Origin of the sequence: Streptomyces sp. NPDC048521 (assembly GCF_043199855.1) — a bacterium.
GTDB lineage: Bacteria > Actinomycetota > Actinomycetes > Streptomycetales > Streptomycetaceae > Streptomyces.
The window spans coordinates 156,737-212,061 of sequence record NZ_JBICWR010000001.1 but is presented as its reverse complement, the minus strand read 5'-3'; the positions used below and the strand labels follow the sequence as shown (position 1 = coordinate 212,061).

General features: G+C 72.1%; 52 protein-coding genes (1 of these 52 cut by a window edge). 20 read left to right on the top strand and 32 right to left on the bottom strand.

Going from position 1 to position 55,325, the window contains the following annotated elements; translation table 11 throughout:
• From ACGFRF_RS00985 to ACGFRF_RS00965, 5 genes are all read right to left on the bottom strand, one after another.
• Positions 1–582, bottom strand: partial view of an ATP-binding protein gene (locus tag ACGFRF_RS00985; RefSeq protein WP_393735866.1) — the 5' portion only. Its footprint begins 2,388 nt before the window's first position; only the first 582 of its 2,970 coding nucleotides appear in the window; the start codon lies at positions 580–582; its stop codon lies off the left edge, out of view.
• A 73-nt stretch (positions 583–655) separates the two neighbouring features.
• Positions 656–1,003: a UBP-type zinc finger domain-containing protein gene (locus tag ACGFRF_RS00980; protein WP_393735864.1), complete on the bottom strand. Its 348-nt coding sequence runs from the start codon at positions 1,001–1,003 to the stop codon at positions 656–658.
• Positions 1,000–2,460 carry an ATP-binding protein gene (locus ACGFRF_RS00975; RefSeq protein WP_393735862.1) on the bottom strand — a complete coding sequence of 487 codons (1,461 nt, stop codon included), beginning with the start codon at positions 2,458–2,460 and terminating at the stop codon, positions 1,000–1,002. Before ACGFRF_RS00975 ends, ACGFRF_RS00980 begins: the two co-directional genes overlap by 4 nt.
• Complete coding sequence (locus ACGFRF_RS00970) at positions 2,457–4,133, bottom strand: FAD-dependent oxidoreductase (RefSeq protein WP_393735860.1); 1,677 nt, start codon at positions 4,131–4,133, stop codon at positions 2,457–2,459. Before ACGFRF_RS00970 ends, ACGFRF_RS00975 begins: the two co-directional genes overlap by 4 nt.
• A gap of 149 nt (positions 4,134–4,282) precedes the next feature.
• Positions 4,283–4,636, bottom strand: a complete 354-nt coding sequence (locus ACGFRF_RS00965) for a VOC family protein (RefSeq protein ID WP_393735858.1) — start codon at positions 4,634–4,636, stop codon at positions 4,283–4,285.
• 168 nt (positions 4,637–4,804) lie between these two features.
• Here ACGFRF_RS00965 and ACGFRF_RS00960 point away from each other — a divergent pair, with 168 nt between their 5' ends.
• Entirely contained in the window at positions 4,805–5,671 is an 867-nt protein-coding gene (locus tag ACGFRF_RS00960; RefSeq protein WP_393735856.1) for a universal stress protein, read from the top strand.
• Positions 5,672–5,850: 179 nt separating this feature from the next.
• Here ACGFRF_RS00960 and ACGFRF_RS00955 read toward each other — a convergent pair whose 3' ends face one another.
• The 3 genes from ACGFRF_RS00955 to ACGFRF_RS00945 form a co-directional block, all read right to left on the bottom strand.
• The gene (locus ACGFRF_RS00955; protein WP_393735854.1) at positions 5,851–7,089 is read right to left on the bottom strand and encodes a DUF4032 domain-containing protein; all 1,239 of its coding nucleotides are present in this window, start codon (positions 7,087–7,089) and stop codon (positions 5,851–5,853) included.
• Positions 7,090–7,120: 31 nt separating this feature from the next.
• Positions 7,121–7,867: an MBL fold metallo-hydrolase gene (locus tag ACGFRF_RS00950; RefSeq protein ID WP_393735852.1), complete on the bottom strand. Its 747-nt coding sequence runs from the start codon at positions 7,865–7,867 to the stop codon at positions 7,121–7,123.
• Positions 7,868–7,947: 80 nt separating this feature from the next.
• Positions 7,948–8,577, bottom strand: coding sequence for an alpha-ketoglutarate-dependent dioxygenase AlkB (locus ACGFRF_RS00945; RefSeq protein WP_393735850.1), 630 nt, complete (start codon positions 8,575–8,577; stop codon positions 7,948–7,950).
• 126 nt (positions 8,578–8,703) lie between these two features.
• Here ACGFRF_RS00945 and ACGFRF_RS00940 point away from each other — a divergent pair, with 126 nt between their 5' ends.
• Both ACGFRF_RS00940 and ACGFRF_RS00935 read left to right on the top strand, forming a co-directional pair.
• Entirely contained in the window at positions 8,704–9,324 is a 621-nt protein-coding gene (locus tag ACGFRF_RS00940; protein WP_393735848.1) for a TetR/AcrR family transcriptional regulator, read from the top strand.
• A 49-nt stretch (positions 9,325–9,373) separates the two neighbouring features.
• Positions 9,374–11,047: an FAD-binding dehydrogenase gene (locus tag ACGFRF_RS00935; RefSeq protein ID WP_393737082.1), complete on the top strand. Its 1,674-nt coding sequence runs from the start codon at positions 9,374–9,376 to the stop codon at positions 11,045–11,047.
• 132 nt (positions 11,048–11,179) lie between these two features.
• Here ACGFRF_RS00935 and ACGFRF_RS00930 read toward each other — a convergent pair whose 3' ends face one another.
• Positions 11,180–11,530, bottom strand: a complete 351-nt coding sequence (locus ACGFRF_RS00930) for a DUF488 domain-containing protein (RefSeq protein ID WP_393735846.1) — start codon at positions 11,528–11,530, stop codon at positions 11,180–11,182.
• Between the two features lie 167 nt (positions 11,531–11,697).
• Between ACGFRF_RS00930 and ACGFRF_RS00925 the strand changes: the two genes are divergently transcribed.
• The 5 genes from ACGFRF_RS00925 (at position 11,698) to ACGFRF_RS00905 (ending at position 16,988) form a co-directional block, all read left to right on the top strand.
• Positions 11,698–13,125, top strand: coding sequence for a M1 family metallopeptidase (locus ACGFRF_RS00925; protein ID WP_393735844.1), 1,428 nt, complete (start codon positions 11,698–11,700; stop codon positions 13,123–13,125).
• A 41-nt stretch (positions 13,126–13,166) separates the two neighbouring features.
• Positions 13,167–13,907 (top strand): L,D-transpeptidase family protein, encoded by a 741-nt coding sequence (locus tag ACGFRF_RS00920; RefSeq protein ID WP_393735842.1) that lies wholly within the window; start codon positions 13,167–13,169, stop codon positions 13,905–13,907.
• Between the two features lie 20 nt (positions 13,908–13,927).
• Entirely contained in the window at positions 13,928–14,632 is a 705-nt protein-coding gene (locus ACGFRF_RS00915) for a response regulator (protein ID WP_393735840.1), read from the top strand.
• Positions 14,629–16,458: a sensor histidine kinase gene (locus ACGFRF_RS00910; protein WP_393735838.1), complete on the top strand. Its 1,830-nt coding sequence runs from the start codon at positions 14,629–14,631 to the stop codon at positions 16,456–16,458. The genes ACGFRF_RS00915 and ACGFRF_RS00910 overlap by 4 nt, the downstream gene beginning before the upstream one ends.
• Before the next feature lie 80 nt (positions 16,459–16,538).
• The gene (locus ACGFRF_RS00905; protein ID WP_393735836.1) at positions 16,539–16,988 is read left to right on the top strand and encodes a DUF6098 family protein; all 450 of its coding nucleotides are present in this window, start codon (positions 16,539–16,541) and stop codon (positions 16,986–16,988) included.
• A 19-nt stretch (positions 16,989–17,007) separates the two neighbouring features.
• On the opposite strand, the gene ACGFRF_RS00900 is transcribed toward ACGFRF_RS00905, so the two are convergent.
• Together ACGFRF_RS00900 and ACGFRF_RS00895 are read right to left on the bottom strand one after the other, a co-directional pair.
• Positions 17,008–17,259 carry a WhiB family transcriptional regulator gene (locus ACGFRF_RS00900; protein ID WP_393735834.1) on the bottom strand — a complete coding sequence of 84 codons (252 nt, stop codon included), beginning with the start codon at positions 17,257–17,259 and terminating at the stop codon, positions 17,008–17,010.
• 590 nt (positions 17,260–17,849) lie between these two features.
• Positions 17,850–18,737 carry a LysR family transcriptional regulator ArgP gene (locus ACGFRF_RS00895; protein WP_393735832.1) on the bottom strand — a complete coding sequence of 296 codons (888 nt, stop codon included), beginning with the start codon at positions 18,735–18,737 and terminating at the stop codon, positions 17,850–17,852.
• A 66-nt stretch (positions 18,738–18,803) separates the two neighbouring features.
• On the opposite strand from ACGFRF_RS00895, the gene ACGFRF_RS00890 reads away from it, so the two are divergent.
• Both ACGFRF_RS00890 and ACGFRF_RS00885 read left to right on the top strand, forming a co-directional pair.
• Complete coding sequence (locus ACGFRF_RS00890) at positions 18,804–19,418, top strand: LysE/ArgO family amino acid transporter (protein ID WP_393735830.1); 615 nt, start codon at positions 18,804–18,806, stop codon at positions 19,416–19,418.
• 117 nt (positions 19,419–19,535) lie between these two features.
• Positions 19,536–20,837, top strand: a complete 1,302-nt coding sequence (locus ACGFRF_RS00885) for an MFS transporter (protein WP_393735828.1) — start codon at positions 19,536–19,538, stop codon at positions 20,835–20,837.
• Between the two features lie 4 nt (positions 20,838–20,841).
• Here ACGFRF_RS00885 and ACGFRF_RS00880 read toward each other — a convergent pair whose 3' ends face one another.
• A complete protein-coding gene (locus ACGFRF_RS00880; RefSeq protein ID WP_393735826.1) occupies positions 20,842–21,300 on the bottom strand; it encodes a cyclic nucleotide-binding domain-containing protein in 459 nt (152 codons plus the stop codon).
• Positions 21,301–21,568: 268 nt separating this feature from the next.
• Complete coding sequence (locus tag ACGFRF_RS00875) at positions 21,569–21,811, bottom strand: hypothetical protein (protein ID WP_393735824.1); 243 nt, start codon at positions 21,809–21,811, stop codon at positions 21,569–21,571.
• Between the two features lie 125 nt (positions 21,812–21,936).
• Between ACGFRF_RS00875 and ACGFRF_RS00870 the strand changes: the two genes are divergently transcribed.
• Both ACGFRF_RS00870 and ACGFRF_RS00865 read left to right on the top strand, forming a co-directional pair.
• A complete protein-coding gene (locus tag ACGFRF_RS00870; protein ID WP_393735822.1) occupies positions 21,937–22,371 on the top strand; it encodes an ATP-binding protein in 435 nt (144 codons plus the stop codon).
• 232 nt (positions 22,372–22,603) lie between these two features.
• Positions 22,604–23,458, top strand: a complete 855-nt coding sequence (locus tag ACGFRF_RS00865) for an RNA polymerase sigma factor SigF (RefSeq protein ID WP_393735820.1) — start codon at positions 22,604–22,606, stop codon at positions 23,456–23,458.
• A gap of 18 nt (positions 23,459–23,476) precedes the next feature.
• Here ACGFRF_RS00865 and ACGFRF_RS00860 read toward each other — a convergent pair whose 3' ends face one another.
• From ACGFRF_RS00860 to ACGFRF_RS00840, 5 genes are all read right to left on the bottom strand, one after another.
• Entirely contained in the window at positions 23,477–25,699 is a 2,223-nt protein-coding gene (locus tag ACGFRF_RS00860) for an FUSC family protein (RefSeq protein ID WP_393735818.1), read from the bottom strand.
• A gap of 96 nt (positions 25,700–25,795) precedes the next feature.
• Entirely contained in the window at positions 25,796–26,005 is a 210-nt protein-coding gene (locus tag ACGFRF_RS00855) for a DUF4287 domain-containing protein (RefSeq protein WP_393735816.1), read from the bottom strand.
• A 96-nt stretch (positions 26,006–26,101) separates the two neighbouring features.
• A complete protein-coding gene (locus ACGFRF_RS00850; protein ID WP_393735814.1) occupies positions 26,102–27,478 on the bottom strand; it encodes an NAD(P)/FAD-dependent oxidoreductase in 1,377 nt (458 codons plus the stop codon).
• 220 nt (positions 27,479–27,698) lie between these two features.
• A complete protein-coding gene (locus ACGFRF_RS00845) occupies positions 27,699–28,133 on the bottom strand; it encodes an ATP-binding protein (protein WP_393735812.1) in 435 nt (144 codons plus the stop codon).
• 149 nt (positions 28,134–28,282) lie between these two features.
• Entirely contained in the window at positions 28,283–30,178 is a 1,896-nt protein-coding gene (locus ACGFRF_RS00840) for an AMP-dependent synthetase/ligase (RefSeq protein WP_393735810.1), read from the bottom strand.
• Between the two features lie 151 nt (positions 30,179–30,329).
• On the opposite strand from ACGFRF_RS00840, the gene ACGFRF_RS00835 reads away from it, so the two are divergent.
• Positions 30,330–30,563 carry a DUF6480 family protein gene (locus tag ACGFRF_RS00835; protein WP_393735808.1) on the top strand — a complete coding sequence of 78 codons (234 nt, stop codon included), beginning with the start codon at positions 30,330–30,332 and terminating at the stop codon, positions 30,561–30,563.
• A gap of 9 nt (positions 30,564–30,572) precedes the next feature.
• Here ACGFRF_RS00835 and ACGFRF_RS00830 read toward each other — a convergent pair whose 3' ends face one another.
• The 6 genes from ACGFRF_RS00830 to ACGFRF_RS00805 form a co-directional block, all read right to left on the bottom strand.
• A complete protein-coding gene (locus tag ACGFRF_RS00830) occupies positions 30,573–31,661 on the bottom strand; it encodes a glutamate--cysteine ligase (RefSeq protein WP_393735807.1) in 1,089 nt (362 codons plus the stop codon).
• Between the two features lie 95 nt (positions 31,662–31,756).
• Positions 31,757–33,997 carry a 1,4-alpha-glucan branching enzyme gene (gene glgB, locus ACGFRF_RS00825; RefSeq protein ID WP_393735805.1) on the bottom strand — a complete coding sequence of 747 codons (2,241 nt, stop codon included), beginning with the start codon at positions 33,995–33,997 and terminating at the stop codon, positions 31,757–31,759.
• 4 nt (positions 33,998–34,001) lie between these two features.
• Complete coding sequence (locus ACGFRF_RS00820) at positions 34,002–35,366, bottom strand: maltokinase (RefSeq protein ID WP_393735803.1); 1,365 nt, start codon at positions 35,364–35,366, stop codon at positions 34,002–34,004.
• 31 nt (positions 35,367–35,397) lie between these two features.
• Complete coding sequence (gene treS / locus ACGFRF_RS00815) at positions 35,398–37,116, bottom strand: maltose alpha-D-glucosyltransferase (RefSeq protein ID WP_393735801.1); 1,719 nt, start codon at positions 37,114–37,116, stop codon at positions 35,398–35,400.
• On the bottom strand, positions 37,113–39,104 hold the full coding sequence (locus ACGFRF_RS00810) for an alpha-1,4-glucan--maltose-1-phosphate maltosyltransferase (RefSeq protein ID WP_393735799.1): 1,992 nt from the start codon (positions 39,102–39,104) through the stop codon (positions 37,113–37,115). The genes treS and ACGFRF_RS00810 overlap by 4 nt, the downstream gene beginning before the upstream one ends.
• A gap of 106 nt (positions 39,105–39,210) precedes the next feature.
• Positions 39,211–39,510 carry a DUF5133 domain-containing protein gene (locus ACGFRF_RS00805; protein WP_393735797.1) on the bottom strand — a complete coding sequence of 100 codons (300 nt, stop codon included), beginning with the start codon at positions 39,508–39,510 and terminating at the stop codon, positions 39,211–39,213.
• 303 nt (positions 39,511–39,813) lie between these two features.
• Here ACGFRF_RS00805 and ACGFRF_RS00800 point away from each other — a divergent pair, with 303 nt between their 5' ends.
• Together ACGFRF_RS00800 and glgX are read left to right on the top strand one after the other, a co-directional pair.
• The gene (locus ACGFRF_RS00800; RefSeq protein WP_393735795.1) at positions 39,814–40,326 is read left to right on the top strand and encodes a pep a2; all 513 of its coding nucleotides are present in this window, start codon (positions 39,814–39,816) and stop codon (positions 40,324–40,326) included.
• Entirely contained in the window at positions 40,323–42,467 is a 2,145-nt protein-coding gene (gene glgX / locus ACGFRF_RS00795) for a glycogen debranching protein GlgX (RefSeq protein WP_393735793.1), read from the top strand. The genes ACGFRF_RS00800 and glgX overlap by 4 nt, the downstream gene beginning before the upstream one ends.
• 116 nt (positions 42,468–42,583) lie before the next feature.
• On the opposite strand, the gene ACGFRF_RS00790 is transcribed toward glgX, so the two are convergent.
• Positions 42,584–43,405 (bottom strand): VOC family protein, encoded by an 822-nt coding sequence (locus ACGFRF_RS00790; protein ID WP_393735791.1) that lies wholly within the window; start codon positions 43,403–43,405, stop codon positions 42,584–42,586.
• Between the two features lie 129 nt (positions 43,406–43,534).
• Here ACGFRF_RS00790 and ACGFRF_RS00785 point away from each other — a divergent pair, with 129 nt between their 5' ends.
• Positions 43,535–43,849 carry an ANTAR domain-containing protein gene (locus ACGFRF_RS00785; RefSeq protein WP_393735789.1) on the top strand — a complete coding sequence of 105 codons (315 nt, stop codon included), beginning with the start codon at positions 43,535–43,537 and terminating at the stop codon, positions 43,847–43,849.
• A 135-nt stretch (positions 43,850–43,984) separates the two neighbouring features.
• On the opposite strand, the gene ACGFRF_RS00780 is transcribed toward ACGFRF_RS00785, so the two are convergent.
• Positions 43,985–44,776 carry an RNA polymerase sigma factor SigF gene (locus ACGFRF_RS00780; protein WP_393735787.1) on the bottom strand — a complete coding sequence of 264 codons (792 nt, stop codon included), beginning with the start codon at positions 44,774–44,776 and terminating at the stop codon, positions 43,985–43,987.
• A gap of 436 nt (positions 44,777–45,212) precedes the next feature.
• On the opposite strand from ACGFRF_RS00780, the gene ACGFRF_RS00775 reads away from it, so the two are divergent.
• Entirely contained in the window at positions 45,213–45,737 is a 525-nt protein-coding gene (locus tag ACGFRF_RS00775; RefSeq protein WP_393735785.1) for a hypothetical protein, read from the top strand.
• A gap of 43 nt (positions 45,738–45,780) precedes the next feature.
• On the opposite strand, the gene hemC is transcribed toward ACGFRF_RS00775, so the two are convergent.
• The 4 genes from hemC to ACGFRF_RS00755 all read right to left on the bottom strand — a co-directional run bounded on the left by hemC (position 45,781) and on the right by ACGFRF_RS00755 (position 50,682).
• Entirely contained in the window at positions 45,781–46,716 is a 936-nt protein-coding gene (gene hemC / locus ACGFRF_RS00770) for a hydroxymethylbilane synthase (protein ID WP_393735783.1), read from the bottom strand.
• 118 nt (positions 46,717–46,834) lie between these two features.
• On the bottom strand, positions 46,835–47,563 hold the full coding sequence (locus tag ACGFRF_RS00765) for an NPP1 family protein (protein ID WP_393737081.1): 729 nt from the start codon (positions 47,561–47,563) through the stop codon (positions 46,835–46,837).
• A gap of 463 nt (positions 47,564–48,026) precedes the next feature.
• Positions 48,027–49,004, bottom strand: a complete 978-nt coding sequence (locus ACGFRF_RS00760) for an ATP-dependent DNA ligase (protein ID WP_393737080.1) — start codon at positions 49,002–49,004, stop codon at positions 48,027–48,029.
• Between the two features lie 205 nt (positions 49,005–49,209).
• A complete protein-coding gene (locus tag ACGFRF_RS00755) occupies positions 49,210–50,682 on the bottom strand; it encodes an MFS transporter (RefSeq protein WP_393735781.1) in 1,473 nt (490 codons plus the stop codon).
• A gap of 244 nt (positions 50,683–50,926) precedes the next feature.
• On the opposite strand from ACGFRF_RS00755, the gene ACGFRF_RS00750 reads away from it, so the two are divergent.
• Both ACGFRF_RS00750 and ACGFRF_RS00745 read left to right on the top strand, forming a co-directional pair.
• Positions 50,927–51,577 carry a TetR/AcrR family transcriptional regulator gene (locus ACGFRF_RS00750; protein ID WP_393735779.1) on the top strand — a complete coding sequence of 217 codons (651 nt, stop codon included), beginning with the start codon at positions 50,927–50,929 and terminating at the stop codon, positions 51,575–51,577.
• Positions 51,578–51,628: 51 nt separating this feature from the next.
• Positions 51,629–52,072: a VOC family protein gene (locus tag ACGFRF_RS00745; RefSeq protein ID WP_393735777.1), complete on the top strand. Its 444-nt coding sequence runs from the start codon at positions 51,629–51,631 to the stop codon at positions 52,070–52,072.
• 52 nt (positions 52,073–52,124) lie between these two features.
• Here the strand turns inward: ACGFRF_RS00745 and glpK are convergent, their stop codons facing one another.
• Both glpK and ACGFRF_RS00735 read right to left on the bottom strand, forming a co-directional pair.
• Positions 52,125–53,639, bottom strand: a complete 1,515-nt coding sequence (gene glpK, locus ACGFRF_RS00740; RefSeq protein ID WP_393735775.1) for a glycerol kinase GlpK — start codon at positions 53,637–53,639, stop codon at positions 52,125–52,127.
• Positions 53,640–53,683: 44 nt separating this feature from the next.
• On the bottom strand, positions 53,684–54,451 hold the full coding sequence (locus ACGFRF_RS00735; RefSeq protein ID WP_393735773.1) for an IclR family transcriptional regulator: 768 nt from the start codon (positions 54,449–54,451) through the stop codon (positions 53,684–53,686).
• 185 nt (positions 54,452–54,636) lie between these two features.
• Here ACGFRF_RS00735 and ACGFRF_RS00730 point away from each other — a divergent pair, with 185 nt between their 5' ends.
• Positions 54,637–55,065, top strand: coding sequence for an ATP-binding protein (locus tag ACGFRF_RS00730; RefSeq protein WP_393735771.1), 429 nt, complete (start codon positions 54,637–54,639; stop codon positions 55,063–55,065).
• Positions 55,066–55,325: the final 260 nt, after the last annotated feature.

Here is a 55,325-nt window from a genome sequence, read left to right as displayed (position 1 = left end):
GCGGTGCAGATCGTCGGCGCGGTAGGAGGCGAGCACGGCGAGCCTCCGGTCCGGGGCGCCGCCGCCCGGCCGGTGCAGCACGCCCCGGCTCAGCAGGAACCGCAGCAGGTCCCGCGAGGACTGGTCGGCCCAGTGCAGGTCCTCCAGCACGAGCACCAGCGGTGCCACGGCGGCCAGGTCGGCCAGCAGCCCGGCGACGTCCTCGAAGAGCCTGAGCCGGCCGTCGGGGTCCCGGGCCGCCTCCGGGCCCGCGCCGAGCAGCCGGTCCACCGCCGGATGTCTGCCCAGCACGGCCGTGAACCGCTCGTCGGCGGCGAGCACACCGAGGATCTCGGTGAACGGCAGATACGGCAGCCCGACGTCCCCGAGGTCCACGCAGTGGCCGGTGACCACCGTCGCCCCGGTGCGCGCCCCGCGCCCCGCGACCTCGTCCAGCAGGCGCGTCTTGCCGACCCCCGCGTCCCCGGCGATCAGCACCGCCCGCGCCTCGCCGGCCCGGGCACGCTCCAGCAGGCCCGTCAGCCGGGCCAGTTCCTCGTCCCGGCCGATCAGCGGCGGTGTGGTGAAGGCGATCTGCGACACGCCCCCATCCTGACACGCGCCACCGACAACCGGCCCTTGACCTGCGATTCGTCAGGGACGGACAGCCGGCGCATCAGCGCAGCGTCCGCGCCCAGTCCGCCGGCACCCGCCCCGCCGGGCCCGGTGTCGGCTGGTCCGCGGGATGGCTGGCCGGGGGAGCGAGTTCGGGCCCGGAGTCGTACAACTCGTCGGTGGCGAAGTTCCAGAACCAGCCCTCGCCCGGCTCGTAGCTCTGGATGACCGCGTGCCCCGTCGCCCGGTAGTGGGCGGTGGCGTGCCGGGAGGGTGAGTCGTCGCAGCAGCCGATGTGCCCGCACTGCGCGCAGCGGCGCAGATGGAACCACCAGCCGCCGGCGTCCTCGCACTCCACGCAGCCGGTGCCGCTCGGCGGGACGCTCGGGTCGATTCCGTCGACGCTCATACGGGTTCCTCCGCTTCCTCGGGGGGTGTCTGTGCGGTCAGGGGGAGCAGCACCTGGAAACGGGTGTCGCCGGGCACCGACTCCACCCGCAGGGTGCCGTGATGCTTGTTGACGACGATCCGCCAGGAGATGTCCAGGCCGAGGCCCGTGCCCTCGCCGACCGGTTTCGTGGTGAAGAACGGGTCGAAGATCCGGCCCTTGATCTCGGGTGCGACGCCCGGCCCGGTGTCCCGGAACTCCACCAGCACCTGCTCGTGGTCGAGCGCGGTCCGCACCGTCAACGTGCCCTCGCCGCCGGCGCTGTGCATGGCGGAGACCGCGTTGTCGATGAGGTTCGTCCACACCTGGTTCAGCTCCGCCGGATAGGCGGGCACCGGCGGGATCGTGCGGTCGTACTCCTTGACGACCTTGATGCCGGGGCCCCTCTTGCCGGACAGCATCAGCAGGGTGCTGTCGAGGAGTTCGTGCACGTCCACCACCCGGAACGGCGCCCGGTCCAGCTGCGAGTACTGCTTGGCCGCGTCGACGAGGTGCGAGATGCGGGTGGTGGAGTCCTCGATCTCGTTCATCAACAGCTCGGTCTCGACGGTGTAGTTGAGCCAGCCGATCGCTCCGGGCAGGATCTCCTCGTCCACGGCCGCGGCGACCTGCTCCAGCCAGTCGACGTCGAGTCCGGCCTGCACGAAGGTGGGGGACAGCTGCCAGCCGTGCTCGATGCCGTGGTCCTCAAGCCAGTCGGCGAGCATGTCCTCCCGGTCGGACGCCTCCAGCGGGCTGAGCACCGGAGCCTTCGCGACCCGCTCGGCGGTGCGCTCCTGGACCTCGATCAGGTTCGCCAACGCGTCGCGGGAGAACGGCCCCTCGGCGATCATGGCGAGCTTGTGCCGCATCTTCGCGACGCGTTCCCGCAAGGTCGCGGTGGCCCGGACCGCTGCCGCCGCAGGGTTGTTCAGCTCGTGGGTGAGCCCGGCCGACAGCGAGCCGAGGGCGAGCAGCCGTTCCCGCTGCCCGATCGCCGCCTGGGTGTTCTTCGAACCGAAGAACAGGCCCTCCAGCAGATGCACGGCCATCGGGAACCACTCCCGCATGGCGTCCGCGAAGAGGTCCGCGGGCAGCACGAAGAAGCGGGTCGGCTCGGTGACCCGCATCGAGTTGTTGTACACCTGCCGCACCCGGTCTCCGAGGTACGCCTGCATCGCGCCCCCGTACACCCCGGGCTGCGAGGTCCGGCTGACCTCCACGTCGTCACCGCCGACCCGGCGGGACAGCACGACTGTGCCCTCGATCATCACGAAGAAGCAGGTGGCGGGGTCGCCCTCGGTGTACACCGGTCCGGGCTCGAACAACTCCACCCGCCCCTGGCTGCACAGCCGCCCCAACTGCTCGGGGCTCAGCTTCTCGAACAGGAACAGCGAGCTGATCTCCCGTGGGTTGCACGGCATGAGCTGCCCGCTCATGACTGCTCCAGATACCGGTGGACGAGCATCACGGCCATGGCTCCCTCTCCGACGGCGGACGCGACGCGCTTGGCGGACTCGGCGCGCGCGTCGCCCGCCACGAACACGCCGGGAATGCTGGTCTCCAGGTGGTAGGGCGGCCGGTCCAGCTCCCAGCCGGCCGGCGGCCGCCCGTCGGCGGTCAGATCGGGCCCGGCCAGGATGAACCCGCGCCCGTCGCGCAGCACCGTGTCGCCCAGCCAGTCCGTCAGCGGGGCGGCACCGATGAACACGAACATCCACTGGGCGTCGACCTTCTCGGTCTCCCCGGTCACCGTGTGACGCAGCGTCAGCTGCTCCAGGTGATCCGAGCCGTGCGCCGCGTCCACGATCGTGTGGGAGCGCACGGAGATGTTCGGCGCCTCGTTGATCTGCTGGATCAGGTAGTAGGACATCGACGCCGACAGGTCCGGGCCGCGCACCAGCAGCGTCACCGACTTCGCGCCCCGCGACAGGTACATCGCGGCCTGGCCCGCCGAGTTGGCGCCGCCGACGATGTAGATGTCCTGCCCCTGGCAGGCGCTCGCCTCCGTCAGTGCCGAGCCGTAGAACACCCCGCACCCGGTGAGACCGGTGCAGCCCGCCGCGTCCAGCTGCCGGTACTGCACCCCGGTCGCCAGGATCACGCTGTGCGCGGCGATCGACGAACCGTCGGCGAACCGAACGACGCGCGCGCCGCCGTTCACCTCCAGTCCCGACACCTCGCGCGCGGTGAGGATCTCGGCGCCGAACTTGGCGGCCTGCCGGCGCGCCCGGTCGGTGAGCTGGGCACCGGAGACGCCGTCGGGGAAGCCGAGGTAGTTCTCGATCCGCGAGCTCTGCCCTGCCTGGCCGCCGGTCGCCGACCGCTCCACCAGCACGGTCCGCAGGCCCTCGGAGGCCCCGTACACGGCGGCCCCGAGCCCGGCCGGCCCGCCGCCGATGACGACGAGGTCGTAGAAGTCGGCCGTCGGTGTCGTCGCCAGGCCCACCCGCGCAGCCAGCTCCGGCGCCTCGGGTTCGACCAGGACCGTGCCGTCCGGGGTGATCACCAACGGCAGCCGCTGCCCGTCCTGCCCGGCGGCCGACAGCAGCCGCTGGCCCTCCGGCTCCTCCACCGAGTACCAGCGGTAGGGCACCTGGTTGCGGGCCAGGAACTCGCGCACGTTCGAGGAGCGCGCCGACCAGCGGTGCCCGACGACCTTGGTGCTGGGCACGGGCTTGTAGGCACTGGTGCGCCAGGCCTCCAGGAGGTCGTCCAGCACCGGATAGAGCTTCTCCTCCGGCGGGTCCCAGGGCTTGAGCAGATAGTGGTCCAGATCGACCACGTTGATCGCGTCGATCGCCGCGTTGGTGTCCGCGTACGCGGTCAGCAGCACCCGCCGCGCCCCCGGATACACGTCCAGGGCCTGCTCCAGGAACTCGATGCCGTTCATCTGCGGCATGCGGTAGTCGGCCAGGATCACCGCCACCAGGTCGCCGCGCAGCTTCAGCTCGCGCAGCGCCTCCAACGCGGACTCGCCGGACTCCGCGCGCACGATCCGGTACGACTCGCCGTAGCGCCGTCTGAGATCGCGGGCGACGGCACGGGAGACCCCCGGGTCGTCGTCCACGGTCAGGATGACGGTCCGCGCTGCATCGGCGGTCTGTGCCATACGTCTCCCACCCCGGGCGTCGGATCACACGGGTCGGCGTCGCGGGGACCACCGCACCGTTCGTAGGCCATCGTATGTTCGATCGCCGGGGTTCGCCCTGGCATAAGCCCACAGGCCGTGATCAGGCGTGCCGCACACAGGGCCCGCGGTCACCCCGAGCGCTCCCCGAGCACGCAGAACTCGTTGCCCTCCGGGTCCACGAGCAGCACCCAGGGCTGCTCGCCCTGCCAGATGTCCGCGTGCCGGGCGCCGAGCGCCGGCAGCCGGGCCACCTCCGCCGCCTGGTCCTGCGGACGGAAGTCGAGATGCAGCCGGTTCTTGACCGTCTTCGGCTCGGGCACGTGCCCGAAGAGCAGCCCGGGCAGGCGGTCCGGCGCGGTCCGGATCTCGTACTCGTCGTCCGCCTCGTCGACGCAGACCCGGCCGAGCGCCTCGGCCCACCACCGGCCGAGCGCCACCGGATCGGCAGCGTCCACGATCACCTGCTCCCACTCGAGCGCCATGCCGGCAGGGTGGTCGGCCGCGGCCGCGCCGTCCGTCCGGCGTCCGCGCCTCCTGCCCCCGGGAATCGGGCGAGGGCTCGAGGACGAGATCATCCTGAGTGTGCCCGCCCGTGACCGATAGTGGGCACCAGCACCGCGAGAACGCGGCGACGACGAGGAGGCCCACGCATGACACGCCCGATCACGGCAGGGGTGGACGGTACGGACGAGAGCCTGGCCGCGCTGGACTGGGCGGCCCGGGAGGCCGTACGCCGGGGGCTGCCGCTGCGCGTGGTGCACGCGTGGCGCTACGCCGAGGCGCTCGCCACGGCCGACCGGGACACCCAGCGCGGTTGGGTGTCGGAGGGTGTGGCGCAGGCCGTGCGCACCGTCTCCGAGCGGCATCCGGAGCTGGCGGTGAGCGTCGACGTCGTCGAGAGCGGGGCCGCGCACGCGCTGGCCGGTGCGGCGGCGCAGGCCGAGCTGCTGGTGCTGGGTTCCCGCGGGCACGGCCCGGTCGTCGGGTTCCTGCTGGGCTCGGTCGGCCAGCAGGTGATCGCGGAGGCCACCCGGCCCGTGGTGCTGGTGCGGGCCGGCGACCAGCCGACGGCGGAGGCCGCCGGCCGGGACGTCGTGGTCGGCCAGCACGGTGGTCCCGAGGACAGCGCGGCGGCGCTGCGGTTCGCGTTCGAGACGGCGGCGGCCCGCGGCGCGGCCGTTCGCGCGGTACGGGCCTGGACCCTGCCGCCCGTCTTCGCCTACAGCCCTGGCTCGCTCAAGCTCCTGGACGACGCGGGCGGTCTGGAGCCGTACGAGAAGCAGGCGCTGGCCGAGGCGCTCCAGCCGTGGCGGGAGCGCTTCCCGGAGGTGCCCGTGGCGGAGCACATCGAGATGGGCAGCGCGGGCCAGGTGCTGCTGTCGGTGGCCGGCCGCGCCCAGTTGATGGTCGTCGGCCGCCGGGCGCACCGTACGGCCGTCGGCGCCCGGATCGGCTCGGTCGCGCACGGGGTCCTGCACCACGCGGACTGCCCGGTGGCGGTGGTCCCGCACGAGTGACCCGCAGGGCCTGTCCGGCAATTCCCGTCTGCCGCGCGACGCCCCGCACGCACGTGTGCCGCACGGTCCCCAGACCCGAGTACGTTCCCGTACGAGGGCCTGGGGCCGGCACGGCGAGAGCACGCACCTGACGCCGCGCGGCCGCCCTCCGGGCAACGACGCGAATGGGCAGACAGGCCCTAGTCCTCGGGGGTCGTCGGCTCCAGCGTGGCACGGGCCTTCGGCAGCACGTTCTCGATGTAGTCCTCGACGGCGGTGTCGAGCCCTATGTCGTGCTGGGCGCGCTCGGACAGGTACCAGCGGTGTTCGAGCAGCTCGTGGTAGATCTCGGCGGGGTCCATCGAGCCGCGCATCTCGAGCGGGACCGCGCGGACGGTGGGCCGGAACACGTCCCGCACCCAGCGGTGGGCCAGCACCTCGGGGCGGGCGGCGAGGGGGTCGCCCGGGGCGTAGTCGTCCTGGGTGGCCATCCAGCTCTCCAGGTCGTTCAGCAGCCGCCGCGCCTGGTTCTCCTCGGTGTCCAGGCCGGTCAGCCGCAGCAGCTGCCGCTGGTGGTGGCCGGCGTCGACGACCTTCGGCACGAAGGTGACCGTGTCGCCGTTGGAGGAGTGCTCGATCTGCATCTCGGCCACGTCGAAGCCCATGTCGTTCAGACGGCGGATCCGGCGCTCGATGTAGTGGTACTTGCCCGCCGGGTACACCGAGGTGCGGGTCAGCTCCTGCCACAGGCCGGTGTAGCGGGTGCAGATCTCGTGGCCGAACTCGACCGGGTCGACGGACGGGTGCAGCGCGCCCGACGCCTCCAGGTCCAGCAGCTCGCCGCTGATGTTCACGCGGGCCAGATCGAGGTCGTACTCCCGCTGTCCGGGACTCAGCCGGGGATGCAGGTCGCCGGTCTCGGCGTCGACCAGGTAGGCGGCGTAGGCGCCGGCGTCCCGCCGGAAGAGGGTGTTGGACAGCGAGCAGTCGCCCCAGGCGAACCCGGCCAGGTGCAGCCTGACCAGCAGCACGGCGAGCGCGTCCATCAGCCGGTGCATGGTCTCCGGGCGCATGGTCGTCTCGAACATCGACCGGTACGGCATCGAGCCGCGCAGGTGCCGGGTGATCAGCACCGGCTCCAGCGGGGCGCCCGAACCGTCGGTGCGACCGGTGACCACGGCGAGGGGGTCGACGGCGGGGATGCCGAGCCGGTCCAGGTCGCGCAGCAGCTCGTACTCGCGCAGCGCGGGCCGTTCGGCCAGCTCCTTGACGGCTATCACCTCGTCGCCGGCGTGCGCGTAGCGGACCACGTGCCGGGAGATGCCGCGGGGGAGCGGCACGAGGTACTCCTCGGGCCACTCCTCCAGGGGCACCTCCCAGGGCAGGGCGAGCAGGAGCGCGGGATGCTCCGGGTTCGTGGCGTTGATCTGCAGGGCCATGGCAGGAACCTTAAGTCCCCGCGGGTGTGTGTCAGGAGGCCCGTTCCCGGGCCAGTTCGGCGGCCGCGCGCACCGGCCCCCGGTGGACCGGCCCGTGTCCGGGGAGCAGGGTGTCGCCGTCGAGGGCGCCGATCAGCTCCAGGGAGGCCAGGGCCCGGGCGCGCTCGTGGTGGAAGAAGTCGAGCAGCAGTTGCGGGCCCTTGATCCGTGCGGTCGGGTGCCCGCTGACCAGGGCGTCACCGGAGATCACGATCCCCGACCCGGGCAGGTGGAAGACGCAGTGGCCGTCCGTGTGACCGGGAGTGTGCACGGGGACCGGCCGGCCCGGCAGGTCGAGCGGGCCCTCGCCCGGGAACGGCTCGGGTGCGGTCACCGGATGGTTCTCGGTGCCGCCCACCCGGATCACGTGCACCGCCCAGGGCAGCACCCCCGGCCGCCAGGCGTTGCGCACCACATCGGCGATGGTGGCCTGCTGGAGGAACTCCCGGCGGGCATGCGGTACCTCGGCCGGGTGCAGATGGACGGGGGTGCCGTACGTGGTGCGCAGGTACTCGGCGGAGCCCAGGTGGTCGTTGTGCGCGTGCGTGATCAGCACGGCGGCGACCGCCTCGGGCGAACTGCCCACCGCCGCGAGGGACTCCAGCAGCCCCTGCCGGTCCCCGGGGTATCCGGTGTCCACCAGCGTGACGGCGTCACCGTCCTTGAGGATGACCCAGTTGGTGTGGTGGCCGTGCACCAGATAGGTGCCCTCGGCGACTTGGTGTACGTCCGCGGTCATGATCTCCCCGGGCCCCTCGTCGGCTGATCGTCGGAAGACAGCCAACCAGATGCCGCGGTCCCTCGTGCAGGAGGGACGCGTCAGTGCACCCCGTGCGGGCGGAACTGGATGCTGACGCGGGGGCCCGTGGCACGGGTGGTCTTGGGGACGCAGTGTTCCCAGGTGCGCTGGCAGGAGCCGCCCATCACGATGAGGTCGCCGTGGCCGAGCGGTCGCCGGACCGTCGTGCCGCCCCCGCCGGCCGGGCGCAGCAGCAGGTCGCGGGGTGCGCCGACGGAGAGGATCGCGACCATGGTGTCCTCGCGTGCGCCGCGCCCGATCCGGTCCCCGTGCCAGGCCACGCTGTCCCGGCCGTCGCGGTAGAAGCACAGCCCGGCGGTGGTGAACGGCTCGCCCAGCTCCTCGGCGTAGTGCCGGGACAGAGCCGTCCGGGCTTCGTCCAGCACCGGGTCGGGCAGGGGGTCCTGCGCCTGGTAGAAGGCGAGCAGGCGGGGTACGGCCACCACGTTGTCGTACATCTTCCGGCGCTCCGCCCGCCACGGGACCTCCGCGGCGAGCTTCTCGAACAGCGCGTCGGCGCCGCTCAGCCAGCCCGGCAGGACGTCGATCCAGGCGCCGGAGCCCAGCTCGGTCCGGCGCAGCGCGTCCAGGGGGCCGAGCCGCAGCTCGTCGGTCTGGTCGAACAGGGAGCCCTGGAGGTGCGTGGCCATGAGCCCAGCCTACTCCCTTTAATCGAAAATGCGTTCCCATGGCGGGGCGAGGTCGAGTCCATTCCTCCTCTTTCGATACACCGGTGTATCGGATACATTCGCGTATCGAACGGGAGGTCGGTGCCGATGGACGAGACACCCAGGCGCGTCACCCGGCGCCGGGTCCGCACCCGGGCCAGGCTGCTCGACGCCGCCTTCGAGGTGTTCGCGGCCAAGGGCTTCGGGCGGGTCTCCATCGAGGAGGTCTGCGAGGCCGCCGGCTACAGCCGGGGCGCCTTCTACTCGAACTTCGCCACCCTGGACGAGCTGTTCTTCGCGCTCTACCAGGAACGCGCCGATCTCATCGCCTCCCAGGTGGCCGACGCCCTCGCCCAGGACGGGCCCCGCCTCGACGTGCCGGCCTCGGTGGACCGGGTCACCGAGGTGCTGCTGCTCGACGTGGACTGGCTGCTGGTGAAGACCGACTTCCTGGTGCACGCGGCCCGTGACCCGGCCGTCGCCCGGGCCCTCCTCGACCACCGTGGCCGCCTCCGCGAGGCCATCGCCGACCGGCTCCTCCGGGCCCGGGGCCACACCGAACTGCCCGCCGTGCTCGGTGACGTCGACGGCGCCGCCCACGCCGTGGTCGCCGCGTACGACGGGGTCACCACCCAGCTGCTGCTGGACAAGGACGTCGAGGCCGCCCGGGCCTGGCTCAAGCAGCTGCTCACCGCGCTGCTCGCGGACGGCAGCCGGACCCACGTATGAGCACCGGCACAGCTCAGCCATGACCACCGTCAGGAAGGACACAGTCGCCATGGACGCGGACGTCATCGTCGTCGGAGCGGGCCTCGCCGGCCTGGTGGCGGCGCACGAAGTCACCAGCCGGGGCCGCCGGGTGGCCCTGGTCGACCAGGAGAACGCCGCCAATCTCGGCGGCCAGGCGTACTGGTCCTTCGGCGGGCTGTTCCTCGTCGACTCCCCGGAGCAGCGCCGCCTCGGCATCAAGGACTCCTTGGCCCTCGCGTGGAACGACTGGCGTGGCAGCGCCCAGTTCGACCGGCAAGCGGACGAGGACGCCTGGGCGGTGCGCTGGGCCCGGGCCTACGTCGAGTTCGCGGCCGGCGAGAAGCGGTCCTGGCTCCAGGGGCACGGCATCGAGCTGCTGCCGACCGTCGGCTGGGCCGAGCGCGGTGACCTGCGGGCGGACGGGCACGGCAACTCCGTACCCCGCTTCCACATCGCCTGGGGCACCGGCAACGGAGTCGTCGAACCCTTCGTCCGGTACGCCCGGCAGGCCGCCCGGGACGGACTGCTGACCTTCCACCACCGCCACCGGGTGGACGAGCTGGTCGTCGAGGACGGCACGGCACGCGGGGTGCGCGGCACCGTCCTCGCCCCGGACGACTCCCCGCGCGGCGTCGCCTCCAGCCGCGACCGCGTCGGCGACTTCGAACTCACCGCCCAGGCCGTGATCGTCACGACCGGCGGCATCGGCGCCGACCACGACATCGTCCGCCGCTACTGGCCCGAGCGGCTCGGCACGCCCCCCGCCCAGATGGTCACCGGCGTCCCCGCCTACGTCGACGGCCGGATGCTCGACATCAGTGCCGAGGCCGGCGTACGGCTGGTCAACCGCGACCGCATGTGGCACTACACCGAGGGCCTGCAGAACTGGAACCCCATCTGGCCCGGCCACGGCATCCGCGTCGTGCCCGGCCCGTCCTCCGTCTGGCTCGACGCGCTCGGCCGCCGCCTGCCCGACCCCTGCCTGCCCGGCTACGACACCCTGAACACGCTTACGTACCTGCGCACCACCGAGGACATCGCCGGGTACGACCACTCCTGGTTCATCCTCACCCGAAAGATCATCGAGAAGGAGTTCGCGCTCTCCGGCTCCGAGCAGAATCCCGACATCACCGCCAAGGACCGCAAGGCCGTGCTGCGCGACCGGCTGTTCGTCAAGGGCGCCCCCGCACCGGTGCGGGCCTTCCTCGACAAGGGCGCGGACTTCGTCACCGCGAACACCCTGGAGCAACTGGTCCGCAAGATGAACGGCCTGACCGGCACCCCGCTGCTCGACGCGGCCGAGGTGCGCCGCCAGATCGAGGCCCGCGACCTGCAGATCACCAACCCCTACAGCAAGGACTCCCAGATCCAGGGCATCCGCAACGCCCGCCGCTACATCGGCGACCGCCTCGCCCGGGTGGCCACTCCGCACCGCCTCCTGGACCCGGCGGCAGGCCCGCTGATCGGCGTGCGGCTGCACGTGCTGACCCGCAAGATGCTCGGCGGCATCCAGACCGACCTCGACTCCCGCGCCCTCGGCACGGACGGCGCGCCGATCGACGGGCTGTACGCGGCCGGCGAGGTGGCCGGCTTCGGCGGGGGCGGGGTCCACGGCTACAACGCCCTGGAGGGCACCTTCCTCGGCGGCTGCCTGTTCTCCGGACGAGCCGCCGGCCGGCACGTGGCCCGCCAGGTGGGCTGACCTCGGGCCCGTGAACGGTGTGCGCCTGGCGGGCTGGCCTCGGGCGCTCCTGAGCGGTGCGCGACAGGCGGGCCGAGCCCAGGCCCGTGAGCGGCGTGCGACAGGCGGGCCGAGCCGGCCGTCCGGCAGAACTCAGCCTTTCAGCAGCTCGGCAAGCACCTGAGCGTGGCTCTCGTCCGGCGCCTTGGACGCCGTCAGCAGCGTCACGCGGCCCTTGCGGGCCGACTTCCTGAGGCCGTCGAGTAGTTCGGCGGCCTCAGGAGCGTCGAGTTCGGCCTCGTAGCGGCGGCGGAACTCCTCGTAGGAGCCCTCGCCGCCGTGATACCACGTGCGCAGCTCGGTCGACGGCGTGAGGTCCTTGGGCCACTCGTCCACGTGCGCCGCGTCCTTGGCGAGGCCGCGCGGCCACAGCCGGTCCACCAGGACGCGCAGGCCGTCGTCGGGCTCAGGCGGTTCGTAGATCCGGCGCACGCGCACGCTCACGGTCGGGCCCCTCTCGGGTCGCGGACGGTCCTGCGAGCCTACTGCGACCTGCCCGGCCCACCGGGCGGCGACGCGGCGTGACTTGACCTGAACAAGGGTGAGTCCAGGCCCTCGCCGCCCCTAGTCTGTCGGCCAGTCGATCACCAGCCAGCCCCTCAGGAGCGCCTGTGACGCCACCCCGCAGACAGCCCGCGCGACGCCGTACCGCCGTCCTCGGCCGCGAGGCGGTGCTCGCCACCGTGCCCGTCGCCGTGGCGGCACTCCTCGCCGCCGCGGGACCCGCGGCCGCGGGTACCACCGGCGCGTCCGGCGCCGGCGACCCCTACTTCCCGCTCAGCGGCAACGGCGGCTATCACGTCGGCCACTACGACCTGACCCTCCGTTACGACACCGCCGCGCGCCACCTCGACGGGAAGGCCGTCCTCACCGCCCGCGCCACCCAGCGGCTCACCCGTTTCGACCTCGACCTCACGGGCCTGAAGGTCACCTCGGTCACCGTCGACCGCACCACCGCGGCCTTCCGGCGCGCCGGCCAGGAACTCGTCGTCACCCCGCGCCACGCCCTGCGCGCAGGGCAGCAGTTCCGCGTCACCGTCGCCTACCACGGCACCCCGAAGCCGGTCACCGACCCCGACGGCTCGGCGGACGGCTGGATCCCCACCGACGACGGCGCGTTCGTCGCGGGCGAGCCGCAGGGCGCGATGACCTGGTTCCCGGCGAACAGCCACCCCCAGGACAAGTCGTCGTACGACTTCACCCTCACCGTGCCGAAGGGGTGCACCGCCGTCGCCAACGGCGTGCTGCTCGGACAGCACACCGCGCACGGGCGCACCACCTACCGCTGGCGCGAGACCCAGCCCATGGCCGCCTATCTGGCCACCGCCACCATCGGCACGTTCGACGTGGAGCGGTACACCACCCGCGACGGCATCCAGGTCTACAACGCCGTCGACCCGCGGGAGGCGCGGGCGGCCGCACCGGTGCTGAAGAAGCTGCCCTCCGTCCTCGCCTGGGAGAGCAGGCTGTTCGGGCCGTACCCGTTCCGGGCAGCCGGCTCGATCGTCGACCACGCCCCGAACGTCGGCTACGCCCTGGAGACCCAGACCCGGCCGGTCTACGACTCCGCGCCGGACCTGAGCACCCTCGTGCACGAGAACGCCCACCAGTGGTTCGGTGACTCCGTCTCGCTCACCGCCTGGAAGGACATCTGGCTCAACGAGGGCTTCGCCACCTATGCCGAGTGGCTCTACGCCGAGCAGCACGGCGGCGACCGTGCCCAGAAGACCTTCGACGCGCTCTACGCCCGCCCCGCGAGCGACGCGTTGTGGGCCTACCCGCCCGGCGACCCGGGCAGCGGCGGGAAGATCTTCGGCACGCCCGTCTACGCGCGCGGCGCCATGACCCTGCACGAGCTGCGCAAGGCCGTCGGCGACGAGGACTTCTTCCGGATCCTGCGCGCCTGGGCGGACGGGCACCGCGGCGGGCACGGGACGACGGCACAGTTCGTGCGGCTGGCCGAGCAGACGTCGGGGAAGCGGCTGGGCGGCCTGTTCAGCACCTGGCTGTACACGAAGGGCAAGCCGAACCGCGCCTGAACCCTGACCGGTTCCAAACAACTGTCGGCCAAGGTCGACCCATGATCCAACGCAGAACCGCGGTCGCGCTCCTCGCCTCCCCGCTGCTGCTCACCGGCTGCGGCGGCGGAGCCGAGGCGACCGAGCGACAGACACCGGCCCGCCGCCCGGAGCCCGCCGCCACTCCCACCCCCGAGATCCAGGCGGAGCAGGCGCCGCAGGGCATACCCGGCCTGGGCCCGAAGCGGTCGGCGGCGATACCGGACCGCTGCGAGCAGGCCGTCGTCGTCACCGGGCGGGGAAGGAACTCCCCGCTCTGCACGGTCGTCCTGCACGAGCGCACCGCCACCGGCTGGCAGCCGGGCCCCGCCTGGCCCGCCCACAACGCGCTGCACGGCTGGAGCGCCCACCACATGTCCGGTGACTTGCGCTCCCCGGTCGGCGTGTACACCCTCTCCGACGCCGGAGGGCTGCTCCCGGACCCCGGCAGCAAGCTCCCGTACCGCCGCTCCGGCGGCTTCCACTCGCCCGGCACCGGCTTCGCGGGCGAACCGCTCGAGGGGGCCTTCGACTACGTCGTCGCCATCGACTACAACCGCAAGCCCGGCACCTCGCCCCTCGACTGGACCCGGCCGCTCGGCCTGAGCCGGGGCGGCGGAATCTGGCTGCACGTCGACCACGGCGGACCCACGCACGGCTGCGTCAGCGTCGCCAAAGCCCATATGAAGGACCTCCTGCGCACCCTCGATCCGGACCGGCACCCGGTCGTCGTCATGGGGTACGCCGACTGGCTCGCCGGCTGACCGGCCTAGGATCCGACCTCGTGTGCGCACATGTACTGGTCGCCGAGGACGACGAGAAGCAGGCCGAACTGATCCGCCGCTCCCTGCTGGCCGAGGGACACACCGCCACGGTGGTGCACGACGGCGCGGCCGCGCTCGACGTGGCCCGCCGGCTGCGGCCCGACCTCGTCGTCCTCGACCTGATGCTCCCGGTCGTTGACGGCTTCGGGGTGTGCCGGGTGCTGCGCCGCGGCGATGACCCGGACATCCCCGTGGTGATGCTCACCGCACGCTCCGCCGAGGACGACGTGCTGCTCGGCCTCGAACTGGGCGCCGACGACTACATGACCAAGCCCTACAGCCCGCGCGAGCTGATGGCCCGTATCCGCACGGTCCTCAGGCGCAGCGGACGGGGTGTCGGCGCCCGGGACGACGACCCCGTCGTGACGGCCGCCGGGATCAGCGTCGATCCGGTACGGCACGAGGTGCGCCGCGACGGCGTGCCGGTGGAGTGCACACCGGCCGAGTTCCAGATCCTGCTGGCCATGGCCGGGGAGCCGGACCGGGTGTTCACCCGGCGGCAGCTGCTGCAGTGCACCCGCGGCTTCGACCGGGCCTCCACCGAGCGGGCCGTCGACGTGCACATCATGAACCTGCGCCGCAAGATCGAGACCGACCCGCGCCGTCCGGTACGGCTGCTGACCGTGTTCGGCGTCGGCTACAAGCTGAGCGGCGCGCGGCCGTGAAGCGCCGGATACCGCTGCGCAAACGGCTCCTCGTCCGTCTGCTGTCCGTCTCCGCGCTGATCGCCGTCTGCTCGGTGGCGGCCACCGCCTGGCTCGCGGTGACCACCACCACCAGCGCGCTGAAGGAGGAGCAGGGCCAGGACCTGGCCGCCGACAACAGCATCCTCGCCCAGCTCAGCGGGTACGCCGCCACCCATCCCGACTGGGCGGGCGTCCAGCGGACCGTCCGTGACCTGGCCGCCCGGACCGGGCGGCGCATCGCGCTCACCACCGTCGACCGAGGCCCGATCGCCGACTCCGCGCCGCGCGGCACCCCGCTGCCGCCCCGGCCGGCCGCCTCCGTCGACCCGCTGCGCACCGACACCTACACCGAGAGCGGGGCGCAGCTCAGCGGTATCGACCCCCGGGCGGTGGGCCCGTACCGGGTCACGGCCCAGGAGCGCGTCAAGCTGGACGCGCTGGCCGCCAAGCGCAAGCAGTGCTACGAGCGGTTCGGCATCGAGACCACGGTCGTCCGCATCCCGAGCGGACGCCCCGTGCTCAGCGGGCCGGAGGGCGCGGACACCTCCTACGCCGCGGAACAGTGTGCGGACGGGCAGCTGAACACCCCCACTCCGACGGAGCAGAAGGCCCTGGACGACCTTTCCCAGATGACCCGCCCCTGCCTGGAGCACGCGGGCGTGGACCTCGGCAGACCGATGTTCCTCACCATCGACCCCACCGGGAAGGATCCCTTCGGTGGCGGCTACCTGGTCGCGAAGTACGCCAAGCTGGGCAAGGACGCGACCGCGCGGACGGCCCGGTGTGTCCTCGGCGCCCGCCGCACCCAGCTCGAGCCGTACGTCGCCCCTGCGGCCGAGCTGTTCCTCGGCATCGGCGACCAGAACCCCTCCCGCTTCAACATGTCCCCGGCCAACAAGGCCAAGGTGGTCGGCACGGCCGGTCTGGTCCTCGCCGTCACCGTCGCCGTGACCGCCGTCGTCGCCATCCGGCTGGTCCGGCCGCTGCGCGCGCTGACCGAGGCCGCCGGGGCCCCGCCCGAACTGCACGTCCGGGTGCCGGTCACCACCCGGGACGAGACCGGCATCCTCGCGGAGGCCTTCAACGACCTGACCGAGCGCCGCGAGCGCCTGGAGGCCCAGCGCAAGGCGATGGTCAGCGACATCGCGCACGAGCTGCGCAGCCCGCTGACCAACATCCGCGGCTGGCTGGAGGTCGTACGGGACGGCGTCGTCGACCCCGACCCGGCGCTGCTGGACTCCCTGCACGAGGAGGCGCTCGTCCTCCAGCGCATCATCGACGACCTGCAGGATCTCGCGGCCGTGGACGCCGGCACGCTGCGCCTGCACCGCGAGCCGCTGCGGGCCGGCGACCTGCTCGAGCAGGTCGCCGCGGCCCATCGCGTCGCCGCCGACGCCGCCGGGGTCGCCCTCGGCATCACGGCCGACCCCGCCGCCTGGCTGGACGCGGATCCGGTGCGGATGCGGCAGGTCCTCGGGAACCTGGTCTCCAACGCGCTGCGGCACACCCCTGCCGAGGGCACCGTCACGCTCGCGGCCCGCCGTGACCGTGACGACGTGGTGCTCACCGTCACCGACACCGGTTCCGGTATCGCGCCCGAGGACCTGCCCCACGTGTTCGACCGGTTCTGGCGCGCGGAGAAGTCCCGCAGCCGCCGCACCGGCGGCAGCGGCCTCGGCCTGCCGATCGTGCGCCACCTGGTCGCGGCCCACGGCGGTACGGCCGAGGCCGCGAGCGAGCCCGGCGAGGGCGCGGTCTTCACCCTGCGGCTGCCGGCCGGTCGGCAACCGCGCGAGGAGCCCTGAGACCGTCGGCCACCTGGTCCGATTCCCGGCGCGCGCCGGGGGTACTCCGGTCGCGCAACATCGTCGAGGGAGGTCATGCCATGAGCACAGCGGAGGACCTGCCGGTCGTGTCCACGCTCGCCGAGATGGCCCGTCTGGTGGAACGGCACCAGGGCCTGTACGTGCGCTGGTCCAAGGGACCGGGCACCGACCTCGACCGCGTGTCCAGCATCGACGAACTCACCGGCGTGCCCATGCCGGGCCTGTCGGCCAACCCGCTCGACGTCGAGGACTGGTGGGAGGACCGGTCCCGTGAGCTGTGGGTGGCGCGCCGTCTGTACGACTACGCGCATCTGCCGCACGACAAGGGCCCCGGCGTGCGCCCCTGGGTCCTCACGGGCCGGGAGACGGGCCGGGGCCCCGACAACGAGCCGCTGGTGGCCGACGTCGAGCCGTTGTGCTGGATCGCCGACGGCGTGATCGACGCGGCGAGGACGGAGGTGGCCCGGCAGGAGCGGGAGTGGGGGACCCTGCGGCGCGGTGGCCGCTGAGCCCCCTTCCGCCGCCGGGTCAGCCGGAACGCGGCCGGGAGCGCGCGCGGCGCCGCAGCGCGCGGCGTTCCAGCTCGGTCGTCCCGCCCCAGATGCCGATGCTCTGGCCGGTGTCCAGCGCCCAGTCGAGGCACTGCTCCCGGACGGGGCAGTGCCCGCACACCGCCTTCGCCTGCTGGGCCTGTACCTGAGCGGGTCCTGTGGTGCCGATGGGGAAGAACAGATCGGGGTCCTCGTGACGGCACGCGGCATGGTCGCGCCAGTTGTCCATCGAAGTCTCCTGGAGTGGGATCGAAGTCGTCCGTGTCCTGTCGAATGCGTGCTCCGGGTTCGGGTGACCGGTCAGGACGGTGTGAAACGACACGATCCGCACGGGATCGGACGACGGCCCCGATCCGGACCTCGTGCCATGGGCGGCTACGCGGGGAGCCCTACACGGTCAACGGGCCGCGAAACGGGACGCGATGGCTCCAAGAGGGCGGCCGCCCGTGCCGACCGGGCACCGGACACGGGGAGTTGGGGGCACGCCGAACAGATCGTGCGCCGACCGCCCCGCCACCGCGGCACCACGGCATCGCCCCGACGCTCCCAAGGAGCCCGTGTGGAGGGTCCGCTGCGTTGTGCGGGGCCTGATGTCCCGTGTGGAGGGTCCGCTGTGTTGTGCGGGGGCCTGATGTCCGGTGTGGAGGGTCCGCTGTGTCGTGCGGGGCCTGAAGTCCTGTGTGGAGGAGCCGATGTGGCGTGCGGGCGGCCCGATTCCCTGTGTTGAGGGTTCGCTGTGCCGTGCGGGCGGCCCGATTCCCTGTGTTGTGGGTTCGCTGTGCCGTGCGCAGGGTCCGCTGTGCCGTGCGGGGGCCGATGTCAGCGCCGCAGTGCCTGTGTCGCTGTCGCCGTCACCGCGTCGGCCAGTGCCGCGAGGGCGGGGGAGTCGAGCTTCCACTGCTGCCAGTACAGCGTGACGTCCGCCCACTTCCCGGGGGCGAGCAGGGTCAGCCGTCCCTCGTCGAGCAGCGGGCGGGCCTGGGCCTCCGGGACCATGCCCCAGCCGAGCCCCGCGGCGACCGCGTCCACGAAACCCTCCGAGGTGGGCACGTAGTGCCGCAGCGGGCCGGCGGACCCGTGGCCCAGCCGGCGGGCGAAGCCGTCCTGGAAGTCGTCCTTGCGGTCGAAGACGACGACCGGGGCCCGGGGGAGCGCCTCCGTCAGGGTCTGCCCGTCCAGGTGGGTCCGGGTGAACTCCGGTGCGGCGACGGGCAGATAGCGCATCCGGCCGAGCGGCCGGACCGTGCAGCCGGGCACCGGGTCGGCCGAGGAGGTCACCGCCGCCATCACGAGCCCCTTGCGCAGCAGGGCCGCCGTGTGGTCCTCGTCCTCCCGGTGCAGCTCGAAGCAGAGCCCCGCCACCCGGGTCAGGGCCGGCAGGAACCAGGTCGCCAGCGAGTCGGCGTTCACCGCCACCGACACCCGCGTCGGCTCCCCGGCGCCGCTCAGCCCCAGCTCGCCCCACGCGTCCCGCTCCAGCCGGGCGAGCTGCCGGGCGAACCGCACCAGCACCGCGCCGGACTCCGTGGGCCGCACCGGTTTGGTGCGCTGCAACAGCACCCGGCCGGTGCGCTGCTCGAGGGCCTTGACCCGCTGGCTGACCGCCGACGGCGTCACATGCAGGGCCGCGGCCGCCGCGTCGAAGGTGCCCTCGTCGACCACGGCGAGCAGCGTCCGCACCTGCTCCAGGGGTAGCTCGGTCATCACGAGTGCTAAGGGTACGTAAAAATCTTTAGCTGTACTTGGGTCACGTCACTGCTTAGCGTCGACCGCATGAGCCACGCCCTGACCGCCGCGGTCGCCGGATTCGGCACCGGCCTCTCCCTGATCGTCGCCATCGGAGCCCAGAACGCCTTCGTCCTGCGGCAGGGGGTGCGCCGGGACGCCGTCCTCGCCGTGGTCGGCATCTGCGCCCTGTCCGACGCGCTGCTCATCGCGCTCGGCGTGGGCGGGGTCGGGGCGGTCGTGGTGGCCTGGCCGGGCGCGCTCAGGGCGGTCGGGATCGTCGGCGGTGCCTTCCTCCTCTGCTACGGCGCCCTCGCCGCCCGCCGTGTCCTGAAGCCGGGCACCGGGCTGCGCGCGGAGGGGGAGGCCTCCGGTTCGCGCAGGCGGGCGGTGCTCACCTGCCTGGCGATGACCTGGCTCAACCCGCACGTCTACCTGGACACCGTGTTCCTGCTCGGTTCCCTCGCCGCCGACCGGGGCCCGCTGCGCTGGACCTTCGGGCTCGGCGCCGCGCTCGCCAGCCTGTGCTGGTTCGCCGCGCTCGGCTTCGGCGCCCGGCTGCTCGGCCGGTTCCTGGCCCGGCCCGGCGCCTGGCGGGTCCTGGACGGTCTGGTCGCCCTGACCATGCTGGTGCTGGGCGCCACGCTCGTCGCCGGATCCTGAGACAACCGGCATCCTGAGACCACCGGCATCCTGTGACAACCCGCTCGGTTCAGACAGGGATCGCTGGGACAGTTAGGCTCGCGAAGAGAAAAGATGTAACGAGCAACCAGGACATCCGTGGACACGAGCGAGAGCAGCAGCACCCAGACCGACACCGACGCGCCGGCGGCCGAGGCCCCGCCCCGGCGCGGCTGGCGCCGCTGGGCGATGGACACCCGGCCCCTGCGCATCCCCGCCTACCGGCGCCTGTGGTCGTCGACGATCGTCACCGCCGTCGGCAGCCAGCTCACCGCCGTCGCCGTGCCCAAGCAGATCTACGACATCACGCACTCGTCGGCCTGGGTCGGCTACGCGAGCCTCGCCGGACTCGTGCCCATGGTGGCGTTCGCGCTGTGGGGCGGGGCGGTCGCCGACACCGTGGACCGCCGCAAGCTGCTGCTGATCACCAACAGCGGTATCGCGGTGACCTCGCTGCTGTTCTGGGCGCAGGCGGTCACCGGCCTCGACTCGGTCGTCGCCCTGATGGTGCTGCTCGCCGTCCAGCAGGCGTTCTTCGGCCTCAACTCCCCGGCGCGCAACGCCTCCATCGCCCGCCTGGTCCCGGCCGGGCAACTGGCCGCCGCCAACGCGCTCGGCTCCACGGTGACGCAGACAGGTCTGGTGGCGGGCCCGCTCCTCGCCGGGGCGCTCATCCCCGTCATCGGACTGCCCGAGCTGTACCTCATCGACGCCCTGGCGCTGTGCGCGACCGTGTGGGCCGTCTTCCGGCTGCCCGCGCTGCCGCCGCTCGGCGGCGCCGCGGCCCGCCGGGCCGGGATACGCGAGATCGCAGCCGGCTTCCGCTACATATCCCGGCACAAGGTGCTGCTGCTGTCCTTCCTCGCCGACATCGTCGCCATGGTGCTCGGCATGCCCCGCGCCCTGTTCCCGCAGCTCGCCGCCCAGACGTACGGCTCCTACGGCGAAGGCCTCGCGCTCGGTGTGCTGTTCGCCGGCATCCCGGTCGGCGCGGTGCTCGGCGGCCTGTTCTCCGGCGTGTTCTCGCGGGCCCGCCGGCACGGGTGGATGGTCATCGGGGCCGTCGTCGGCTGGGGCGTGGCCATCGCCGGGTTCGGGCTGAGCGGCAACCTCTGGATCGCGACGGCCTTCCTCGCCGCGGCCGGTGTCGCGGACATGGTCTCGATGGTGTTCCGGGGGGCGATCCTGCTGTCGGCCGCGACCGACGAGATGCGCGGCCGGATGCAGGGCGTGTTTACGGTCGTCGTCGCGGGCGGCCCGCGCCTGGCCGACGTGCTGCACGGCACCGTCGGCTCGGCCTTGGGCGCGCGGGCCGCCGTGGCAGGCGGCGGCGCCCTGGTCGTCGTGGTGATGCTGACCCTGGCCTGCGCGGTCCCGGCGCTGCGCCGCTACCGGATCTGACTCCTCACAGCGGGCCGCTGCGCCGCCGGATCGAGTACTGCTCCATCAGCTTGCCGCGGGTCGCCTCCAGACGGCTGGCCAGGATCTCGGCCACCGTCCGGACCAGGGAGAGTCCGAGCAGAGGGTCCTCCACGCACAACGCGAGCACCGAGGGCCCGTCGAACTCGTAGGCCCGTACATTGCTGAAGGCCACCGCGCCGAAGTCCCATTCGTACGGCGGGAAGAGCCAGGACCAGCCGAGCAGGTCGCCCGCGCCGAGCGTGGCCACGGTCACCCGCTGCCGAGAGGTGACCTGCTGGTCCAGGTGGACCGCGCCCGAGCGGATCACCCAGAACCGGTCGGCCGTGCCGCCCGCCTCGAAGATGTGGGTGTCCTCCGGGAAGGACACCTCCTTGGCCAGCTCCATCAGGCGCTCGCGCTGCGCCTGGGGCAGGGCGGTGAGCAGTTTGATCGCTTTGGTCATGGCGCGGGACTCCTCGCCGACGGCGGTCCGGGTGCTGTGCTTAAGCCCATTTCAGCCGCTGTGGCCGCCCCGAGCACCTCGAGGAGCATGGCGTTCCGCGTCACGGCCGCCTCCGGGGCAGCAAAAAGCCCTGGCTGGACGGGGGAGACCAGCCAGGGCCGTACGCGGTGACGCGAGGAGGGAGGAAGGACGGTTCCGGTCCGCTCCGGCATCACGTATGGGTGAACGATAAACCATCTCTGGTGCTTGTGTGGAATCGGAAGCGGGCTCAGGTGACCTGTTTCACTCCTTCCGTCACCGTCGGCGGCCTGCCCGGGCTCACGATCTCGTCCAGCACGCGCAGCACCGCCTCGTACGCCCGCGCCCGGTCCGCCGCCTCCCGCGCGCCATCCGGATCCGTCGCCGTCAGGCTCTGTGCGCGCTCCCGCCAGGCCCGCTCCTCCTCGGCCGCGCGCTCCCTGCCCCGCTGGATCCGCCGCAACAACTCATCCGCGTCCACGACATCGGTCATGCCGGGCGGGTACCCGGCCCGTCCACGGTGATGACACCGGCACCGAGGGTGTTTGACGACGCGGCAAGGGGTCAGTCGAAAGGGGAGAGACCCAGTCAATCCGGGCACCGCACAGGGAGGAAGGGATGCTCGACAAGCACCGGACCAGCTCCTCCGCGCCCCTGCGGGAACCATGCCGCCGACTGCCGTGCCGGCCGGCCGACGCCCGCAGAGCGGTCCAGCGGGTGGTGGCCGAGGGGTGCCGGGCTCGTCACCTCCCGTGCGCGCCCGAGGCCATGGAGGACGCCCTGCTGGTCACCTCGGAACTCGCCACCAACGCCATCCTGCACGGTGGCGGGATCACCGGCTTCGACGTCGACGTGGACTCCTGCGGCGTCCGGGTGTCGGTGAGCGACGGCAGCGACGACCTGCCGGTGGCCATCGCACCCGTCGACGAGCGCGGTCGGTCCCGGCCGGGCGGTCGCGGCTGGCCCATCGTCTGCAGGCTGGCGCGGGACATCAGGGTGGCGGAGCTGCCCTGCGGCGGCAAGCGCATCACGGCCGTCGTACCGCTGAGCTGAAGCGGTTTCCGAAGTTCCGCTCGCCTGCGTTTGCCCTCGGGGCCGAGGGGCAGACGGAATCTCGTGCTTCGGACCGGAGGCGCGCGCCCAGCGGGAGAGTACCGCTGCCATGGCCCCCTACCGGCGGGCCGGGGCGGTGCACCCGCGGCTAACCCTGACACCACCGTTCGGGCCAGTACCCGGAACCCGTGTTCCGGCCGTGCCCTGAAACCACGTTCAGGAGCGATTCCGCATGCTGACCGACATGTCGACAAGCCGTTCCGGCACGCCCACCACTGCCGCTGCCGCGGCGCCCGCCCGGCGCAGCCATGACGACGCCCCCGACACCGCGGAGCTGTTCGCCCGGCTCGCGGAACTGGAGGACGGTCCCGAGCGGGACGCCGTACGCGACGAACTCGTCACCGCCTGGCTGCCCATGGCCCACCGGATCGCCGGCCGCTTCCGCGACCGCGGCGAGTCCGTCGAGGACCTGCGCCAGGTGGCCGCGCTCGGGCTGGTGAAGGCGATCGACCGGTTCGACCCGTCGCGCGGGGCCTTCGAGAGCTACGCCGTGCCGACCATCACCGGCGAGGTCAAGCGCCACTTCCGTGACCGCATGTGGGCCCTGCGGGTGCCGCGGCGGGTGCAGGAGCTGCGCAACCGGGTCCGGGTGGCCCGCCGGGAACTCACCCAGAACCCCGGCAGCCCCGAACCCACCGTCGCCGACATCGCCGCGCACACCGGGCTCAGCGAGGAGGAGGTGTCCGCGGGCATGGAGGCGCTCGAGAGCTTCAGCACCCTGTCGCTGGACGCCGAACTCTCCGCCGGCGGTGAGGACGGCTACAGCCTCGCCGACACCCTCGGCGCGTCGGACGCCTCGTACGACGTCGTCGTCGACCGCGAGGCCGCCAAGGAAGGGCTGCGCCGCCTGCCCGAGCGCGAGCGGGCGATCCTCTACATGCGCTTCTTCGAGGACATGACCCAGAGCCGGATCGCGGACCGGCTCGGCATCTCCCAGATGCACGTCTCCCGGCTGATCAGCCGCAGCTGCGCCCGGGTCCGCGACGAGGCGCTGGGCGGGCGGCGGGGCGGCACCGGCTCCGAATGAGGCTCAGGGCCCCGAGCGTCACTTCTTCGGCTGCGCCGTATCGCTGGGGACACCCAGCGGCCGGGCCAGACCGGAGACCGCTTCGTCCAGGCGCTGCAGATGGCGCAGCACTCGGTCGGTCACGCGCCCGTAGCGCGGGGTGCGCAGGGTTCCCGGCTCCAGCATCGAGGCGATGCTGGGGCCGGTCTCCATCCCGGCCGGGGACCGCGGATCGGTGACGTGCGCGGCGATCGCCTCGATGTTGTGCACGATCCGGCCGCACGCCCCGCGCAGCCTGGGGTCCGCCGCGATCGCCGGGTGCGTCGGCAGCAGTTCGGCCGTCGCCGCGAGCGACCGCGCGTGGTACGCACAGGTCTCCAGGAGCGCCACCACGTACCGGGCGGTGTCCCGGCGGGAGCGCAGCGGCGTGATCGGATGGGTCAGCGGCTGGGTGGCCCCGCGCAGGTCGGCCAGCGCCTGGTCCAGGTCGCGCGCCTGCTCCACCAGGTCCGCCCCGGCCCCGCCGCTCAGCTGGTCGACGGCGGCCCGGGTGACGGCGGCGAGCCGGTCCAGGACCTGCACCAGGAGCTCGTTGGTACGGCGGTCGGTGTGGATCGGCAGCACCAGCGCCGCCGCGATCACCCCGCAGGCCGCGCCCAGCGCCGTCTCCTCCACCCGAAGCACCAGCACCGCCGTGCTGTAGGTGTTCAGCAGCGTGTACAGCAGTCCGAGCGCGGCCGTGACGAAGAACGACATCAGCGTGTACGACAGCGGCGCCGTGTAGAACATGGCGAAGACGAACACCAGCACCAGCCCGAACGCCGTCCAGGTGTCGTGCCCGACCAGGCCCGCGAGTCCGATGCCGGCCACCACACCGAGCATCGTGCCGACCAGCCGCCGGTAGCCCTTCACCAGGATCTCGCCGGTGGAAGCGGTGTTGATGAACACGATCCAGCAGGTCAGCACCGCCCAGTACCAGCGCTGGCTGGACAGCAGCTCACCACCGGCGATCGCCAGGGACGAGCCGACGGCCACCTGGACGGCCGCCCGGGTGGTGGGCCGCTTCAGGCCGGCCGACTCCGCCTCCTCGGGCCCGCTCTCCTCGCTGACCTCGATCGCGGCGTCCTCCGCGTCCAGCTCCTCGCGCGAGCGGGCGGTCGCCGGGCTGTCGTCCGACTCGTCCTGCGGCCCCTCGAGGGCGAGCCGCAGCCCCAGCGCGGCCCGGGCACTCTCGCCGAGGCCGCGGAAGACGTCCTGCACCGCCGGGGAGGCCGCGGGCAGGTTCTCCTCCTCGCGGTAGCCGAGCAGCCGGTTGCGGACGTGCGCGAGCGCGGTCCCGGAGGCCTCGCCGACCGGCCGCAGCACCAGCAGCCGCAGCGCCTGCAGGTCCCGGCGCAGCGCGTCCCTCGCCGCGTCCCGCACCGGTGACTCGCCCCCCGAGGGCAGCGGGGCGCCCGGCAGATGCAGGGTGAGGGTGTCGGTCCGCTCGGCGCTGCGCGCGGTGAGGAGCAGCAGACCGAGCCGTTCCGCGGCGATCTCGGCGTTCGCGATCCGGCGCTGCAGCAGCCGGGCCACCGAGGCGTCCGAGGTGCCGTCCTCCAGCCGGCCCTGGATCATCAGCGCCGTCTCGTGCAGCCGCGCGGTGCCGGTGCGCAGGTCCGCCAGGACCTTGTCCACCTCGTCGGGCCCGGCGTCCAGCAGTCGGCCCTGGGTGTCGATCAGCTGGGCGAGCCGGGCGCGGAAGGCGCGCCGCAGCCGGTCCAGGGTGCCCGCCGGGGTCTGCGGCAGCAGCACGAAGCGAGCGGTGGCGCTGCACGCGAACGCCACGCAGATGACGCCGTACAGCGCGGGCAGCGCCGAGGCGGTGGCGCCCACGAACAGGGAGAGGAAGTAGATCTGGAAGCCGATCAGCCCCAGCGCCGTGCCGCGGTCGCCGAACCGGCGGCTGTAGACGGCACAGAAGATGAGGACGACGAAGAACACGTCCCCGACGACGACGCGCTGGTTGAGGAGCGCCCCCAGTGAGACCGAGGCCAGTGCCACCGGCAGGCCGAGGGCGAGGGTCACGGCCTGCCGGCCGCGCTGCTTCTCCCGGATGGCGAAGGTGGAGACCATCGCCGTCAGGGCGCCGGCGACCAGATGGGGCACCGGGACCCGTGCCATGCCGAGGACGGCGAGGGTGAGGGCGATGGCGGCGACCGTACGCAGCCCCGCGGTGAGCCGGAGCAGCCCGGGGTCGGACGCCGCGAGCCGGTCCCACATCCGTACCCGTCCCGACCGTCCCGCTGCCCTCACGCCGCCGTGCTCTCTCCCGTGCCGGAATTCGATCTACGACCCAGCATCGCACGAGAGCCGGGGTTACCTCCCTTCGGCCAGGGTCGCGGCCACCAGGGCATTGGCGTGCCCGTGCCCGAGACCGTGCTCGGACTTCAGCCAGCCGACCAGCTCCATGTGCTTCGTCAGCGGCGAGGAGCGGATCAGCTCCTGCCACTCGCCGATCGGGCGGCCGTACTTCTTCTCGATCGAGGGGAAGTAGCTCGCCGGGCCCTGCACCGTCTTCTCGGTCATGCCGTTCGTCCCGTCCGTGTGAGGTTCTGCGATCACCGGAGAAGACCGCCGACCCGGTGGAGAATGATCGGCGGTCCCTTGGTGATCCGCGTCACATCAGGGGCTGTCGACGGCCTTGCCCTCCACCCGGGCCCGGACCTGTTCCGGCGTCAGGTACGAGTCTGTGAACTCGAAGTCCTTCAAGCGGGCGGGCTTGCGGGCCTGGAAGCCGGTGCGGACGAAGTCGTCTCCGGCGACCGCGTTCAGCAGCCAGTTGGTCATCACGCGGGTCTTGGCGACGTTGGTGCGCAGCGCCGACCAGTGGTAACCGCGGGCCACCGCCTGGGCGGGCACCCCGCGCAGCTCGATGCCCAGCGGCTTGGACACGGCGTCCTTGCCGCCGAGGTCGACGACGAGCCCCAGGTCCTTGTGCACGTACGGCTGCATCGGCTGGTTGCGCAGGGTCGCGATGACGTTGTCGGCGACCTTCCTGCCCTGGCGCATGGCGTGCTGCGCGGTGGGCGGGCAGACCGCGCCCTCCTGCTCCTTGGCCACGTCGGGCACGGCGGCCGCGTCCCCGAGCGCGAAGACGCCGTCGTGGCCCGGCAGGCACATCTCCGCGGTGACGGCCAGCCGGCCGCGGACCGTCTCCGCGCCCAGCGTGGCGATCAGCGGGCTGGCGACCACGCCCGCCGTCCAGATCAGGGTGTGCGTCGGCACCACCCGTCCGTCGGTGAAGGTGACCTCCTCCGGCCCGGCCTTGTCGATCGACACGCCCAGCGAGACCTCGACGCCCCGCCGCCTGAGGATCTCCTGTGCGCTGCGGCCGAGCTTGTCGCCCAGCTCGGGCATCAGCTTGGGCGCGATGTCGATCAGGTGCCACTTGATCAGGCCCGGGTCCAGGCGCGGATAGCGCTGTACGGCGGCGTGCGTGAGCCGTTGCAGGCAGGCCGCGGTCTCGGTGCCGGCGTATCCGCCGCCGACGACCACGAACTGCAGCCGCGCGGCCCGCTCGGCCGGGTCGTCGCTGGCGTCGGCGAGGTCGAGCTGCGAGATGACGTGGTCGCGGATGTACGCGGCCTCGGCGAGCGTCTTCATCCCGAAGGCGTGCTCGGTCAGTCCCGGGATGTCGAAGGTGCGGGTCACGCTGCCCGGTGCCAGCACGATGTAGTCGTAGGGCTCGTTGACGATCTTGTCGGTGATGGTGCGGACGACGCACACCTTGGCCTTGAGGTCCACCCCGATCGCGCCGCCCGGGATGATGCGGGTGCGGTACTTCCTGCTGCGGCGCAGCGACACGGCGATCGACTGCGGCGTGAGCACGCCGGAGGCGACCTGGGGGAGCAAGGGTAGGTAGAGCTGGTAGGCGAACGGCGTCACCAGGGTGACGTCGGCCTCGTCGGGGGCGAGTTTCCGCTCCAGGCGGCGGACGCACTCGACTCCGGCGAAGCCTGCGCCAACCACCAGGATCCTGGGTCGTGTCACGGTGTTCATCCCTTTCTGCGGCTCCGGGCGGTTCCACTCGACGCCGTTCGCATGCCCTGGATCGCTGTGCGCCAACGTCGATCCCACCGTGGCCCGAGCCGTTCCGCCAGCCGGGTGCGGCAGGCAGACGAACGCGTGGGCACCAGCATGCCCCCGCTCCGGCCGGACTAACCGGTTGTCGCACAGATACACGTCGCACACGTGCCGGGCCTGCCCGATCCGCGTGCCGTCACCAGGGCAGGAACACGTGGATGTCCTTGCCACCGTCGTGGACGACCACGCTGACCTGGGTGCACAGCGTGTGCACCAGATGCCAGCCGATCCCGCCACCGCCCGTCCGCGGATGGAAGGGCCGCGGCTCCGGTTTGGTCGTGCTCGTGTCGCGCATCGTCACGTGCACGCCGTCGAACGTGCGGCGCATGCGCAGGTCGAACGGCCCGGGCGCGTACTGGATGACATTGGCGGCCAGTTCGGTCACGACCAGCAGGATGTCGTCCCAGTACTCGTGCGTCCCCGGCGGCGCGTCCCTGGCCAGGGCGCACAGGAAATCCTCCGCGGCGAGCCGCGCCTCCGTGACGTTGCGCAGCTCACCCCCGAAGGAGAACGTACGCTCGTACCTCTCCTCCGAGGGCGGTGTGTCGTCCCAACGCGGCTCCGTCGCCATCTCGCATTCCCCGGTCCCGGCCGCGGAGGGGGTTCCCGGCCCCTCCGGCCACGGACGGTCGTCGTTGCTGATCTCTTTCTGCGTGGCGGGTTCCCACAGCCCGGCAGGCTATCCGTCCGGCTCGGGACATCGCTTCGTACGGCACCCGCTCAGCGGAAGACATCGTCCGGCTCGTCCCAGTCGGCCGGTTCCCGCGCTCCCCGCCGGGCCTGGGAACGCGCCTCGTACATCGCCTCGATCTCGGCGGCATAGTGCCGCACGATGGCGTCCCGGCGCAGCTTCAGGGACGGTGTGAGCAGCCCGTTGTCCGGGGCGAACGGTTCCGGAAGGACCCGGTAGACCCTGATGGACTCCGCACGGGACACGGTGTTGTTGGCCGAGGCCACGGCCCGCGCGATCTCCTCGCGCAGCGCGTTCTCCTCCCGGCTCTCCCGGCCCGGGAGGTCGCCCTGCAGGGCCAGCGCCGCCCGCCAGTGTCCGAGGAACTCCGGATCCAAGGTGATGAGGGCGCCGACGCAGGGCCGGTCGTCGCCGATCACCACCGCCTGGTGGACCAGTGGATGCATCCGCAGCCGCTGCTCCAGCGGGGCCGGGGCGACGCTCTTGCCGCCGCTGGTGACGATGATGTCCTTCTTGCGCCCGGTGATCGTCAGGTAGCCCTCGGAGTCCAGCCGCCCGATGTCCCCGGTGGCGAGCCAGCCGCCGCGCAGCGCCGCCCGCGTCGCCGCCTCGTCGCTGACGTAGCCCTGGAACACCGACGGCCCGCGCACCAGGATCTCCCCGTCGTCGGCCACCTGGACCTCGGTGCCCGGCAGCGGCCGGCCCACGGTCCCGGACTTCTCACGGCCGAGCGGCTGCATGGTGATCCCGCCGGAGGACTCGGTCAGCCCGTACCCGTCGTGGACGTACACGCCGATGCCCTCGTAGAACAGGGACAGTTCGCGGTTGAGCGAGGAACCGCCGGAGGTGCCGCGCAGGACGCGGCCGCCGAGCGCCGCGCGCAGTCTGCGGTACACCGTCCGTTCGTACAGGGCGTGTTGCAGCCTGAGGTCGAACCCGGGGCCCGCACCGGTGCCCAGCCTGCGGCGTTCCTCGGCCGCGGCGAAGTCCCGCGCGGTCTGCGCGGCCCGCTCGAACAGCGCGCCGCGGCCCGCCCGTTCCGCGGCCCGTAGGAAGTTCTTGTACAGCTTCTCGAACAGCGACGGCACGCCGTACAGATAGGTCGGCCGGAACGTGGTCAGCGCCGACACCAGCGCCGCCTCGGTCAGCTCCGGCTCGTGCGCCATCAGCACCCCGCCGCGCACACACGTCAGCATGATCATCATGCCGTAGACGTGGGAGAACGGCAGGAAGGCCAGGACGGAGGGCTGCACGCCCGGCGGCGCGGCGGTGTGCGCCCAGCCCGCCAGCAGGGTGTCGCAGGGGTAGGCGAGGCCGCGGTGGCTCAGCGCGCACCCCACGGGACGGCCCGAGGTGCCGGAGGTGTAGACGACGGCCGCCGTGGAGTCCGGCAGCACGATCCGGCGCAGCGACTCCACGGTGGTGTACGGCACCACGGAGCCCCGCTCGACGAGTTCGCGCGGCGCGCCCGCGTCGAGCTGCCAGACGTGCCGCAGCCGCGGCAGCCTGGTGCACACGGTGCCGACGGTCATCACGCCCTGCTCGTCCTCGACGACCACGGCCACGCAGCCGGCGTCCCGCAGGATCCATTCGACCTGGTCGCGCGAGGAGGCCGGATGGATCGGCACGACCTCGGCGCCCACGGCCCACAGCGCGTGGCTGAACACCGTCCACTCGTAGCGGGTACGCGCCATCAGGGCCACCCGGTGACCGGGCGAGATCCCGGTGGCGATCAGCCCCTTGGCCAGGTCGATCACCTCGTCGCGCACCTCGACGGCCGTCACCTCCTCCCACCCGGTGGCGGGGTCCGCGCGGCGCGCGAGGAGTGGCAGCGTCGGACTCCGGTCCGCCGTGTCGAAGAGGCTGTCGGCGAGGCCGCCGGTGAGCGGCGGGGTGACGGCTGGAGCGAGGGCGACGTCCCGCATGCACTGCTCCCGGGGTGTACGGAGGGTCACTCCGCCGACCGTCTCGGTGTCGGCGGTGCTCGAATGTAGCCCAGGTGAGCGCGTTCGGTGCCGGGAACGCAGAAGTCGTGATCGGCTGATGATGTCGGCGTGTTCTGGGGACTCGGGGGACATGAGCCATGTGAACCCCGATCCGGAGCCCGAGCGCACCACCGGGCTGGAGCCCGGAGGCGGAGTCCCGCCCGGCGAGACCCCGCCCGCCGAGAGCAGCCTGCCCGAGACCGGGCCCCGGGAACCGCACGTCCAGAGCAGAGGCTGGGCCAAGGCGCCGCTGACCCTGATCCTCCTCCTCGTCGCCCTGATCGCGGCCTTCTTCCTGGTGTACGCCCTGGTGCTGATCCTGTGACCCGGTCGGTCAGCCCTGGGTGTGGCGCACGCACGCGCTGACGACGTCCCGCAGGCTGTCGGTGCGCTCCAGCAGCCTGCGCTGCTCGCGTGCGCCGTTGCCCGTCCGCAGCAGCTTCTCCACGGCCTGCTCGGCACCGACCGCGTCGCCGCTGTCGGTGAGCGCGTCCGCGGTGTGCTTCAGCAGGGCGCGCAGCACGTCCGCGGCCGGCAGGGGCCGCAGGGTCACCGGGTCGAGCAGCTCACCCTCGAGGCCCGAGCGGGCGGCCTGCCAGGCGGCGAGCCTGAGCAGGCTGACGCTGTGGTCCAGCGGCGGCACGCCGTTCCGCCACTCCCGTGCGGCGGTCTCCACCAGGGCGCGGGTCAGCGTGGCGATGAGCACCGGGGTCTCCGCGCACAGGCACACGTCCGACACCCGGATCTCCACCGTCGGGTAGTGGGCGGACAGGCGTGCGTCGAAGTAGGCCATCCCCTCGTCGAGGATGGCGCCGGTGGCCACCATGTCCGCCACCCGCCGGTGGTACCGCTCGGGCGAGCCGAACAGCTCGGTCGGCCCGGCCGACGGCCAGCGCTCCCACACCCGGCTGCGGTAGCTGGCGTAGCCGGTGTCCCGGCCCTGCCAGAAGGGGGAGTTGGCGCTGATCGCGGTCAGCACCGGCAGCCAGGGGCGGATCCGGTCGAGGACCGCGACGCCCTCCTCGTCGGACTCCACGGAAACATGCACATGACAGCCACAGACCAGCTGCTCCCGGGTGCCGACCCCGTACCGCTCGGCCAGCCACTGGTACCGCTCGTTCACGGTGAGGGAGGGGCTGACCGGGAGCGGGGAGGTGGCGAGCGCGGCGACCGCGCAGCCGATCTCCCCGGCGTGCCGGGCCGCCTCCTTGCGGCAGCGGACGATCTCGTCGCCGAGGGCCGCCATGTCCGACTGCGGATGCGTGGCGAACTCCAGCATCTGCCCGAACAGCTCCTTCTCGAACACGTCCTGTCCGGGATCGTCATGGGCGGCTCGAGCGAGTACGGCCGCCGCCAGCGCCTTCGGGTCGCCGCTGTCCGGATCGACCAGAAGGAGTTCCTCCTCCACTCCGACGGTGCGCACGTGGTGCCGCCCTTCTGTCCGTGCCGCAAGGGGCAGTCGCGGGTCTGTCTGTAGACCCCGACTGCCCCTGGTACCGCCGCCGACACCTGCGGCTTTCAGCGCTGTGGTGTCAGCCAGACCGTGGCGAGCGGCGGGAGCGTGAGGTTCAGGAACCCGTCCGCCGGCTTCAGCGGCCCGTCGGCGCCGACCCCGCTGCCGCCGTAGCGGACGTCGTCCGTGTTCAGCTCCTCCTGCCAGGCGGGCACCTCGTCGGGCACCCACAGCCGGTAGTCGTGCCGGACGACGGGGGAGAAGTTCGACACCGCCAGCAGCGGGGACCCCTCCGTGTCGTAGCGCAGGAACGCGAAGACGTTGTCGTCCGCCGCGTCGCACAGCACCCACCGGAAGCCGCCCGGGTCGGTGTCCCGCCGCCACAGCGCGGGCGTCGCCCGGTACCGCTCGTTCAGGTCTCGCACGAGCTGCTGCACGCCCCGGTGATCACCGGCGGAGTGGTAGTCGTCGCCGAGCAGCCACCACTCCGGGCCGTGCGCCTCGGACCACTCGGCGCCCTGGGCGAACTCCTGCCCCATGAACAGGAGCTGCTTGCCCGGGTGGGCCCACATGAAGCCGAGGTAGGCGCGGTGGTTGGCGCGCCGCTGCCACCAGTCGCCCGGCATCTTCGACACCAGCGCCTGCTTGCCGTGCACGACCTCGTCGTGGGAGATCGGCAGCACGTAGTTCTCGCTGTAGGCGTACACCATCGAGAAGGTCATCTCGTTGTGGTGGTACTTGCGGTGCACCGGCTCCTTCTGGACGTACTCCAGCGAGTCGTGCATCCAGCCCATGTTCCACTTCAGCCCGAAGCCGAGCCCACCGCTGTCCGTCGGCCGGGTCACCCCGTCCCACGCGGTGGACTCCTCGGCGATGGTCACCACGCCGGGGCAGCGCCGGTAGACGGTGGCGTTCATCTCCTGGAGGAAGGCGACCGCGTCCAGGTCCTCCCGCCCGCCGAAGACGTTCGGCTCCCACTGACCGGAGTCCCGCGAGTAGTCCAGGTAGAGCATGGAGGCGACGGCGTCCACGCGCAGCCCGTCGATGTGGAACTCCTGGCACCAGTACACCGCGTTGGCGACCAGGAAGTTGCGCACCTCGGTCCGCCCGTAGTCGAACTCGTACGTGCCCCAGTCCGGGTGCTCGGCCCGCCGCCAGTCCCCGGGCTCGTACAGCGGGTCCCCGTCGAACCGCGCCAGTGCCCAGTCGTCCTTCGGGAAGTGCGCGGGCACCCAGTCCATGATCACGCCGATGCCGGCCCGGTGCAGCGCGTCCACCAGGTACCTGAAGTCGTCCGGCGAGCCGAGCCGGGGCGTCGGCGCGTAGTAGGAGGTGACCTGGTAGCCCCAGGAGCCGCTGAACGGATGACCGGCGACCGGCATCAGCTCCACATGCGTGAAGCCCATCTCCTTGACGTACGCGGGCAGTTCCTCCGCCAGCTGACGGTAGGTCGCTCCCGGCCGCCACGACGGCAGATGCACCTCGTACACCGAGAACGGCGCCTCGTGCACCGGGGTGTCACCGCGGTGCGCCATCCACTCCGAGTCGCCCCACTCGTGGTGCGAGGCCGTCACGATCGACGCCGTGTCCGGCGGTACCTCCGTGCACCGCGCCATCGGGTCGGCCTTGAGAAAACGATGGCCGTAGCGGGAGGTGATCTCGAACTTGTACCGGGCGCCCTCGCCGATCCCGGGCAGGAACAGCTCCCACACCCCGGACGCGCCGAGCGAGCGCATCGGGTACTGGGTGCCGTCCCAGTACGTGAACTCCCCGGCCACCCGCACGCCCTGGGCGTTCGGCGCCCACACGGTGAAGCGGGTTCCTGCCACACCCTCGTGGGTCATCGGCTCCGCGCCGAGCGCCTGCCACAGCTGCTCGTGCCGGCCCTCCCGGATCAGATGCAGGTCCAGCTCGCCGAGGGCGGGCAGGAAGCGGTACGGGTCGTGCACCTCCTGCTCGGTGTCGTCGTACGCCACCAGCAGCGTGTACGACGGGACCTCCGGGTAGGGGAGGACGGCCGCGAAGAGACCGTCGCCCTCCGACTCGAGCTTGTTGCGCATGCCGTCGACCACGACGCTCACCGACCGCGCGTTCGGGCGCAGCGCCCGGAACAGGGTGCCGCCCTCGACCGGGTGGGCGCCCAGCAGGGCGTGCGGATCGTGGTGCGCGCCGCCCAGCAGACGGCCGCGGTCGGCGGGGTCGAGCGCAGCGAGACGGGCGTCCCCCCGGACGACGTCCGGGGGAGCAACGGCCGCGGGCGGTCTGGGGCCCGCGGCCTCCGGGCGCGTGGTGTCGCGCAGTGCCATGACGTCAGCCTCCCCACACGGCGAGTCGCTTGATCGCCGCCATCGGTACCGGCAGCCAGTCCGGTCGGTGTCTCGCCTCGTACAGCACCTCGTAGACCGCCCTGTCCGTCTCGTGCGCGCGCAGGAGCGCGTGCTTCTTGCGTGGATCCCAGCCGGCACGGGCCGCGTAGCCCGCACAGAACGCCTCCCGGCAGCGGCGCGCCCATTCGGGTCGCCAGGGGCGGCGCTGCCGGGCCGCGTAGTCGAAGGAGCGCAGCATCCCGGCCACATCGCGCACCGGGGACTGCGGGGCCCGCCGCTCGGCGAGCGGCCGGGAGGGTTCGCCCTCGAAGTCGATCACGAACCAGTCGCGGCCGGCCCGCAGCACCTGCCCGAGGTGCAGATCGCCGTGGATGCGCTGGGCGGGCGGCCCGGTGTCGCACGTGGCGAGCGCTCCGAACGCGGCCCGCAGGCCGGGCACGAAGGGCCGCAGCCCGGGTACGGCGTGCGCGGCGGCGTCCAGCCGCGCACACATCGCCTCGGCCGTACGGCCGTTCTCACCCGGTCCGGCCGGCGGGAACGCATCGGCCAGCGCCAGGTGCACCTCCGCCATGGCGCGGCCCAGTTCGCGGGCCTCGGCGGTGAAGTCGTCGCCGGCGGCGAGCGCCTGCAGCGCCAGCGTCCAGCCGTCGGTGGCGTCCGGCAGGAACGGCTGCAGCACCCCGAGCGTGGCCGGGCGGGGTGCGCTCGTCCAGAACCAGGCCACCGGCGCGGGCACCCGGGTGCAGCCCTGCGCGGCCAGCGCGGCCGACACCTCCAGGTCCGGGTTGACGCCCGGCTGGATGCGGCGGAAGACCTTCAGGATGTACGCGTCGCCGTAGACGATCGACGAGTTGGACTGCTCGGCGTCCAGCAGGCGCGGCGGCAGCCCCCCCGGCAGGTGTGCGGCCGGATCGGCCTGGAAGCACAGCGGGCCCGCCGCGCCGGGCTGTCGCAGCCGCTCCAGCAGCAGATGGGCCGAGCGCGGGTCGTGCAGCGCGTCGTAGACCGCGAGCCCGGCCAGCGGACCTTCGCTCGCCCGTCCGATGAACGCCCGCTCCAGCCGCGGCGCCAGGTGCTCGCGCAGCCCCAGCAGCAACTGGTAGCAGTCCCCGGGCGGGGGAGTGCCGCCGGGCGTCGGCACGGGCGCGTGCGAGGCGTGCACCAGCAGATGCAGACACCCCGAGAACAGCTCGGTCACGGACAGCACCGAAAGATCGGTGACGGGCCGGTCCTTGCCCGCGAACCAGCGTTGCCTCGGCAACCACTCACGCAACAGCGCACCGAGCGAGACCAGGGGGCCGTCGACGCCGACGGCGGTTCTCGGTCGGGGAGTGATGGTCTTCGGCATGGTGACGCGTCCTTTCCTCGGCGCCGGGAGGTCAGCGGCGGCGGCCGATGCGGGATGCGACTCGGGTGAGCCGGAACCAGTAGAAGCCGTGGCCTTGCAGAGTCAGCAGGTAGGGCAGTTCACCGATGGCGGGGAAGCGGACCCCGCCGATCAGTTCCACCGGGTGCCGTCCGTCGTAGGCCCGCAGATCGAGTTCGGTGGGCTGTGCGAAGCGGGAGAAGTTGTTCACGCACAGCACCAGGTCGTCGCCGTACTCGCGCAGGAACGCCAGGACCGCCGGGTTGGAGGACGGCAGTTCCGTGAACGAGCCGAGTCCGAAGGCGGGGTTCTGCTTGCGGATCTCGATCATGCGGCGCGTCCAGTGCAGCAGGCTGGACGGGGAGGACATGGAGGCTTCCACGTTGGTGACCTGGTAGCCGTAGACCGGGTCCATGATCGTGGGCAGGTAGAGGCGTCCCGGATCGCAGGTCGAGAAGCCCGCGTTGCGGTCGGGGGTCCACTGCATCGGGGTGCGGACGGCGTCGCGGTCGCCGAGCCAGATGTTGTCGCCCATGCCGATCTCGTCGCCGTAGTAGAGGATCGGCGAGCCGGGCAGGGAGAGCAGCAGGGCGGTGAACAGCTCGATCTGGTTGCGGTCGTTGTCGAGCAGGGGCGCGAGGCGGCGGCGGATGCCGATGTTGGCGCGCATCCGTGGGTCCTTGGCGTACTCGGCCCACATGTAGTCGCGTTCCTCGTCGGTGACCATCTCGAGGGTCAGCTCGTCGTGGTTGCGCAGGAAGATGCCCCACTGGCAGCCGGAGGGGATGGCCGGTGTCTTGGCGAGGATCTCGGAGACGGGGTAGCGCGATTCACGCCGTACGGCCATGAAGATCCGTGGCATGACGGGGAAGTGGAAGGCCATGTGGCACTCGTCGCCGCCGGAGGCGTAGTCGCCGAAGTAGTCGACGACGTCCTCGGGCCACTGGTTGGCCTCCGCCAGCAGCACGGTGTCGGGGTACTGGGCGTCGATCTCCTTGCGGACCCGCCTGAGGAACTCGTGGGTGGCCGGCAGGTTCTCGCAGTTGGTGCCCTCTTCCGCGTAGAGATAGGGGACCGCGTCGAGGCGGTAGCCGTCGATGCCGAGGTCCAGCCAGAACTTCAGCGCGGCCAGGATCTCCTCCTGCACGGCCGGGTTCTCGTAGTTCAGGTCCGGCTGGTGGGAGAAGAAGCGGTGGAAGTAGTACTGGCCGCGCACCGGGTCGAAGGTCCAGTTGGACGCCTCGGTGTCGACGAAGATGATCCGCGCGTCCTCGTACTGCTTGTCGTCGTCGGCCCACATGTAATAGTCGCCGTAGGGGCCGTCGGGATTCTTGCGGGACTCCTGGAACCACGGGTGCTGGTCGCTGGTGTGGTTCATGACGAAGTCGATGATCACGCGCATGCCGCGCTGGTGGGCGGCGTCCACGAACTCCACGAAGTCGGCGAGGTCACCGAACTCGGGCAGTACGGCGGTGTAGTCGGAGACGTCGTAACCGCCGTCCCGCAGCGGGGATTTGAAGAACGGCGGCAGCCACAGGCAGTCCACGCCGAGCCATTGCAGATAGTCGAGCTTGGCGGTCAGGCCCTTCAGGTCGCCGACGCCGTCGCCGTTGCTGTCCTGGAAGGAGCGGACGAGGACCTCGTAGAAGACGGCGCGCTTGAACCACTCCGGATCCCGGTCCTTGGCGGGAGTGTCCTCGAAGGTGTCCAGTACGGGTTCGTTGACGGTCATGACGCTGCGGGCCCTCCGATCTGGGGCGTCGATCGCCCGACGTGGAGCACGTGCGCCGGCGTCCGGCCGGGCGTGAGACGCACGTAGTTGGTCCTGCCCCAGTGGAACGTCTCGCCCGTCAGTTCGTCGTGCACGGGCAGGGCGGCGTCCCAGTCCAGGCCGAGTTGCGGCATGTCCAACGAGACCGTGGCCTCCTGGGTGTGGTGCGGGTCGAGGTTCACGACCACGATGACCGTGTCCGTTCCCGTGCTCTTGCTGTAGGCGAGCACGGCGTCGTTGTCGGTCCGGTGGAAGCGGAGGTTCCGCAGGCGCTGTAGCGCGGGGTGCTGCCGGCGAATGCCGTTCAGCCGGGTGACGAGCGGCGCGATGGTCCGCCCCTCGCGTTCCGCGGCCGCCCAGTCCCGTGGCTTGAGCTGGTACTTCTCCGAGTCCAGGTACTCCTCGCCGCCCTCCCTGAGCGGGGTGTTCTCGCACAGCTCGTAGCCGCTGTAGATGCCCCAGGCGGGGGAGAGGGTCGCGGCGAGCACGGCCCGCACCTCGAAGGCCGGCCGGCCCCCCTGCTGCAGGTAGGCGTGCAGGATGTCGGGGGTGTTGGCGAAGAAGTTCGGCCGCATGTAGGCCGCCGCCTCACCCGACAGCTCCGTCAGGTACTCCGTCAGCTCCTGCTTGCTGTTGCGCCAGGTGAAGTACGTGTACGACTGCTGGAAGCCGATCTGCGCGAGGGTGTGCATCATCGCCGGGCGGGTGAACGCCTCGGCCAGGAAGATCACATCCGGGTCCTTGCGGTTGATCTCCGCGATGACCCGCTCCCAGAAGACGACCGGCTTGGTGTGCGGGTTGTCGACGCGGAAGATCCGCACCCCGTGGTCCATCCAGTGCCGCAGGACGCGAACCGTTTCCGCGACCAGGCCGTCCATGTCCGCGTCGAAGGCGACGGGGTAGATGTCCTGGTACTTCTTCGGCGGGTTCTCGGCGTAGGCGATCGTGCCGTCGGGGCGGTGGTGGAACCACTCGGGATGCTTGTGCACCCACGGGTGGTCGGGAGAGCACTGCAACGCGAAGTCGAGCGCGATCTCCAGGCCCAGCTTCTCCGCCTCGCCGACGAAGAAGTCGAAGTCCTCGATCGTGCCGAGATCCGGGTGGACGGCGTCATGACCGCCCTCCGGCGACCCGATCGCCCAGGGCACGCCCACGTCCTCCGGCCCGGCGGTGAGGGTGTTGTTGCGGCCCTTCCGGAACGTGGTGCCGATCGGATGGATCGGAGGCAGGTAGACGACGTCGAAGCCCATGTCCGCGATCGGCTTCAGCCGGCGCGCCGCGGTACGGAAGGTGCCGTGCGGCTCCTCGACGGTGCCCTCCGAACGCGGGAAGAACTCGTACCAGGAGCCGTACAGCGCGCGTTCCCGCTCGACCAGCAGCGGCATCGGGTCCGAGGCCGTCACCAGTTCCCGCAGCGGATACCGGGCGAGGACCGCTTCCACCTCCGGGGCCAGGGCCGCCTTCAGACGGTCGTGCACCGACAGGGAGTCGTCACCGAGAGCGTGTGCGGCGGCCAGCACCAGGTTCCGCTCCACCCCCTTGGGCACGCCGGCGGCCGCACGCTCGTACAGCTCCGCGCCCTCCTCCAGGACCAGGCCGGTGTCGATCCCGGCCGGCACCTTGACGGACGCCGTGTGCCGCCAGGTCGCCAGCGGATGGCTCCACGCCTCCACGCGGAACGTCCAGCGGCCCGTCACGTCCGGCGTGATCTCCGCTCCCCAGCGGTCGCTGCCGGGGGACAGCTCCCGCATCGGTGTCCAGGGGCCGCGCCGGCCCTTGGGATCGCGCAGGACCACATTGGCGCCCACGGCATCGTGCCCTTCACGGAACACGGTGGCCGTGACCTCGAAGGTCTCACCGACCACCGCCTTCGCCGGGCGCCTGCCGCACTCCACGGCCGGCCGGACGTCACGTACCGGTACACGGCCGATGGCCGGAGTCCTGCGCATGTATCTCACCTCCGCCGTGCGCGAAGCCGGGCACCGGGCCCGGCTTCGCGATCCGAGTCGGGCCGACGATGTCGGTCCCGTGGGGAACGCCTTGTACGGTGCCAGGTCAGGGGCTTGGCGCCGTGGAACGCCGCTCCGGTGGCGACGTTCTTCTGGCCGCCCGGCGTGGCTGCGGCCGTCCGTCCTGCTCGCGCAGGTAGGTGACCAGGTTGGTGCGCAGATAGCGCTCGGCGGCGTCCGCGGCCTCGCGGGCGCAACGTTTGCCCATCAGAACGCACAGCGTGTACCCCGAGTCCTCGAAGGTGGCCCGGACCGTGCGGTCGTGGGGCGAGGCGAGCATCGCGCGCTCCCAGGCCCGGTAACGCCGCAACTGCCGGGCCACTTCGGCCTTGGCGGGTAGCAGCATCGCCCTCTTCACCCTCCACGCTCTCGACTGGGCGCGTTCCCGACGGTCGGGTGGTGTCCGCGCACGGGGAGGCACGGCACCGTTACGGCGATCGAGGCTTTCACTTATGGTGCACGCGCGACGACGCAGCGTCTTGTTGGAGCTTCAACCATTAGTGGTGTCGGGTGCTCGTGTTGCACGAATGGCGTAGCGGCCGCACCGTGGAGGTGACTCAGAAGCGATCAGCGCTCACGCTATGTGTCCGGGATCCCTCCCGGACAGGGCGAGGGGAGCGAGAGCTTCGCCGGTGAGGAGCAAGCGACGATGAAGACCGCAGTGCCCTGCTACTACCACCTCGATGTGGAAGTCAGCCCCGAACGGGTGGTACAGGTCAGCCGCATCCTGGCCGCCCACCTCCGCTACTGGGACCTCGACAACCTCGTGGATCCCGTCTGCCGCGGCGCGGAACTGCTGCTGCGGGCGATCGACGAGCACGCCAGCGACAAGCACACCTCGATCGAGATGTGGTGGAACGGCCAGCACCTCATCACCGCCTTCGGCGGCAACGACCCCGATCTGCGCCCCGACCAGGACCTGCGGGCCTGCCTGGCCGACATCGCCGCGATGAGCGACGGCTGGGGCTGCTGCGCCTCGGACACCGGCAGCAAGATCATCTGGTTCTCGCAGCGCGCCCGCGCCGGCCAGCGCGTCCCGCTGGTGCCCCTCGCCCCCGCCCCCACCCTGCGCACGGGCCTGAAAGTGCCGCGCGAGGAGCCGGTCGCCGTACTGGCCGCGCCGGCGCCCGCCGGTGACGACGCCCTGGAGGGCAGCCGGTGACCGCCCGCAAGAGCCGCAAAGGGGTGCCCGTGTGGAGCGGGCACCCCTACCCCTTGGGTGCCGCGTTCGACGGGCAGGGCACCAACTTCGCCCTGTTCAGCGAGGTCGCCGAGCGTGTCGAGCTGATCCTCGTCGACGACGCCGGCACCGAGACCCCCGTCCGGCTGCACGAGGTCGACGGATTCGTCTGGCACGGCTATCTGCCCGGCGTCGGCCCCGGCCAGCGCTACGGCTACCGGGTGCACGGACCCTGGCAGCCCTCGCTCGGCCACCGCTGCAACCCGGCGAAGCTGCTGCTCGACCCGTACGCCCGTGCCGTGGACGGCCAGATCGACAACCACGCCTCCCTGTACGAGCGTGCCCCGGACGGCCCCGCCCCGGCCGACAGCGCCGGCCACTCCATGCTGGGCGTGGTCACCGACCCGTACTTCGACTGGGGCGACGACCGCCCGCCGCGGACGCCGTACGCGGACTCGGTGATCTACGAGGCCCATGTGCGCGGTCTGACCCGCACCCACCCGGACGTCCCCGAACGGCTGCGCGGCACCTACGCCGGCCTCGCCCACCCCTCGGTGACCGAGCACCTGACCTCGCTCGGCGTCACCGCGGTGGAGCTGATGCCGGTCCACCAGTTCGTGCAGGACGGTGTGCTCCAGGACCGCGGCCTGTCCAACTACTGGGGCTACAACACCATCGGCTTCTTCGCCCCGCACAACGACTACGCCGCCTTCGGCAGCCGGGGCCAGCAGGTCAACGAGTTCAAGGCCATGGTGAAGGCACTGCACGCGGCCGGCCTCGAAGTGATCCTCGACGTGGTCTACAACCACACCGCGGAGGGCAACGAGATGGGCCCCACGCTGTCCTTCCGGGGCATCGACAACGCCTCCTACTACCGCCTCGTCGACGGCGACTGGGCGCACTACTACGACACCACCGGCACCGGCAACAGCCTGCTGATGCGGCACCCCTACGTGCTCCAGCTGATCATGGACTCGCTGCGGTACTGGGTCACCGAGATGCACGTCGACGGCTTCCGCTTCGACCTCGCGGCCACGCTGGCACGGCAGTTCCACGAGGTGGACCGGCTCTCGGCGTTCTTCGACCTGATCCAGCAGGACCCGGTGATCAGCCGCGTCAAACTGATCGCCGAGCCCTGGGACGTGGGGGAGGGCGGCTACCAGGTGGGCAACTTCCCGCCGCTGTGGTCGGAGTGGAACGGCAAGTACCGGGACGCCGTACGGGACTTCTGGCGGGGCGAACCCGGCTCGCTCGGCGAGTTCGCCTCCCGGCTGACCGGTTCCTCCGACATCTACCAGCACAGCAGGCGCCGACCGCGCGCGAGCGTCAACTTCGTCACCGCGCACGACGGTTTCACGCTGCGCGACCTCGTGTCGTACAACGACAAGCACAACACGGCCAACGGCGAGGACAACCGGGACGGCGAGAGCCACAACCGGTCCTGGAACTGCGGTGTGGAGGGCGACACCGACGATCCGGCCGTGCTCGAACTGCGGGCCCGCCAGCAGCGCAACCTGCTGGCCACGCTGCTGCTCTCGCAGGGCATCCCGATGCTCTGCCACGGCGACGAACTCGGGCGCACCCAGCGCGGCAACAACAACGCCTACTGCCAGGACAACGAGATCTCCTGGATCGACTGGGAGCCGACCGACGAGCAGCAGAGCCTCGCCGACTTCACCCGGCACGTGATCGCCCTGCGGGCCGCCCACCCGGTGCTGCGCCGCCGGCGCTTCTTCCGCGGCGAGACCGCGACCCATGCCGACCAGCCCCTGCCGGACCTGATGTGGCTGCGCCCCGACGCCCGCGAGATGACCGGCCGGGACTGGCAGCGCGGCGACGCGCACTCGGTCGGTGTGTTCCTCAACGGCGACGCCATCGCCGAACGCGACTCCTACGGGCGCCGCATGGTCGACGACTCCTTCCTGCTGCTCGTCAACGGCTACTGGGAGCCCGTCGACTTCCGGCTGCCCGACGCCTCCTTCGGTGAGCGCTGGACCACCCTGATCGACACCGCGGAGCCGGACGGCATCCCCGACGAGCGCGAACGCAAGGCCGGTACGAAGGTCCACGTGGAGGCGCGCAGCCTGATCCTGCTGTCCAGACCGTCACGAGCCACGAGCTAGCGGGGCCGGCCCAGGAGGGGCCGGCGCCGGGGGCGGTGGGGCGTCCTGGGCCGGCGAACCGCGGGCCCCGCCCCGACCGCACCCGCGGGTACGTCCTGCGCAGGCCGCCCGCCGGCTCAGCGCGGCCGGCGTGACGTCACCGTGAACTGGGCCCCGTCGGCATCGCGCAGCACCGCCTCGTGATCGTCCTCGCTCAGGACGCTGCCACCGTGCTTCTCCGCCGCGCGGGCACAGCCGGCCACATCGGCCACGGCGAAGTGGATCTGCCAGTGCGGGCGCACGGAGGGGTCCGGGGCGGCCTCCACCGCGCCGGAATCGATCCGCGCCACGATGTCGCCCTGGCTGCGCAGCACCACCTCGCCGCCCTCGTACTCGACCTCGCAGCAGCCCGGCTGCCCGGAGGCCCAGTCGAGGATCTCGCCGTAGAAGATCGCCGAGTCGAAGGCGTCGCGGGTGTGCAGGCGGATGAACGTCGGCGCGGCCCGCCGCCACGCCTCCCAGTTGGAGACCAGCTCGCCCTGCCAGATGCCGAAGGTCGCCCCGTCCCGGTCGGCGAGCAGCGCCGCCCGGCCGGGTGGGAAGGACAGCGGGCCGACGGCTGCCGTACCGCCGCGCTCCCGGGCCCGGCTCACGGCCACGTCCGCGTCCGCGACGGCGAAGTACGGCGTCCAGGCGACCGCCATCTGCCACATGGCGGCGACGGCGGCGATCCCGGCCACCGGCACCCCGTTCGCCAGGGCGATACGGAAGTGTTCGCCGAGCTTTGCGCCGCGCCAGCGCCAGCCGAGCACGGCCGCGTAGAAGTCCTGCGTGGCCTCCAGGTCGCGGCTGGTCAGGCTCACCCAGCACGGCGCGCCGAAGACGGAGTGCGTGGAGACGACCTCTCTCCGTCTCGGTTCGTCGGCGCTCGATCCGCTGACAGGCGTGTCTTGGTTCATGACGGTCGCGTCCTGCTCTCGGGGCCCGGCGGCCACCGGTCTGGCACCAGTGTCCAACCGGAAGGGGCTCGGTCGCCTGTCGAGTACCCCAGGTGGCAGAGATCCAGCCCGCTCGCGCAGGATGGAGGAATGGCAGAGAGCGAACCTGACCGGATCGCCGAGTTGCAGAAGCAGATCGACCAGCTGAAGGAGGCCATGGCCTCCCACGCGGTCGTCGACCAGGCGATCGGGATGATGGTGGCCCTCGGCCGGGTGACCCCCGACCAGGGGTGGCAGGTGCTGAAGGAGGTCTCCCAGCACACCAACATCAAGCTGCGCAACATCGCGGAGCTGATCCTCATCTGGGGGCGCCGGGGCGACATCCCGCCCGAGATCCGCGCCGAACTGGAGGACGCGCTGGACCGGTACGGCCCCACGCAGGTACCCGGCACCGCCGAGGAGTGAGGCCCCACGCGGGCTTCCAGAGGGCGCTCGGGGGCTCGGCGGGGGTTGGCTTCGCGGGGCTCGGCGGGGGTTGGCTTCGCGGGGCTCGGCGGGATGCAGGGAGCGCGGACCCGGTGGGGATGCAGAGAGCGCTGCTCAGCGGATCTCCGCGAGCAGCTCCTCGCGCAGCCGGTCGAAGCAGCCGCTGAGCAGCCGTGAGACGTGCATCTGCGAGATGCCGAGCTGCTCGGCGATCCGGCTCTGTGTCATACCGCAGAAGAACCGCATGTAGAGGATGACGCGCTCGCGCTCCGGCAGCGCCTCCAGGCACGGCTTGACCGCGGCCCGGTCGACCACCAGGTCGAACCCCGGGTCGGACGCGCCGAGGGAGTCGCCGAGGGCGTAGCCGTCCGTACCGGACACCTCGGCGTCCAGCGACAGCGCGGAGAAGCACTCCAGCGCCTCCATGCCGGTGCGCACCTCCTCCTCACTCAGCCGGGTGTACGCGGCGATCTCGGCGACGGTGGGGGCCCGGCCCGACGTGGTCTGCGCCAGCTCCTTCGTGGCGGAGCGGACCCGGTTGCGCAGGTCCTGCACCCGGCGGGGCACGTGGAGGGTCCACATGTGGTCACGGAAGTGGCGCTTGATCTCGCCGGTGATCGTGGGCACGGCGTACGCCTCGAAAGCGCGACCGCGCTCCGGATCGTAGTGGTCGACGGCCTTGACCAGGCCGAGCGCGGCCACCTGGTACAGGTCCTCCAGGGCCTCCCCGCGGCCGCGGAACCGTACCGCGATCCGCTCGGCCATGGGCAGCCACAGCTGGACCAGCTCGTCCCGCAGCGCTCGGCGCTCGGGACCGTCGGGCAGCTCCGCGAGCCGCTCGAAGGACTCCACCGTGTCGGGGGCGTCATCGTGGGGATGGGGCTTCGTGCCGCCGGTGACACGCATCGTGCGCACCTCTCTCAGCAGGTGCTGGGTGGACAGACACCGTGGGAGGCGCGCTCGGACCGTGGAAAGGGCACCGGGGCGCTCGGCGACGCCGACTCCCGCGGATGTGCCTCCAGTCCGAAGCACATAGGTTCGTTTCCCACTCTGGGTCATCTCAAAACAATTAAGTACATATGGGGCGCGATGGTGCGAGGTGGCGAGCGGGGACCGCGGCCTCCCGGCCGCTCGGCCGCCTCGCGCCCGCTGATCTTGCGTGGACGTGATGTGCGGCACGCGCGCCTGCCGCGCGCGAAGGGGTCGTGACCGGATTCTTCCTGGGCAGCGCTTGATCACCGATCAAAGCGGGCGAATCCCCTGGCCACAGCGCATTCTGCTCATTTGACAGTGCGCTCGGCGCACAGATAGACAGCAGCTCTCGAAGGTCGAGAGGGGCACTGTGTACGAGCCGAACGTGGTCGGGGACTGGCACGAGTACGACGAGCATGCCGGTCTGCGGGTCCGCGTCCACCGCCTGGAGGCGGCCGAGCCGCCGCGCGGACGCGACGACGCCGCCGTCGGCCTGACGTACTTCAGTGTCCGGGTCACCGTCGAGAACCGCGGCGCGCGGCACTACGGCATCCATCTGGAGGACGGCCAGATCGACGTCCGGGTCGGCCCCGACGGTGAGGGCGCCTTCATCGACTGGCGCAACTCCCAGTTCATCGAGGGCTTCGACGTCTACCCGCTGCGCCGGGCCACCGCCGTCCTCTACGCCGCCGCACCCGAGGCCGCCCTCACCCACGTGGACGTGCAGGTGCAGCTGCGGGTGGAGGAGGAATGGACCGACCGCAGGCTGTGGGCGGGCGGCATCGGCGTTCTGGAGGCGACCACCGCGGCCGCGTCCTCCGGCACCGGCCAGAGCGGCCTGGCCCACCAGGTCAGCGTCTTCCTGAAGGACCAGACGGAGCCCGGCCCCGCCTGACGCGAGCGGCGGTGCCGGTGTGCCACCGGTGCGGGGACCCCTGTCAGTGCGGAATGCCGTCGATGATCTCCCGCGCGCCCTGCCGCAGCAGCGCCACCGCGACCGAGGTGCCGAGCGTGGCCGGGTCCAGCCGGCCCGCCCACTCGTGGGCGTTCAGCCGGGTCTTGCCGTCCGGGGTGAAGACGCAGGCCCGCAGCGAGAGTTCCCCGCCGCGGTCCGCGCGCGCGTAGCCGGCGATCGGGCTGTTGCAGTGACCTTGCAGCACGTGCAGGAACATCCGCTCGGCCGTGGCCTCGCGGTGGGTGGCCGGGTCGCCCAGCCCGCCGACCGCGTCGATCACGTCGGTGTCGCCCTCCCGGCACTGCAGGGCGAGGATGCCCGCGCCGATCGGCGGCATCATCGTCTCCGGGGACAGCACCTCGCTGATCACGTCCGTGCGGCCGATGCGCTCCAGACCGGACACCGCCAGCAGCAGCGCGTCCGCCTCCCCGGCTGCCAGCTTCTCCAGCCGGCGGTTGGCGTTGCCGCGGAACGGCACGCACTCCAGATGCGGGTGCGTGGCGGCCAGCTGGGCGACCCGGCGCACCGAGGAGGTGCCGACGCGGGTACCGGCCGGCAACTCGTCCAGGGTGAGCCCGCCCGGGTGCACCAGCGCGTCGCGGATGTCGTCCCGCTTCAGGAACGCGGCGAACACCGTCCCGGCGGGCAGCGGCCGGTCGGCGGGCACGTCCTTGACGCAGTGCACCGCGAGATCCGCATCCCCGGCCAGCAGGGCGGCGTCCACCTCCTTGGTGAACGCCCCCTTGCCCTCGACCTTCGACAGATCGCCCATCCACTTGTCACCGGTGGTCCGCACCGGGACGACCTCGGTGCGCACGCTCGGGTGCAGTACGGCCAACTCGGCACGGACCCGCTCGACTTGGGCCAGGGCCATGGGGGAGTCGCGGGAGACGATACGGATCAGTTCCGGCACAGACATGGGGGACACGATAGACCCTGGGGCCGGACGGCCCGCGCCCTGTCAGGGCTCGCCGAGCGTCCGGCCTGCCGGAGGCACCGCCGGCCGGGTGATCCCCGGCCGGCGGTGGGACATCCGCTCAGGCGTTGGGGTCGAACGGGATTCCGGACGGCTTCGCCGAGGCGAGATGGGAGGCGAAGCTGTCGTCCTTCAGGCCGAAGTGGGCGCTGCCGAAGTCGTAGGCGCTCAACTTCTCCCGCACGCCCGCCGGATAGCCGTTCCAGCCGACGAGGGGCGGGTACTGCCAGGTGTGCTCGTGGTTCTCCGGCGGCTCGTCGTTGGAGTTGGCGAGCCGGAAGCAGTGGGTGCCGATGCCGTCCTTGTGGTACACGATCTTCGGATGCGTGCCCTCGAAGCGGACCTCGGAGACGGGGTGCACGGTGAACGAGCCGTGGTTGGACGTCGACACGTACCGGACCTGCCCGTCCTGCACCCACACCGCCACGTGCTCCCAGTCGTGCCGGTGCCCGCCGATGCTGCTGCCGGCCACCGCCTGGTCCTTCTCGAAGTACAGGCCGTACAGATAGGCGCACCAGCCGTTGTTGCACTTGGAGCGCGCATAGCTGTTGGTGTTGTCGAGGTCGGAGGCGTCGTGGCAGTTGCCGTTGAGGGCGCCCGTCGGGTTCAGGCCTTGGTTGACGGTGCCGTCGGGGCCGATGGCGGGCGTCGGGTAGCAGCCGTCCGTGTCGTAGTCGAAGGCCGGCTGGTAGGTCAGGTCGGCGGACTCGGCGTTCTGCGGCAGCGCCAGGGGCGGGGCGGCGAAGGCGGCGGTGGGGAAGGCGACGACGAGGGCGGCGGCACCGGCCATGACGGCGAACCATCTGCCGCGCCGGACGCGCGAGGAAAATGCGGACACGGAACCTCCAACAGCGGTGGGGCGCAGGGGAGTTCAGCATCCCGGCTGTGCGTCTCGCTGCCAAGGGGTCACACGCGTCACAGGAATGAAGCGTGGTCGAACAGCTGTGGCCTGGGCCAGGTGTCGGGCCTGCCCGTGCAAGAACGCCCGTCACCGTCACGGCTGTTGGGTGAGCACGGCGGCGAGGTCTGCCGCCGACCACGGCCGTCGGGCCCGCCCGTGCCAGGTCCACCGGCGAACGCGACGGGTTGTGCAAGGCGCGAGGCCGACCAAGCCGTACGGCAGGCCCACCGGGCCGTCGGGCGTGGGGTGGTGTCGGGTTCTCCGGCGGGCCTGACGGGCCATCGGGCGTGGGGTGGTGTCGGGCTCAGCAGCGGGTCCGGCCGGCGCGTCTGACGGGCCGTCGGTCGTGGGGTCATGCGGAGCCCTCCGGCAGGTCCGCCGACGACTCCTCCGGTGTGAGGTCCGGGCGCAGCCGCAGCCAGGACGGCTGGCGCAGCAGCCCGGCCCGGGTACGGGTGCTGTAGCTGACCTCGCCCACCAGCCGGGGCAGCACCCAGCGCGCGTCCGGGATCCGCGGCACCGGATCGAAGGGGCACCGGCTGGTCCCGGCGGCCCGCAGCTGTTCCGCCAGTTCCGTCCGTTCCGCCTCGCTCCAGCCGGTGCCGACCCCGCCGACGTACCGCAGCCGGCCCCCCGCCCGCTGACCGACCAGGACCGCGCCCGGCAGCCCGGTCAGCCGCCCCTTGCCGGGCAGCCAGCCGCCGACGATCACGTCCTCGGCCCGCATGTTCCGGATCTTGATCCAGGCGCGGGAGCGCACCCCGGGCTCGTACACCGAGTCCAGCCGCTTGCACACCAGGCCCTCCAGGCCGTGCTCCCTGGTCGCCGCGAGCGCCTCGGCGCCGTGTCCGGTCACGGCGCCCGGTGTCGACCAGTACGGCCCGGCCAGGCCCAGCTCCTCCAGCCGCGCCCGCCGCCGCGCGTACGGCAGCCGCATCAGGGGTTCGCCCAGGAACGGCACGTCGAACAGCACCAGGTGCACCGGTACCTGGGCGGCCCGGCGCGCCGCCCGCGCGGGCGCGTGCGCGAGGCCCATCCGGCTCTGCAACAGCTGGAAGTCGGCCCGGCCCCGTTCGTCCAGGGCCAGCACCTCACCGTCCAGGACGGCAGGCGTGGTGCCCAGGGCGCCGCCGAGCGGCCGGAGTTCGGGGTAGGCGGCGGTGATGTCCTCGCCCGAGCGGGCGCGCAGCACCATGCCGCCGTCGCCGGGCAGGTAGACCATCACCCGCTGGCCGTCCTGCTTGGTCTCGTACGCCCACCGGTCGTCCTGGGCGGCGGGCGGCAGCCTGCCGGGGGTGGCGAGCATCGGCGGGATGAGCGGCAGGGTCACGGCGGTCACGGCTGAAGGTCTCGACCGCTCCCGGCGCCCTCACGCACCTTGGGGCACCGGTTCGCCTGAACGGGCCCGCCGCAACAGACGCGTGACGGGCGGGGGCGTAACCGCGCGTCGGGGGTCGGGTGTACCGCCCCTGCCTGAGCACGGCCGTCCCCGGCGATGTCCGTCGCACATCGCCGGGGACGGCCGGGCAGCGTCCTCAGCCGACCGTCTCCGCCGACGGTTCCGCGGCCATCGGTGCCGGCGCCGGGCCGGCCGGACGGTGGCGGGGGAGGAAGGAGGCCAGGAGGAAGGCGAGGAGGGCCGCGCCCGCGCCGATCGCCATGACGACCTTGAAGGCGTTCTCCGACGGCAGCGCGTGGCCGCCGAGACTGATCGTCATCTGCGCCAGGATCACGCCCGCGACCGCGCTGGCCACCGAGGTGCCGATGGACCGCATGAGCGTGTTCAGGCTGTTCGCGGCGGCCGTCTCCGACAGCGGAACCGCGCCCATGATCAGGGCGGGCATGGCACCGTAGGCGAAGCCGACGCCCGCGCCGATGACGCAGGACACCAGGACCAGGTGCCAGACCTCGCTCATCAGCACGATGTTCAACCCGTACCCGGCCGCCACGATCACCGCGCCGATCATCAGCGTGATCTTCGGACCACGCGACTTGGTGATCACGGCGGAGACCGGGGCCATGGCCATCATCACCAGGCCCTGCGGAGCCATGACGAGGCCCACGGTGAGCATGGACCTGCCGAGGCCGTAGCCGGTCTGCGTCGGCAGCTGGAGCAGCTGCGGCAGGACCAGCGCCATCGCGAACATCGAGAAGCCGAACGCGATGGAGGCCAGGTTGGTGAACAGCACCTGGCGGCGGACCGTGGTGCGCAGGTCCACCAGCGGCTGCGCCGTCCGCAGTTCGAAGAGGCCCCAGGCCAGCAGGACGACGACCGCGAGCGCGAACAGGCCGAGGGTGGTGCCGCTGCCCCAGCCCCAGTCGGCGCCCTTGGAGATGGCGAGCAGCAGCGAGACGAGCCCGACGGCCATGCCGAGCGAGCCGACGAGGTCGAAGCGGCCACCGGTGCGCACGCGGGACTCCGGCACCAGGCTCAGTACGAGCCCGAAGGCGACGACACCGAGGGTCGCGGACGTCCAGAACAGCACGTGCCAGTCGAAGTGGTCGGCGATGAAGGCCGCGGCCGGCAGCCCGAGGGCGCCGCCGACGCCGAGCGAGGCGCTCATCAGCGCGGTGGAGCCGGCCAGCTTCTCCGGCGGCAGTTCGTCGCGCATGACACTGATCCCGAGCGGGACCACCGCGGCGGCGAGGCCCTGGAGCGTACGGCCGACGATCATCGGGACCAGCTGGTCGCTGAGCGCGCAGACCGCCGAACCCGCCACCAGCAGCACCAGGCTGACCAGCAGCAGCCGCCGCTTGCCGAACATGTCGCCGAGCCGGCCGGCCACCGGGGTGGCGACGGCCGCGGCCAGCAGGGTGGCCGTGACCGCCCAGGCGGCGTCGGACGCGGAGGCGTGCAGATAGCCGGGCAGCTCCGGGACGATGGGGATCACCAGCGTCTGCATCAGCGACACGGTGATACCGGCCAGGGCCAGCACCGCGACCACGGCGCCCGGCCGGGACGGAGCCGGTCCGCCGGCGTCGGCGGGCGGGGCGGGGGCGTCGGACATGAGAAGGGCACCTTCCGTAGGAAGCGCGAGGGGTGACCGGCCGCGGAGACCGGCCGCTTTTAAGTCAACTGCTTGACTTACTCTAGCGGGGTGACGGGACGGCTCCCACAGGGCCTGTCAGGGGAGGGGCGGGCGCGCACCGTAGGCTTCCCTGGCTGGACCTCGCCGCCCCGGTCGAGGACCCGGGGCGGTGCGCGGGACTGGCCGCCGCGGGGCGGTGCGCAGTCCCGGAGCGGTGGTGAGCATGACGCGCAGGACGGCGCGGGCCGAGCAGGTGAGCGCGACGCGTGAGGCGATCCTGACCGCGGCGGAACAGCTGTTCGCCGAACACGGCGTGTACGCCGTCTCCAACCGTCAGGTCAGCGAGGCCGCCGGTCAGGGCAACAACGCCGCGGTCGGCTACCACTTCGGCACCAAGGCCGACCTGGTCCGCGCGGTCGCCCGCCGGCACGCCGAACGCATCGAGGCGCTCAGGGAACGGGCCCTCGCGGCGGCCGGCGACTCCGCGGACGTACGCGACTGGGTCGACTGCCTGGTGCGCCCGGTCACCGAGCACCTGGCCGGGCTCGGCAGCCCCACCTGGTACGCCCGGTTCTGCGCCCAGGTGATGACCGACCCGGCGCTGCACGCCATCATGGTCGAGGAGTCCTTGACCTCGCCGGCGCTGCGGGAGGCGATCGAGGGGCTCAACCGCACCCTTCCGGAACTGCCGCCCGAGGTCCGCGCCGAGCGCGGCCAGATGGTCCGGCTGCTGATCCTGCACACCTGCGCCGAGCGGGAACGGGCCCTCGCCGAGGGCACTGCGACCGCCCGCGCCACCTGGAGCGAGGTCGCCACGGGGCTCGCCGACGCGATCGTCGGCCTGTGGCTGGCACCGGTCAGCCCCGTCCGCTGACGCTCGCGCGGGATCCACGTCTGCGGCCGCCGCTCACCCCACACTGGGGACATGAACGACGACGACACGAGTCTCCTGGCCCGCGGCCGTGTGGCGACCAGGCTGCCGGCCCAGGACCTGGAGCGGGCACGGCGCTTCTACGCCGAGCGGCTCGGACTGCGGCCCGCCGGGGAAGCACCCGGCGGGCTGCTGTACCGATGCGGAGGCGCCGAGTTCCAGGTGTTCCGCTCCGGCGGTGCCTCGCCCGGCACCTTCACCCAGATGTCATGGGAGGTCGACGACATCGAGGCGGTCGTCGGGGAACTCAAGCGGCGCGGAGTGGTGTTCGAGGAGTTCGACCTCGCCCCGGTCCACGGCGGCGGGCGCACGCGGGACGGGATCGTCGACGTCGAGAACTACCTGAGCACCCGCGTACCCGGCGTCCGGAGAGCGCGGGGCGCCTGGTTCCGTGACAGCGAGGGAAACATGCTGGGCATCGGCCAGCGCGTGGACTGAGCCGCGTACGGGCGACGGCGGGCGGCGGCCGGTCCTGGTGGCTGCCGCCGGGTCAGGGGGAGCGTGGTGGTCTGACCCAGTCCAGGGACCGTTCTACCGCCCGCTGCCAGTTGTCGTACTCCCACTCCCGCAGCTCGGGGTCCATGTCGGGCAGCCATTGCGCGGCCCGGTGCCAGTTGCGGCGCAGTACCTCCAGGTCGGGCCAGTAGCCGGCGGCGAGCCCGGCCGCGTAGGCGGCGCCGAGGGAGACCGTCTCGGCGACCATGGGCCGCACCACGGGCACGCCGAGCACGTCGGCCACGAACTGCATGAGCAGGTTGTCGGCGGTCATGCCCCCGTCCACCTTGAGTTGCTGGAGCGAGACCGAGGAGTCGGCGTTCATGGCGTCGACGACCTCCCGGGTCTGCCATCCGGTGGCCTCCAGGACGGCACGTGCCAGGTGTCCCTTGGTGATGTACGAGGTGAGGCCGACGATGACCCCACGTGCGTCGCTGCGCCAGCGGGGCGCGAACAGCCCTGAGAAGGCGGGCACGATGTAGCAGCCCCCGTTGTCCTCGACCGTCCGCGCGAGGGTCTCGATCTCCGGGGCGCTGCTGATCAGGCCCAGGCGGTCACGGAACCACTGGACGAGTGCGCCGGTGATGGCTATCGACCCTTCCAGGGCATAGGCCGGCTGCTGGTCCCCGATCTTGTACGCGACGGTCGTGAGGAGACCGTGCCGGGACCGCACGACGTCGCCGCCGGTGTTGAGCAGCAGGAAGCTGCCCGTTCCGTAGGTGCACTTGGCCTCGCCCGGGGAGAAACAGGTCTGGCCGAAGAGGGCGGCCTGCTGGTCGCCGAGGGCGGCCGTGATCGAGACGCCCGGCAGCAGCGAGCGGGCCTCGCCGTACGTCTCGGCGGACGACCTGATCTCGGGCAGCATCGAGCGGGGCACCCCGAAGAAGGCCAGCAGTTCGTCGTCCCAGTCGAGCGTGCGGATGTTCATCAGCATCGTGCGGCTGGCGTTGGTGGGGTCGGTGATGTGCAGGCCGCCGTCGGCCCCCCCGGTGAGATTCCAGATCAGCCAGCTCTCCATCGTGCCGAACAGCACCTCGCCGTCGTTGGCGCGCTGCTCGACACCCTTGACGTGGTCGAACAGCCACCGGATCCGCAGGGCCGAGAAGTACGTCGAGGGCGGCAGAGCGCACCGTTCCAGGAAGAACGCCTCTCCGGGGTGCCGTCCGAGATCCTCGACGAGCGGCGCCGTCCGGGTGTCCTGCCAGACGATCGCCCGGCCCACCGGGGCGCCGGTCCGCCGGTCCCAGAGCACCGTCGTCTCCCGCTGGTTGGCCAGGCCGATGGCGGCGACCTGCCCGTTGTCGGCACCGGCGTCGGACAGGGCGTCGGGCACGACACGGCGCAGGTTCCGCCAGATCTCGACGGCGTCGTGCTCGACCCATCCGGGTCTGGGGAAGTGCTGCTGGTGCTCCTTCTGCGCGACGGAGACCAGCCGCCCGCGGTGGTCGAACAGGATGCATCGGGTCGAGTTGGTGCCCTGATCGATGGACATTACGTACCGTTCAGCCATGATCGGGTGTGCCTTCCGACAAGTCGAGGGGCGGCTGTCCTGTCCTACCAGCGGGCGGCTCCCAGGTCTCGGGAGATCGCCCGTGCGGCCTCACGGATCAGGGTGATCAGACTGGGGCGGGGGCGGCCCTGGCCGTCGCAGACCCGCTCGACCGGCCCGGACAGCCCGATGGCGCCGACGACGAGGCCGCCGTGCCCGCGGATCGGGGCGGCGAGCCCGGCCTCGCCCATGGTCATCTCCTGGATCTCGGCGGCCCACCCGAGTTCCCTGACCTCGGTGAGCGCCCGGGCGAGCTGTTCGGGATCGATCAGCGTGTGCCGGGTGTACGCCTCCAGGCCCGGCTCCTCGACCGGCTCGACGGTCGCGGTACCGAAGGCCAGCAGCACCTTGCCGAGCGAGGAGGCGTGCAGGGGCAGCAACGCGCCCACGTCCAGGGTCTGGAAGGTGTCGTCCGGCCGGAACACGTGGTGGACGATCAGGACGCTGCCCTCCAGCGGGGTCCCCAGGCGCACCGCCTCGCCGCTCCGGGCGGCCAGGGCATCGGCCCAGTTCAGGGAGCGCGAGCGCAGCTCGTTGACGTCCAGGTAGCTGGTGCCGAGGTGCAGCAGTGCGGCTCCGAGCTGGTACTTCCCGGTCGCCGCGTCCTGCTCCACGAAGTCCACGTGCTGAAGCGTGCGCAGAATCCCGTGGGCGGTGCCCTTCGCCAGCCCGAGCGAGGCCGCCACCTCGCCGAGCCCGAGCCGGCGGGGCCCACCGGCGAGCAGGCGCAGGATCGCCGCCGCCCGTTCGATCGACTGGACTGGGCCGGTCATGAAGCGAGCCTAGTACCGCCGCCGAGGCTTCGCCCCGCGGACGGAGGGGGGCCCGGGGGCGGTGGCGTTCGGTAATGCCGACCGCCGTTCATTGACCGGCCCCATTTGTCTCCATAACGTGCATGGGAGCCCGGAACGCGCCGAAACACGGCGCCGGACGGCAGACACACCGATCGGGAGAGAACATGGCGGCACAGCTCAATACGCTGCTTCGGGCGGCGGCATACGAACACGTATGCCCGGTGCCGCCCGTCGCCGGCGCCGTCTCGGCCGTGCGACGACGTGCGGCGGCGGTCCTCGCCGAGTGGAACGTGTGTCCCGAGATCGTGGAGGACTCGCTGCTGGTGGTGTCGGAGCTCGCCACGAACGCGATCATTCACGCCCGGCCCCCGGCCGTGCTGCGGCTGTCGTGGGCGCGGGGCCGCGGCGGCCCCACCCTGCACATCGAGGTCACCGACGCGGGACCCGCGCTCGCGGTGGGCGAGTCCCTGCTCGGCATCGACCCGGACGAGCACGGCCGCGGCGAGGCGATCGTCCACGCCCTGGCCACCCGTCATGGCATACGCGTCCATCCGGGCGGGGTCACCCGGTGGGCCGAGCTGGTCGCCGTCTAGACCACCCGGTGGGCCGAGCCGGCCGCGGTCCGCAGGGCGGCCTTTGATCGGTAGAGCGCGCGGAGCGGTGCGCCCCCGGCCTCCTGGGAGAGTGCGCGGAGTGGTGCGTCCCGATGTGCAGTGCGGCCTTGGGCCGGGAGGGCGCGCGGAATGCGTCCCGGTCCTGCAGTGCGGCCTTGGGCCGGGAGGGCGCGCGGAATGCGTCCCGGTCCTGCAGTGCGGCCTTGGGCCGGGAGGGCGCGCGGAATGCGTCCCGGTCC

What these genes read in the sequence shown, in the direction of transcription:
- ACGFRF_RS00980 (WP_393735864.1), bottom strand. Translation starts at nt 1,003, where the DNA reads ATGAGCGTCGACGGAATCGACCCGAGCGTCCCGCCGAGCGGCACCGGC.
- ACGFRF_RS00975 (WP_393735862.1), bottom strand. Translation starts at nt 2,460, where the DNA reads ATGAGCGGGCAGCTCATGCCGTGCAACCCACGGGAGATCAGCTCGCTG.
- ACGFRF_RS00970 (WP_393735860.1), bottom strand. Translation starts at nt 4,133, where the DNA reads ATGGCACAGACCGCCGATGCAGCGCGGACCGTCATCCTGACCGTGGAC.
- ACGFRF_RS00965 (WP_393735858.1), bottom strand. Translation starts at nt 4,636, where the DNA reads ATGGCGCTCGAGTGGGAGCAGGTGATCGTGGACGCTGCCGATCCGGTG.
- ACGFRF_RS00960 (WP_393735856.1), top strand. Translation starts at nt 4,805, where the DNA reads ATGACACGCCCGATCACGGCAGGGGTGGACGGTACGGACGAGAGCCTG.
- ACGFRF_RS00955 (WP_393735854.1), bottom strand. Translation starts at nt 7,089, where the DNA reads ATGGCCCTGCAGATCAACGCCACGAACCCGGAGCATCCCGCGCTCCTG.
- ACGFRF_RS00950 (WP_393735852.1), bottom strand. Translation starts at nt 7,867, where the DNA reads ATGACCGCGGACGTACACCAAGTCGCCGAGGGCACCTATCTGGTGCAC.
- ACGFRF_RS00945 (WP_393735850.1), bottom strand. Translation starts at nt 8,577, where the DNA reads ATGGCCACGCACCTCCAGGGCTCCCTGTTCGACCAGACCGACGAGCTG.
- ACGFRF_RS00940 (WP_393735848.1), top strand. Translation starts at nt 8,704, where the DNA reads ATGGACGAGACACCCAGGCGCGTCACCCGGCGCCGGGTCCGCACCCGG.
- ACGFRF_RS00935 (WP_393737082.1), top strand. Translation starts at nt 9,374, where the DNA reads ATGGACGCGGACGTCATCGTCGTCGGAGCGGGCCTCGCCGGCCTGGTG.
- ACGFRF_RS00920 (WP_393735842.1), top strand. Translation starts at nt 13,167, where the DNA reads ATGATCCAACGCAGAACCGCGGTCGCGCTCCTCGCCTCCCCGCTGCTG.
- ACGFRF_RS00905 (WP_393735836.1), top strand. Translation starts at nt 16,539, where the DNA reads ATGAGCACAGCGGAGGACCTGCCGGTCGTGTCCACGCTCGCCGAGATG.
- ACGFRF_RS00900 (WP_393735834.1), bottom strand. Translation starts at nt 17,259, where the DNA reads ATGGACAACTGGCGCGACCATGCCGCGTGCCGTCACGAGGACCCCGAT.
- ACGFRF_RS00890 (WP_393735830.1), top strand. Translation starts at nt 18,804, where the DNA reads ATGAGCCACGCCCTGACCGCCGCGGTCGCCGGATTCGGCACCGGCCTC.
- ACGFRF_RS00880 (WP_393735826.1), bottom strand. Translation starts at nt 21,300, where the DNA reads ATGACCAAAGCGATCAAACTGCTCACCGCCCTGCCCCAGGCGCAGCGC.
- ACGFRF_RS00875 (WP_393735824.1), bottom strand. Translation starts at nt 21,811, where the DNA reads ATGACCGATGTCGTGGACGCGGATGAGTTGTTGCGGCGGATCCAGCGG.
- ACGFRF_RS00870 (WP_393735822.1), top strand. Translation starts at nt 21,937, where the DNA reads ATGCTCGACAAGCACCGGACCAGCTCCTCCGCGCCCCTGCGGGAACCA.
- ACGFRF_RS00865 (WP_393735820.1), top strand. Translation starts at nt 22,604, where the DNA reads ATGCTGACCGACATGTCGACAAGCCGTTCCGGCACGCCCACCACTGCC.
- ACGFRF_RS00860 (WP_393735818.1), bottom strand. Translation starts at nt 25,699, where the DNA reads ATGTGGGACCGGCTCGCGGCGTCCGACCCCGGGCTGCTCCGGCTCACC.
- ACGFRF_RS00855 (WP_393735816.1), bottom strand. Translation starts at nt 26,005, where the DNA reads ATGACCGAGAAGACGGTGCAGGGCCCGGCGAGCTACTTCCCCTCGATC.
- ACGFRF_RS00850 (WP_393735814.1), bottom strand. Translation starts at nt 27,478, where the DNA reads ATGAACACCGTGACACGACCCAGGATCCTGGTGGTTGGCGCAGGCTTC.
- ACGFRF_RS00845 (WP_393735812.1), bottom strand. Translation starts at nt 28,133, where the DNA reads ATGGCGACGGAGCCGCGTTGGGACGACACACCGCCCTCGGAGGAGAGG.
- ACGFRF_RS00840 (WP_393735810.1), bottom strand. Translation starts at nt 30,178, where the DNA reads ATGCGGGACGTCGCCCTCGCTCCAGCCGTCACCCCGCCGCTCACCGGC.
- ACGFRF_RS00835 (WP_393735808.1), top strand. Translation starts at nt 30,330, where the DNA reads ATGAGCCATGTGAACCCCGATCCGGAGCCCGAGCGCACCACCGGGCTG.
- glgB (WP_393735805.1), bottom strand. Translation starts at nt 33,997, where the DNA reads ATGGCACTGCGCGACACCACGCGCCCGGAGGCCGCGGGCCCCAGACCG.
- ACGFRF_RS00820 (WP_393735803.1), bottom strand. Translation starts at nt 35,366, where the DNA reads ATGCCGAAGACCATCACTCCCCGACCGAGAACCGCCGTCGGCGTCGAC.
- treS (WP_393735801.1), bottom strand. Translation starts at nt 37,116, where the DNA reads ATGACCGTCAACGAACCCGTACTGGACACCTTCGAGGACACTCCCGCC.
- ACGFRF_RS00810 (WP_393735799.1), bottom strand. Translation starts at nt 39,104, where the DNA reads ATGCGCAGGACTCCGGCCATCGGCCGTGTACCGGTACGTGACGTCCGG.
- ACGFRF_RS00805 (WP_393735797.1), bottom strand. Translation starts at nt 39,510, where the DNA reads ATGCTGCTACCCGCCAAGGCCGAAGTGGCCCGGCAGTTGCGGCGTTAC.
- ACGFRF_RS00800 (WP_393735795.1), top strand. Translation starts at nt 39,814, where the DNA reads ATGAAGACCGCAGTGCCCTGCTACTACCACCTCGATGTGGAAGTCAGC.
- ACGFRF_RS00790 (WP_393735791.1), bottom strand. Translation starts at nt 43,405, where the DNA reads ATGAACCAAGACACGCCTGTCAGCGGATCGAGCGCCGACGAACCGAGA.
- ACGFRF_RS00785 (WP_393735789.1), top strand. Translation starts at nt 43,535, where the DNA reads ATGGCAGAGAGCGAACCTGACCGGATCGCCGAGTTGCAGAAGCAGATC.
- ACGFRF_RS00780 (WP_393735787.1), bottom strand. Translation starts at nt 44,776, where the DNA reads ATGCGTGTCACCGGCGGCACGAAGCCCCATCCCCACGATGACGCCCCC.
- hemC (WP_393735783.1), bottom strand. Translation starts at nt 46,716, where the DNA reads ATGTCTGTGCCGGAACTGATCCGTATCGTCTCCCGCGACTCCCCCATG.
- ACGFRF_RS00765 (WP_393737081.1), bottom strand. Translation starts at nt 47,563, where the DNA reads ATGGCCGGTGCCGCCGCCCTCGTCGTCGCCTTCCCCACCGCCGCCTTC.
- ACGFRF_RS00755 (WP_393735781.1), bottom strand. Translation starts at nt 50,682, where the DNA reads ATGTCCGACGCCCCCGCCCCGCCCGCCGACGCCGGCGGACCGGCTCCG.
- ACGFRF_RS00750 (WP_393735779.1), top strand. Translation starts at nt 50,927, where the DNA reads ATGACGCGCAGGACGGCGCGGGCCGAGCAGGTGAGCGCGACGCGTGAG.
- ACGFRF_RS00745 (WP_393735777.1), top strand. Translation starts at nt 51,629, where the DNA reads ATGAACGACGACGACACGAGTCTCCTGGCCCGCGGCCGTGTGGCGACC.
- glpK (WP_393735775.1), bottom strand. Translation starts at nt 53,639, where the DNA reads ATGGCTGAACGGTACGTAATGTCCATCGATCAGGGCACCAACTCGACC.
- ACGFRF_RS00735 (WP_393735773.1), bottom strand. Translation starts at nt 54,451, where the DNA reads ATGACCGGCCCAGTCCAGTCGATCGAACGGGCGGCGGCGATCCTGCGC.
- ACGFRF_RS00730 (WP_393735771.1), top strand. Translation starts at nt 54,637, where the DNA reads ATGGCGGCACAGCTCAATACGCTGCTTCGGGCGGCGGCATACGAACAC.